Origin of the sequence: Cryobacterium sp. (assembly GCF_026786305.1) — a bacterium.
In the GTDB taxonomy this organism is placed as follows: Bacteria; Actinomycetota; Actinomycetes; order Actinomycetales; family Microbacteriaceae; genus Cryobacterium.
In genome coordinates this window covers 1-57,671 of the sequence record NZ_JAJAYI010000096.1, presented here as the reverse complement: position 1 = coordinate 57,671, position 57,671 = coordinate 1, and the positions used below count along the sequence as shown (strand labels likewise).

The window sequence follows — 57,671 nt, the reverse complement described above, 5'->3', positions numbered from 1 at the left end:
GTAGGCGATGGCCCAGCGCGGCGCCCGGTTGGTGGCGCCGAGCTCGGCGTGCAGGGCGAGCTCGTCGATCTTGATCACGATGCCGTCGAGTTCGTGCACGACGCTGCCGCGATGTGCCCCGTAGTATTCGATGAACTCGGCCGCCTCGGCAACCGTGGTGACCACCCGAAAGTACGTACTGGTCGGCAGGCCCCAACCATCGAGCAGGCCGTACACCTCGGACTGGGTCTGCACGGGCGGGTTCTCCCAGGCGCCGATGCCGTGCACCAGCATGCGCAGCCGGCTCAGGCGGGCTGTCATGAGGCGCAGCTGGTCGGTGTTCTTTCCCGCGGCTTTCTGCCGCAGCGACCCGGCCGCCGCGTTGCGGGCATTCGCGAACACCCGTTCCCCCGCGGCGGACTGCGCCGCATTCAGCTCGTCGAACGCGGCCACGGGAAAGAACACCTCGCCGCGCACCTCCATGAGCGGTGGATGCCCGGTGCCGGCCAGGCGGGACGGGATGCCGGGGACAAGATCAATGTTCTCGGTGACGTCTTCGCCGACGACGCCGTCACCGCGGGTGGCGGCGGAGACGAGCACGCCGTTGGCGTACCGCAGGTTGATGGCGAGGCCGTCGATCTTGAGCTCGCACAGGTAGTGCACTGCACGGCCCGAGTTCTCGCCGGCCTTCCGAGCCCAGGTCTCGAATTCCCCGAGGGAGAAGACGTTGTCGAGGCTGAGCATGCGTTCGGCGTGCGTCACCGGGTCGAACAGGGTCGTTGCGGCGCGGCCGCCGACCGTCTGGGTGGGGCTGTCCTGGCTCTGCAGCTCGGGGTGCAGGCGTTCGAGTGCACCGAGGCGCTGCACGAGCAGGTCGTACTCGGCGTCGGAGATGACGACCGTGTCCCGATCGTAGTAGGCGTCCCGGGCGGCCAGCACGCGGGTGGTGATCTCGGCAGCTTCCGCGGCCGCCTCGCTCAGGCCCGCGGGGGTAGTGTCGGCGACGGACTCAGGCATTGACCGTGGCGGGGCTGGCCGACGCGGAGGGGATGAGGGAGGGTGCGGTCACGGGAACCGCGCTGACCGTGCGGTCGATGGTGCACTGGCCGAGCACGCGGGTACCGACATAGACGACGGCGGTCTGCCCGGGGGCGACGCCGGCGAGCGGCTCGTTCGGAATGATGCGCAGTTCGACGGTGCCGTCACGGCCTGTGACGGCCCTCGTCGACACAACCTGGGCTCGTGCTGGAACCGGGTCGGCGTGGGCGCGAATCTGTACGTGGCAGGCAAATTCCACCTCGGGGTGTTCCGGGGCGAGCCCGGCCCAGGTGTACGTGTTGCCGGCGATCTCCTTGATGGCGAGCGCCTCTTTCGGGCCGACAATGACCGTGTTCGTGATCGGGCGTACCTCGAGTACAAAGCGCGGCTTGCCGTCGGCGGCCGGGGTACCGATCGACAGGCCCTTGCGCTGGCCGACGGTGAACGCGACGGCGCCGTCGTGCTGGCCGAGCGTGTTGCCCTCCCGGTCGAGAATATCGCCGGTGACCGGGGCGACGCGTTCGCCGAGCCAGCCCTTGGTGTCGCCGTCGGGAATGAAACAAATGTCATAGGAGTCGGGCTTGTTCGCAACCGAGAAGCCACGTTCGGCCGCTTCGGCCCGAACCTCGGCCTTGGTCGGCGTGGCGCCGAGCGGAAACATGGAGTGGTTGATCTGGTCGGCGGTCAGTACGCCGAGCACGTAGGACTGGTCCTTGGCCCAGGCGGCCGCACGGTGCAGCTCCTTGTTGCCGTCGGCATCCGTCAGAATGCTTGCGTAGTGGCCGGTGCAGACGGCGTCAAAACCGAGGGCCATGGCCTTTTCGAGCAGAGCGGCGAACTTGATCTTCTCATTGCAGCGCATGCACGGGTTCGGGGTGCGGCCGGCGGCGTACTCGGCGATGAAGTCGTCGACGACGTCCAGCTTGAATCGTTCGGAGAAATCCCAGACATAGTACGGAATGCCCATGATATTGGCGGCCCGCTGGGCATCCATGGAATCTTCCACGGTGCAACAGCCGCGGCTACCGGTGCGCAGCGTTCCCGGCATTCGGCTCAGCGCCAGATGCACGCCGACCACCTCGTGCCCCGCTTCGACCGCACGCGCGGCTGCGACGGCGGAATCTACACCGCCACTCATTGCTGCTAAAACCTTCACCCGTTGAGTGTACGCGGAGTGCCGGATCGAGCCAACGCAGAGCCAACGCAGAGCCAACCGAGAGTCAGCGCGGTTCAGTGCCCGGGCACCCGATCGGCCATGCCGGCGGCGAGCGCCTGAGCGTGTGCGGCCGGCAACGCCTTGAGCAGAGCGTCGACGTCGGCGTCGGTGGAGGTATGACCGAGGGTGATGCGCAGAGCGCCGCGGGATTCGCTCTCGCTGCGGCCCATGGCCCGCAACACGTGCGAGGGTTCGGGCACCCCGGCCTGGCATGCCGAGCCGGTCGACACCGACACCCCGGCCGCGTCGAGCAGAAACAACAGCGAGTCGCCCTCGCAGCCGGGAAAGCTGAAGTGAGCGTTGCCGGGCAGCCGGCGCTCCGGGTCGCCGTTGAGCATCGCGGTCGGCGCGACCAGGGCGACACCGCTGATCACCCGGTCGCGAAGGGCAGCCAGGCGTGCGGCTTCAACGCCGCGTGCGGCCCCGCGCGGGTACGGTGCCAACTGCTGCGCCGTGACAGCGGATGCCGCCACCGCGAACGAGACCGCCGCCGCGACATCCTGGGTGCCGCTGCGCACCTTGCGCTGCTGACCGCCCCCGTGAATGAGCGGCTCGACGGTGGTCGCCCGTCCGAGCACGAGCGCGCCAATGCCAACGGGGCCGCCGACCTTGTGCGCTGAGACGCTCAGCGCCGACACCCCCGCGGCGGCAAGCGCACGAAAGTCGACCGGAATGTAGCCGTAGGCCGCGACGGCGTCGACGTGCACCGGAATGCCGTGGGCTGCGGCGAGCGCCGCGACAGCGGCGACGGGTTCGATGGTGCCGACCTCATTGTTGGCCATGAGCAGGCTGACCAGGGCAACATCGAGGGGGTCACGGGCAATGGCGGCCTCGAGCGCGCCGAGATTGATGCGGCCCTGGACATCGAGCGGAATCCACTCGACGATCGCTTTCTCGTGGTGCACCAGCCACTCGACCGTGTCGAGGGTCGCGTGGTGTTCCCCGCCGGGCACCAGAATGCGCCGGCGCGGGGCGCGTGCCCAATACACACCCTTGATGCCGAGGTTGATCGCCTCGGTGCCGCTGCCGGTGAAGACCACCTCGATCGGATCGCAGGCGAGGCTCTCGGATACGATTTCGCGCGACTCTTCGAGCATCCGTTTCGCATTTTGGCCCTGGCTGTGCACCGATGCGGGGTTACCGACAACGCCCATCGCCTCGGCGTAGGAACGGATCGCGGTGGGAAGCATGGGCGTGGTCGCCGCATGGTCCAAATAGACAACCATCCGACTATTTTAGCCGGGCTTCGAATGCCGGTGGTCGTCACGCTCCCTGACACTCATTACTCTTGAACCCATGAGTCCCACCGACCCCCTGCGCAATCTCGGTGTGCGACTAACCAGCGCCGGCGGTGAGCTACGCGTCTGGGCCGAACACGCCGACGCCATGGACCTGTGCCTGTTCGATCAAACAGACCCGAACTGGATCATCAAGAGCGTGCCGATGACAAAGGATGTGCACGGCGTGTGGTCCGGCAAGTCGCGCACACTGTCTCCGGGGCGCCGCTACGGCATCCGCGTTTCTGGGCGGGCGAGCCCGAAGAACTCCTTTCACCCGGAGAAAACCCTCATCGAGCCGTATTCTCGTGGTCTGGTTCGGGTCGGGGCCGGTTTGTGGCAGTCGTCGGTCGTCGATGACTACTTCGACTGGAACGGCGCGACGAAACCGGGTATTGCCCTCGATCACACCGTCGTGTACGAGGCGCACGTGCGCGGCATCAGCCGGCTCAACCCGCTCGTTCCGGCTGCCCTGCGCGGAACCTACGCCGGTCTCGCACACGAATCAACCATCGCCTATCTGAAAGACCTCGGCGTGACCGCGGTCGAATTGTTGCCGGTGCAGGCGTTCGTGTCGGAGCAGCGCCTGATCAAACAGGGCCTGATCAACTACTGGGGTTACAACACTCTCAACTTCTTTTCGCCGCACGCCGACTACGCCACCCAGGCGGCCCAGTCCGCCGGGCCGGAAGCCGTGCTGCGCGAGTTCAAGGGCATGGTCAAGCTGCTGCACGAGGCGGGCCTCGAGGTCATCCTCGACGTCGTGTACAACCACACCGCCGAGGAGGGTCGCAACGGCCCGGTCACCAGCTTGCGCGGCATCGACAACGCCGCCTACTACCGACAGGACGAGTCCGGCGCGTACATCGACGTGACTGGCTGTGGCAACACGGTCGACTTCAGCCACGACGTGCCCCGGCGACTCGTGCTCGATTCGTTGCGCTACTGGGCAAACGACCTGCAGATCGACGGGTTTCGATTCGATCTCGCCACGACGCTCGGCCGGGACGCCGGCGTGGTCTACGACCCGGAGCATCCGCTGCTCACCGAGATTCGCGACGACACGGAACTCGCCGGCGTGAAGCTCATCGCGGAACCGTGGGATGTCGGCCAGGGTGGCTGGCAGACCGGCAACTTTCCGCCCGGATGGACCGAGTGGAACGATCGGTACCGCGACCGCATGCGGGACTTCTGGCTCTCCGACATGAAGAGCCTGCGCCTGACCGGCTCGGCCGGCAGCGGCATCGGACGGTTCGCAACCCGTGTCGCGGGTTCGTCGAACACCTTCTCTCAGCAGCGCGGCCCGCTCGCCTCGCTCAACTTCATCACCGCGCACGATGGGTTCACCCTCGCCGACCTGACCGCCTACGACACGAAGCACAATCTGGGCAACGGCGAGTCGAACCGCGACGGCACCGACAACAACAACTCCTACAATCACGGCGTTGAGGGCCCCACCCGCGACGTGGCCATTCTGGCCACGCGGCGCAAGGCCATGCGCAACCTGCTCGGCACACTGCTGCTGTCGGCCGGTATTCCCATGCTGACCGCCGGCGACGAGTTCGGGCGAAGCCAGCGCGGCAACAACAACGCCTACTGCCAGGACAGCGAGCTGAACTGGCTCAACTGGGACTTCGACGACTGGCAGCAGGACCTGCATCGGGTCACCCGCCGACTGTTGCAGTTGCGCCGGGAAAACCCGGCGTTGCGGCCGGTGCACTTCGGTCGATTCGGCGAGACGACGCCGAGCGCCAGCCAGCTGGACTGGTACAACACCGCCGGTGAGGCGCTCACTGGCGAGGCCTGGTATTCGCCGACCGAGCGCACCCTGCAGTACGTGGCGGCGTCCACCCCCGAGCACGAAGCCTTCAACCGCATCCTGCTCGTGGTGAACGCACGGGAGCAGGACGAAACGGTCACCCTGCCCGCGCACGAGGGAGTGAATGCCTACACGTTGCTCTGGGATTCCGGTCACGACGACGTGCGCGATTCGGTCATCGAGCACGCGCCCGGGGCTCCCCTGTTCGTGTCCGGCGCCTCGATGAAGCTTATGCGCGCGCAGGGCCCCTTCGTGCCGCGCCGCACGTCACGCACGTAGGCCCGGCCGGCGCTTTCGAAACCGACGGGCGCCGTCCGTGCTAGTTCGCGACGGCGACCAGCCCCATTTCGGCCGGGCTGATCAGCAGGTCATTCCGCGGAACGACGCGCACGGTGTAGCCAAAGGCTCCGGCCCGGTCGAGTTCGACCGTGCCAGTGAACAGGGTGGCCCCGCCGGTTGGGGCTTCTTTTGGCGGTGCCGGTTCGAGCGCCTGAATGGCCACATCACGCAGTTCGTCGGTGCCGAGGCTCTTACCGTAGACGACCTCAACGGTCACGTCCGCGGCGGAGAGTCCGCCCAGCTGTACGTGCGCGCGCAGGTGCAGGTCGTCGCCCACTTCGGGCACCGATGACACCCCGCCCGATTCGACGTGGGTCACCGCGACCTGCGGCCAGGCCGAGACGATTTTGCCCTTCCACGCGGCCAGTTCGCGGGCCGCGCGGTAGTTGTTCGCCGACATCAGCGCGTCATAGTGCCCGGCCGGGCGGTACAGTCGCTGCACGTACTCGCGCACCATGCGGTCAGCGGACAATTGCGGCGACAGGGTGGCCAGGGTGTGCCGGATGTTGGACACCCAACGTTCGGGGACGTCATCGCCGTTGCGTTCGTAGAACGTCGGTGCTACCTGGTGTTCGATCAGGTCGTAGAGCGCCTCGGCTTCGAGCCGATCGCGTTCGGCAGAGTCACCGGCCGAATCGGCCGACGGAATCGCCCAGCCGTTCTTGCCGTCGTAGTACTCCGGCCACCAGCCGTCGAGGATGGACAGGTTGAGCACGCCGTTGAGTGCCGCTTTCATACCGCTCGTACCGCAGGCCTCAAGCGGGCGGAGCGGATTGTTGAGCCAGACATCCGTTCCCGGATACATCAGCTGGGCCATCGCAATGTTGTAGTCGGGCAGAAAAGCGATGCGGGTGCGCAGGACAGGATCAGCGGCGAACTGCACAATCTTCTGGATCAGCCGTTTTCCCTCTTCGTCAGCGGGGTGTGACTTGCCGGCGATAACGATCTGAATCGGATGCTCCGGGTGCAGCAGGAGAGCACGCAAACGTTCCGGGTCGTGCAGCATCAGGGTCAGGCGCTTGTAAGTGGGAACGCGGCGGGCGAACCCGATGGTCAGCACGTTCGGGTCGAACACCCGCCCGATCCAGGCGGGGGGCATGCCGCCCGGGTTTTGGTCGCGCCAGGCGTTGAGCAGACGGCGACGGGCATCCTCGACGAATTGCAGGCGCATCTGCCCGCGCACCGACCAGAGATCCTGGTCGGAGACATCGTTGGAGGCCCAGTTGGCCGTCGACGTGTCACTCGTGCCGAGCCTGCTGTGGGCGAGGCTCTTCAGCGCGGGGTCAGTCCAGCTCTGGGCGTGTACACCGTTCGTGATCGACGTGATCGGCACATCCGCTGAATCAAAACCCGGCCACAGGCCGTTGAACATGCGGCGACTGACCTCGCCGTGCAGGGTCGAGACGCCGTTGGCATGCTGGCCGAGGCGCAACCCCATGATGGCCATGTTGAACACGTCGGAGGAGCCGCCGGCGTAACTTTCCGCGCCGAGCGCGAGCAGGTCCTCCACGTCGACGCCGGGCAGCAGATCGGTGCCGAAGTACCGACGCACGAGCGACCGCTCGAAGCGATCGATGCCGGCGGCGACCGGGGTGTGCGTGGTGAAGACGGTTCCGGCGCGGGCCACCTGCAGGGCTTCCTGAAAACTCAGACCCTCGCCGATCAGGCTGGAGATGCGCTCGAGGCCGAGGAAGCCGGCGTGGCCCTCGTTGGTGTGGAACACCTCGGGTTCGGGCAGTCCGTGCAGCGAGCTCCACAGTCTCACGGCGCGGGCGCCGCCGATGCCCAGCAGCAGTTCCTGCAGCAGTCGGTGTTCGCCGCCGCCGCCGTAGAGGCGGTCGGTGACCAGCCGCAGGTCGTCGGCGTTTTCGGGAATGTCGGCGTCGAGCAGGAGCAGGCGCACCCGGCCCACCTTGGCCTGCCAAACCCGGGCATGCAGGGTGCGGTCATCGGGCAGCGCGAGGGAGACCTGAACTGCCGAACCGTCGGCCCGGCGCAGCACGGCGAGGGGCAGTCCGTCGGGGTCGAGCAGCGGGTAGCTTTCCATCTGCCAGCCGTCGGGCGAGATGGCCTGGCTGAAGTAGCCGGCGCGGTAGAACAACCCGACGCCGACGAGCGGCAGCCCGAGGTCGGAGGCGCTCTTGAGGTGGTCCCCGGCCAGAATGCCCAGGCCGCCGGAGTACTGCGGCAGGGCGGCGGCGATGCCGAATTCCGGTGAGAAGTACGCGATCGCGGCGGGTTTCTCGCCCTCCAGCCCCTGGTACCAGCGTGGCTGGTCAAGGTAGTCGCGCAGACCGTCGCGCGTGCTGTTCACCTCGGCAACATAGTCGTGGTCCTGCGCGAGCTCGTCGAGGCGACGCGAGTCAACGGCACCGAGCAGGGCGACCGGGTCGGTGCCGATCTCGCGCCACAGCTCGGGGGCGATGCGCTCGAATAGTTGTCTGGTCGGCTCATGCCACGACCAGCGGAGATTGCCAGCAAGCTCCTCGAGTGCCGCAAGCGGCTCGGGGAGAACGGCACGGACGGTAAATTTGCGGATGGCCTTCACGAGGTCCACCTTAGGGGTGTCACGTGTCCAACGCGTAACAACGGAATTTCACGTCGTGTGGGCGAGCCGCGCAGCAGACGGGCGCCATTGCCATGCTTTCACGCTACGGTCGTGGTGTGGCAAAGACAGCAGCTAAGAAGACGACCGTGCCGACAGCGCCGAGCAGCGCCGGGGCGGGCGTGTCCACGGGCGCCCCGGCGAGCAGAAGCGCCGCCGCATCCGTTGGTCGTATCCCCGTTTTCGATCTCTCTCCCCAACTGAGGGACAATCTTTGGCCGGCTCGAGCCTTCGTCGGCGAGGTCATCCCGTTCGGTGCGACCGCTTTTCGCGAGGGACACGATCTCATCGGCGTCGACCTGCAGCTCACCGCGCCGGACGGCAGCACATCGCGGCATCCGATGGTTCTGCAGGCCGACGGCACCGATCGGTACGGCACCGAGGCGCAGCTCGGCGCCCTGGGCACCTGGCAGTTTCGGGTACGCGCCTACGCCGACGATTTCGCCACCTGGGAACACAACGCCCTGATCAAGATTCCGGCCGGAATCGACGTGGAACTCATGTTCACCATCGGCGGTGCGCTTCTCGCCCAGGCCGGAATTGACAAGGCGCGCCCACTCGCCGCTCGCCGCCTGTTTCAGGCCGCCGCGACGACGCTCGCCGACGCCGGCAAGCCAACAGCCGAGCGTTTACTGGCCGTAGGGGACGCCGCGCTGCGGCAGGCCATCGCGGCCCGCCCACTCGCCGGGCTGGAATCGCTCTCGGCCGAACGCACCATCATCGTCGAACGCACCCGGGCCGGGGTCGGCTCGTGGTACGAGTTCTTTCCGCGCTCGGAGGGCGCCGTGCGGCGCGCCGACGGCAGCTGGCAGAGCGGGACCTTCCGCACCGCGGCGAAACGTCTGCCCGCCGTGGCGGCCATGGGCTTCGACGTGCTCTATCTGCCGCCGATCCACCCGATCGGGCACGCCTTCCGCAAGGGCCCGAACAATTCGCTCGAGGTCGCCCCGGGTGACCCGGGTTCGCCGTGGGCGATTGGCTCGAAACACGGCGGTCACGACGCGATCCACCCCGACCTCGGCACGGTGACCGACTTCACGTTCTTTCTGAAAAAGGCCGCCTCTCTCGGCATTGAGATCGCCCTCGACTTCGCGCTGCAGGCTTCCCCCGACCATCCCTGGGTTCACGAGCACCCGGAATGGTTCACGACCCTGCCCGACGGCACCATCGCCTACGCCGAAAACCCGCCGAAAAAATACCAGGACATCTACCCGATCAACTTCGACAACGATCCTGTCGGCATTCGGCTGGAAGCGCTGCGTCTACTGCGCTACTGGATCAGCCTCGGCGTGCGCATCTTTCGGGTGGACAACCCGCACACCAAGCCACTCGACTTCTGGGAATGGCTCATCGCGGAGGTCAACCAGGCCGACCCCGACGTGGTCTTTCTCGCCGAAGCCTTCACCCGCCCGGCTGTGATGCAGGCGCTCGGCCAGGTCGGCTTTCAGCAGTCGTATACGTACTTCACCTGGCGTAACACGAAGACCGAGCTCGAGGAGTTCTTCGACGGTCTCGCCACCGACACGGCTGACTTTCTGCGCCCGAACCTGTTCGTGAACACCCCCGACATTCTCACCGAATACCTGCAATTCGGCGGCCCGGCGGCGTTCAAGATTCGGGCGGCGCTTGCTGCTACGGCGGCGCCGAGCTGGGGTGTCTACGCCGGTTTCGACCTGTTTGAGAACGTCGCCCGGCCGGGTGCCGAAGAGAGCATCGACAACGAGAAGTACGAGTACCGGCCGCGCGACTGGAGCAAGGCCGAAGAGCTGGGCAAGTCGCTCGCGCCGTACCTCACGCTGCTGAACCGCATTCGGGCCGAGCATCCGGCGCTGGGGCAACTGCGCAACCTCGACATCCACTCCAGTGACGACGATTCAATTCTCGTTTACAGCAAGTACCTCGACGCGGCGTTCACCGGCACGGGCCAAGCGGATGCCCTCATCATCGTTGCCAACGTCGACCCGCACTCGGTGCGCCAAACGGTTGTGCACCTCGATGTGACCCGGTTCGGCATTGCCGGCGGCGACAGCTTCGACGTGCACGACCTCGTGTCAGGCGCAACCTATACCTGGTCGGCCGATAACTTCGTGCGCCTTGACGCGTTCACCGAGCCGGTGCATATTCTGCACGTCACGCCCCACGATCCGGGCCAGGGCCGCGCATGAGTGGCGGCGAAGAGAAACACAAGAAAAAGAACTCGAGCAAGCCCACGAACAAGAAGGGTCAGGGAAAGAACATCGACGATCAGAAGGCTCAGTCCCCGAACAGACAGTCCCCCAAGACACAGTCCCCCAAGACACAGTCCGCCAAGACGAAGAAGCACGTGGCCGCCGCCGAGCCGGCCGCGATTGGCGACCACGTTCTGGCAGCCGTCGCCGCCGGCAGCCACTTCAACCCCCATGAGGTTCTCGGCCAGCACCTTGCCCACAAGGCCGGCGTTTCCGACCCGCTCGTCATCATCCGTGCGTTGCGACCGCTGGCCACCGAGGTGTTCGCTATTCTCGCCAGTGGCGCGCACGTCGAGCTCTCCCACCTCGCATACGGCATCTGGCAGGGCGAAAGCACCCTCGGCCTCTGCGATTACACGATCGAGGCGCGCTACCAGAACGCACCGGCCTGGATCTGTGATGACCCGTACCGGTTCGTCCCCACGCTCGGCGAACTGGACCTGCACCTGCTCGGCGAAGGACGCCACGAGCGGCTGTGGGACGTGCTGGGGGCGCACCACCGCCAGCACCAGGGTGTCACGGCGGCCTCGACCGGCACCTCCTTCGCGGTCTGGGCGCCGCACGCCCGTGCTGCCCGCGTGATCGGGGACTTCAACGGCTGGAACGGCGTCACCCACGCCATGCGAAACATGGGCAGCACCGGCGTCTGGGAGCTGTTCATTCCGGGCCTCGATCCCGGCACCAACTACAAGTTCCAGCTGCTCACGCAGTCCGGTGTCTGGGTGGAGAAGGCCGACCCACTCGCCCGGCTCGCTGAAGTACCGCCGCAGACCGCGTCGGTCGTCACCGAATCGCACTACGAGTGGGCGGATGCCGCGTGGCTGGCGAATCGCCGGGCCAACGATCCGCACAACCAGGCCATGAGCGTGTACGAGATGCACGTCGGGTCCTGGCGCCCCGGCCTCGGCTACCGTGACCTCGCCGAGGAGCTGGTCGGGTATCTGCAGGAGCTCAGCTTCACCCACGTGGAATTCATGCCCCTCGCAGAGCATCCGTTTGGCGGTTCCTGGGGCTACCAGGTGAGCGGATACTACGCCCCGACGAGCCGGTTCGGCTCCCCCGACGACCTGCGCTACCTAATTGACCGGCTGCACCAGGCCGGCATCGGCGTGATCATGGACTGGGTGCCCGGCCACTTTCCCAAGGACGACTTCGCTCTGGCCCGTTTCGACGGTCAGGCGCTCTACGAGCACCCCGACCCGCGTCGCGGCGAACAGATGGACTGGGGCACGTACATCTTCAACTTCGGTCAGATGCAGGTGCGCAACTTCCTCGTTGCGAATGCGCTGTACTGGCTCGAAGAATTTCACATCGATGCGCTGCGCGTCGACGCCGTCGCCTCCATGCTCTACCTCGACTACTCGCGCGAAGACGGCCAGTGGGAGCCAAACCAGTACGGCGGCAACGAGAACCTCGAGGCGATCAGCCTGCTGCAGGAGATCACCGCGACCGCGTACAAGCGCAATCCGGGCACGATCATGATCGCCGAGGAATCCACGAACTGGGGTGGGGTGACGGCGCCGACCAGCGGCGGCGGGCTCGGCTTCGGCTTCAAGTGGAACATGGGCTGGATGCACGACTCGCTCGAGTACATGCAGGTCGACCCCATGTACCGGTCATACCACCACAACGACATCACGTTCTCGTTCATCTACGCCTGCAGCGAGAACTTTCTTCTGCCGATCAGCCACGACGAGGTCGTGCACGGCAAGGGTGCGCTGGTGTCGAAAATGCCCGGCGATTCCTGGCAGCAGCTGGCCAACGTGCGCGCCTATCTCGCCTTCATGTGGGCCCACCCGGGCAAGCAACTTTTGTTCATGGGTAGCGAGTTCGGCCAGCGCTCGGAGTGGAGCGAGGAGCGCGGACTGGACTGGTGGATGCTCGACCAGCCGGCGCACCGCGGGCTGTTCAACCTGGTCGGCCAGCTGAACCGGGTCTATCGGGACAACGCGAGCCTGTGGAGCCGCGACAACGACCCGGGCGGCTTCGAACTGCTCGATGGCGGTGCCGCGAGCCAGAACGTCGTGTCCTTCTTGCGCTGGGATAACCACGGTGTTCCGGTCGCGTGCTTCTTCAACTTCGCCGGTCAGCCGCACACCGACTACCGGGTCGGCCTGCCGTTCGCCGGGCACTGGGACGAGATCCTCAACACGGATGCCGCTGATTTCGGCGGGTCCGGCGTGGGAAACCTGGGCGCGGTCGAAGCATTCAACGAGCCGTGGGCCGGGCGACCAGCATCCGCCACCCTGACCCTGCCACCGCTGGCCGGACTCTGGTTGCGCCTGCGCGGCTAAAGACTGTTACCCCAACAGCGCACACGTGCCCGTTGACCTCAGTCATACGGGCGCGTGTGCGTTCTCGCGAGATCGGGAAACTAGTAGAGCAGGGCGGCCAGGCGCGAGCGAGTCGGGGCCACGCGGGGGTCGTCGGTGCCGATGACCTCGAACAGTTCAAGGATGCGCTCCCGGATCGTGTTGCGCCCTGCGGCGGGCTGTGCCGGAAAGAGACTCAATATGCGATCGAAGGCGTCTTCGATGTGGCCACCGGAGAGGTCCAGGTCGGCGACCAGGAGCTGCGCGTCGAGGTCGTCGGGAGCGGATGCCGCCCCGTTTCGAATCTGGTCGATGGTCTTGCCCTGCAACCGCGCGAGCAGGCTGACCTGGGCCAGACCGGCTACGGCCATCGTGTCGTTCGGGTTCTGGGCCAGCGCCGTGCGGTATTCACTCTGCGCGGTGTCGTAGTCGCCGGCTTCGATCGCCGTATAGGCCGCCAGGTGGTGAGGCGGCAGGGGTTCGTCGACCACGGCGGCCGGCTCGGCGTCGGCGTCGGAGTTGGATGCCTCGGCTGTACCGGTCACACCCTGCTGCGCGGCGAGCTCGAGCACGCGACCAAGCACCTCGATGATCTGCTCCTCGGCGAGCGGGCCGTTGAAGAGCTGCACCGGCTGACCGCTGATGACGGCGGCAACCGTGGGTACCGACTGGGCCTGGAACGCCTGCGCGAGCTGCGGGTTCGGGTCGATCTCGACGCGCGCCAGCACGAACCGACCGCCGAAGCCGGTGATTAGCTTCTCCAACACTGCCATGAGTTGCGTGGAGGGATCGCTCCAGGATGCCCACAGTGCGACGATCACCGGAACCCGGGAGGACAGTTCGAGCAGCTCTCCGAAGTTGGCATCCGTGCCGTCCAGTACGACGCTCGGAACCGTGACGGCACCGGTCGGCGCAGCAGCTCCACCCACGGGGGCACCGGTCACGGGTGGACCGTTGGTGGCGACCGATGCTGCGCCGGACGGGGCCCGGTTCACGAGCGAGGAGAGATCGACTGCTCCGCGCAGGTTCGATCCGTAAGGGGGCATATTTGTCATGGAAGTTCCGCCGATGTGATGAGGCCCTGGGCGAAGCCCAGGAGCACGATTTTGTCGCTTGAACCGGCCGTGGGCACGTAGAACAGCAGCTGGTCCCGGTAGGTGTTTTGAAAGCCCTTGGCCGTGGTCGTGATGCCGGAGAGCGCCTTGGTCGCGAGGGCATCGGCCGCCGGCCCCACGGTGGCCCCGGCATCGACGGGCTTGACCGTTTCAGTCTCCGTCATGCTGACGGCCACGATGCTGCCGGAGTCGTTGGTAGCCAGGGCGACGGCCTCGTCACTGCCAGCGGCGGCGGCGAAGTCGATCGAGGCGGTCGACGGCAGCGCGGCGATCTTGGCGGCATTGAGGTCAGCGACCTGGATGCGGAAGTTGTCCCCGTCGCTCTCGAACAGGCCGTACGACGGGCTGGCTTCGCCCTTCACCAAAATATCGGCGTAGGCGGCAGCCAACTGGTTTGGCGGCATCAACAGCAGCTTGTTGTCCGGGGCGATGGCGGGAGCGCCGACAATGGCCGGGGCCACCTTCGGTACGTGCGCCGACTGCTCCAGGGCGAACAGGTAGTCCACCAGATAGTTGGCGCGAGGCGATTCCTGCTTCAGGATGACCGCCATCGTCGGAATGCTGGGATCGTTTTCGTCCTGAATGACGGTCATGACCACCCGCGGCCAGGAGTTGGTCTGCTGCGGCAGCGTGAACGTGAGCGGGGCGCCCGGCAGAGCAGAGAGCGGGGCAACGGCAGGGTCGACGGCGCGAATCTTGTAGTTGGCCAGGCGTTGTTCCAGGGCCGGCCCGGTAAATCGCGTCGCGATGGTCTCGGTATTGAGGTTGGTATCGGCATCCGCGCTGATCGCGGAGATTTCGCTCATGATCGTTTCCAACTGGGAGACGGTCACAGCGGGCGGCGGCAGCTCGGCGGCCGCTTCGACGGAACCGGTGGACTGGGGCGTCGGCGTCGCAGTGGCAGCGCCGGTGCCGGTGCTGGTGCTGGTGTTGGTCGGGCTGAAATCGGGCCAGAGATCGGCCGAACAGCCGCTCAGCGCAAGGCCGGAGACCAGGATCATGGGCACAATGGCCACCCGGCGGTTGATTCCCCGCCGCGAGGCGGTGATCTGACTGGCCTTGATGGCTTTCGGACGCGGGGCCCGCGGCAACCGGGGCATGCGTGGACCGCGCGGAAGATTGCGGCGCGGCCGACGAGAGCGACGCAGGTGAAGCAGCGCCAGCAGGTACAGCACAAGGCCGGCCAACAGCAGCAATGCCCCGCCGGCGAGCAGCGGTCCGGCCCAGGGGGTCGAATTATCCGAAGCCCAGGAAAGACGGATGCTGGCGGGCGCCGGTGCGACCCCGTCCGAAGCGACGAGCACCGAAATACCCTCGGGCAGGGTCAACGTGGTCGTCACAGAGTCCGTGCCGCTGTATTCGTCGAGCCACAGGTCTGACCCGGCCGGATTCACGATCGTGGCGGAGGCAGCATCCGGTGTGGCTGTCTCGCCCGACGCTGCGTCGGCGGTGACGGGAACGGCGGCCTCGGTGACCGTGGAGGTGAGTTGACCGGTTTTCTTGCTGAGGGCAACGGTGGCGTACGCGTCGTCTCCGATCCAGGCGGCCACGTCATCGGACCGCCCGTACGTGAGGAAAATGAGTCCGTCTCCGCGCACGTTGATCGTCTGGCTTCCCGATGATGCCGACAGAGCGCTCGGATCGATCACGGTGTATTTCGTGTCTCCGGTGACGGTCGAGCTCAGGGACGTGAAAGCGGGCTCGAGCAGGATCGTGCGCTGTGCGATGCCAAGAACGATCATCACGGCAGCCAGAACGAAGGCCACGATGGCAAGAACAAAACGCACGTATCACCCTTCAGCATTTTTGCTGGTTGGTACTGTTCAGTCACTTTGGCTGACTCGCGTGCCTGAAGGTCCTCAGACACGGACCTCCTACTTTACTGCGTTCTCCTGAAAGCAGCCTAATAATGCCCGAGACGCCAGCAGCCTACTGGCGCGTAGGAGGCGGGGTGCCAGCACACTAAAATCGAGGTGTTCCCCGTCATGCATGATCCATCGAGGGCCGGGGCCCATCTGTAAGGAGTAAACGTGTCTGACGACGAAGCTGATTTCACCCAAGTATTTCGCGGCTATGACAAGGATGAGGTCACCAAGGCCATCCAGTCGCTGCGACGCGAACTTATTCAGGCCAACACCCAAAACGCTGAGTCCGGCCGCGAAGTCAAACGGCTGAACGGCCGCATCGACGATCTCAACGCGGAAATCGAAGAGGTCGGGAGCCCCACATTCTCCGGTCTCGGCACCAAATTGGAGAACACACTTCGCGTCGCCGAGGAGCAGTCCACCCGCGTCATCGCCCAGGCCGATATCGACGCTGAGAAGCTGCGCGCCGCGACCAACGACGAGGTACAGCTGCTGCGCCAGAGTGCGGTCGAGCAAGCCGAACGCACCCTGTCCGATTCCACCGTCAAGGCGCGTCGGGTGCTCGATGACGTGCGCGTCGAGGCGGACGACGTGCGCGCCCGCGCCCAGGACGAGCAGGCCCAGATCACCGAGGACGCGATTCGCGACGCGTCGCTGATTCGCGGCGCGGTCGCCACCGAGGCCGCAGAAGCGCGAGCCACGGTCAAGCGCGAGGTCGCTGCCATCCGCTCGGAGGCCGATCGCGAAGCCGCTGAAGTACGCGTTGTCGCCCAGCGGGAGGCCACCGAGGCCCGCGAAATCGCGGCTGGACTGACCCGCGAGACCGAGCTCACCCGTGCCGAAGTGGCCTTGGAACTCGATCAGCAGCGCGCCGACCTGCAGCGCGAGACCGAGCAGTCTCGCGTCGATCTCGCCGCCGAGACCGAGCAGGCCCGCGTCGATCTGGCCCGGGAGACCGAGCAAGCGCGGCTGACCGGCGCCCACGAGGCTGACCAGGCACGCACCGTGCTCGCCGCCGAGGTCGAACAGGGTCGAATCGATCTGGCCCGCGAGATCGAACAGGCTCACGCGGTGACTGAGATCGAACGCGAGCAGGCGCGGACTGACCTCGCTCGCGAGCTCGATCGCAAGCGCACCGGCCTGGCCCGTGAGGTCGAGCAGGCCCGTGCCGCCCTCGCCTTTGCGAACGAGCAGGCCGGCGCCGCCCTGGCACGCGAAAACCAGCAGGCCCGAATCGACGCCGAGGCCGAGGCCGAGCAGGCTCGAATCGACCTGCAGAACCAGCTCACCGCCACACGCAAGAAGGGCGAGCACGAGGCGAGCCGCTTGGTCCGGGAGATCGACCAGGCCCGAGCCGACTTCGACGTCGAGCTGAAGGCGCGCCGCGACGAAGCCGAACAGGAACATCTTTCACGCCACCAGGAAGCCGTGGCCCAGACGCAGAAATTCCAGGTGGATGCCGCCAAGCAGCTCACCGAGACGACGGCGCGCACCGCAGAACTGCGTACCCTCAACGAGCAGCTTGATGCCGGAGCCCGTGACGAGGCCAAGGCCAACAAGGACCTCGCCGAAGAGACGTCCGCGCGCATTCTCCGCGACGCCCACACCAGCGCCACCGCCCTCGTCACCGACGCCACGACACGCTCCCGCGCCCTCGTGGCAGACGCCGAAGACCGGTTGTCGCAGATTAGGATTGAACGCGACGCCGTGGCCGGTTACTTCGAAAGCCTGCGCAGCGTTTTGACCCAGGCAGAACGGGTCGCAGCCGAGTAATTCCCTACTCCTGGAGTCGACACGTGAAAATTCTTAATGCCTTCCGGTTTGGACTCGTCGGAACCCTGGGCGTTGGGCTGGGCTTACTGATCATCACCTCGGTGATCACCCTGCAGACGATCATCATCTATGTCGGGGCCGCGCTGTTTATTGCGCTCGGCCTCGACCCGGCCGTGTCCTGGCTGGAGAAGAAGAAATTTACGCGGTGGGCGGCGATTCTCAACGTGGTCACGGCCGTACTCGGAGTGCTCACGGCGGTCATTTTTGCGATCGTTCCGATCATTGTCGACCAGGTGTCCAAACTGTCCAAGCTCATTCCGGAACTCGTGCGGGCGGTGAACACCTCCACCTTTCTGAGCGACCTCCAGAAGCAGTTCCCCGGCCTCGATATCGCGGAGCTCACCAAGACGATCACCGACTTTCTCGGCGGAAACCTCACCAATATCACGGCCACTGTCGTTCAGTCGGGGCTGGCCTTTGTCAACGGCCTGTTCGGTGGCCTCATCATTCTCATTCTCACGCTCTACTTCACGGCCTCCCTGAACAACATGAAGCGCGCCACCTACCAGCTGGTTCCCGCGTCCAAGCGTGAGCGCTTTACCAGTATCAGCGAGCAGATCACCACGGCGGTCGGTCGGTACATTGTGGGTCAAGCCGCGCTGGCATCGTGCAACGGTGTGCTGAGCTTTATCTTTCTGTCGATCATCGGGGCGCCGTTTCCGGCGTTGCTCGCGTTCATCGCCTTCCTGCTGTCGTTGATTCCGCTCGTCGGTACGATTTCGGGCTCGGTCATCATCGTGCTGACCTGCCTGATCCCTGAGATCGGCAGTTCACCGCAAACAGCCCTCGCTGCGGCGATCTACTATCTCATCTACATGCAGGTCGAGGCCTACGTGCTCAGCCCGAACATCATGAACCGCGCCGTGTCCGTGCCGGGCGCGGTCGTCGTGATCGCCGCCCTGGCCGGCGGCAACCTGCTGGGTATTCTCGGCGCCCTGATCGCTATCCCGGTGGCCGCCTCGGTCATCATGATCGTCAAACAGGTCGTCATCCCCCGCCAGAACGAGCTCTAGCCGTCGATTGAGCGTTGCACGTGCCGCGACTCACGCTCAGGAAGCGACGGGCGGCGGCGTCGCCCACTCGGTCGGCAGCGGCAACGCGCCCGGGTTGACGGTGGCGACGATCTCGGTGAGCACCCGGCGGCTGAGGTTTTCGCCAACCCACAGGTGTTTGCCGCCCTCGACCGCGACGAGTCGCAGGTCGGGCACACTCGCGAACCGTAGACGGGCAGCATCCGGTCGCAGGTAGTCGTCGAACTCGGGGATCACGGCCACCAGGGCGCGTTCATTGCCCGCCCACGCCGCCAGTTCGTCGTTGGACGTGCTGTGCAGCGGTGGTGACAGCAGGATGGCCCCGCGGATTGGATGCTCCAGACCGTACTTGAGGGCGAGCTCGGTGCCGAACGACCAACCGACCAACCACGGGTTGGGCAGATAGCGCTCGGCGACAAAGGCCATCGCCGCGGCGACATCGGCGCGTTCGGTCAGCCCATGGCCGAAATCACCGTCGCTCGTGCCGCGCGGCGACGATGTGCCTCGAGTGTTGAATCGCAGCACGGCCAGATCGGCCAGGGCGGGCAGGCGGTTGGCCGCCTTGCGCAGTATGTGCGAGTCCATGAAGCCCCCGGCGGTGGGTAGCGGATGCAACGTCACGAGCGTCGCGATCGGCGCACGACCGACCGGGGTGGCCAGTTCGCCCACCAGAGTGAGTCCGTCGCTGGTCTGCAATTCGATGTGCTCGGTGATGGCGGGCAGTTCGATGCCGCCACGGATCTCGATCGGCGGGGTCACTGGTGCTCCTTCGGTTGCGGGGGTGTGCTCGCGGAGGCAGCTGTCCCGGGTCACTTGATCTTCCAACAGTGGGTATGCCAGTGCCGCCGGTTCGACAGGTCGGCGGCGTCGCCCAGCACCCCGTCGCCGCGCCAGGTGACGATATGCGCTGTTCCCGGCACGATGTCGAGGGTACAACCGGGGCACAGATAGGTTTTGACCGCCTGCTTGGCGGGAACCGGCTGCACGTGCCACAGGCCGTCACGCCGTACCTCGCTGCGCCGCCACCCCGCGAGCAGGTGATTCAGATCGACGGTCTCGTCGCCGCCGCCCTGCTGCTGGGCTCTGCGGCCTCGGGGTCGATTGCTGCGCGCCATGGTTCCAGTCTAAAGTGCCGGTCGGTGGACTAACACCCGGCTGAGAGCCAGCGCGTACCTAGTACCAACCGGAAGCCTGGGACTTCGCCCACGCGCCGCACGGTGTGCCGTAGCGGCCGGTGATATAGCCGAGGCCCCATTCAATCTGGGTTCCGGCGTTCGTCGCCCAGTCCTCGCCCGCGGTCGCCATTTTGGAGCCGGGGAGGGCCTGCGGAATTCCGTAGGCTCCGCTCGAACCGTTCTGGGCGTTGACGCGCCAACCCGACTCTTTCTGCCAGAGCGAGACCAGGCAGTTGTATTGGTCTTCGCCCCAACCGCGAGCAGCCACGGCGTCGTAGGCGTAGGCCTGTGCCGAGCCCGGATCGGGCACGGCAGCCGACGGTGCGATGAAGCTCTGGGTCTTCTTCGGGGCAGGGATGACAACGGGAACCGGTTTGGGCTTGTCGGTGACGGCATAGCCGTCTCGGGTGATGGTGTTGGTGTAGCTGCCGGCCACAAGCACAGCCTGAGCCGGGCCGCCATCGGTCGTGCTGCCGGCGATTTGAAAGTACGGTGACGCCGTGGCGCCCGAGTAGGGATCAACCACGGTGACAAGCACGAAAGCGAAAGCGGCAGAGAAGCCAAACAAAAAGTGCGCCGGCTTCACCCGACGTCGGGTGCGACGAACAAGCGGCCGGGCTGTGGCCGGGACGGTGTCGATTGCTTTCAAATGCCTACCCATTAGTAATCGACCCTAGCCCACAAATTTGATACCAGCCGCGTAACAGTGATCAAATCAACGGACCGCGAGCATGACATCGACGACGCTATCCAGAACGAGGTCGACCTGCGCTTCGCGGTATCCTCCCCGTTCCGGGCGAAAGACGGCCGTTCGCACGTCGTCGACGGTGAGCTCCCGACCGTCTTGAAAATACCTGACCAATTTGTTCGCGAGGCGGTCGACATCCACTCGCCTATAGCCGACCGCTAGCACGCTCGTGCGTGTGAAACGGTGCCCGGGCGCGCGGCTGAGTCGAGCGACGAGCACGGCGGCCGTGCCTTCGGCCTCAATCATCCACGCCTGCTCTCCCCCGGCCCGGGTCGCCTGATCGCGTTCCCGGGCCGCAAAGGCGTCTTCGAGTCGTTCCAACGCCGCATCGACGAGCTCGGGAGAGTAGCCGTCCTTGTGCATCGAAAAGGCGGTATGACGGATGCCTTCAGCCGTCAACGTTAAACCGGTGCGGGTCGCTTCCCCCTCGTCCTTGTGCGCGACTGAGGCGTGGATGGCCTCGGTGCCGTCGGCTGCACGTGGCGGCGCCCCGAGCGTTTCAGCGTCGATCTCGTCACCGGCGGCAATCCCATCGACCGACTCGACGGCACCGGTATCGCCGTCGATCTCGTCGTGGCGTGCATCGGGGTGGTCGGGCTGGTCGTACGCGCGGCGGGCCGCTGCCAGGAACGCTTCGACCTGGGTGACGTTATAGCCGAGCGACTTCTTGCCCACTCGGGGAAATATGGTGCTCATAGCCTCATTGTCTCGTACGGGTTTCGTGGGGAAAGAATCGAGCGGGCTCACGCAAACACCAAATACAGCGCGTAAGCGGCAGCGGCCGAGGGCAGAATCGAGTCGATTCGGTCGAGAAATCCGCCATGTCCGGGCAGCCACGAGCTCATATCTTTGATGCCGAGGTCACGTTTGATGAGAGATTCGGCCAGATCACCGAAGGTGGCCGTGAGCAGAATGACCGATCCGAAGACCAATCCGAACCACCACTCCTGATCGAGCATGAAAATCGACAGCAAAACGCCGGCGATAATGCAGATCAGTCCAGCTCCGATGAAGCCCTCCCACGTTTTCTTCGGGCTGATCGACGGGGCCATCGGGTGCTTGCCGAAGTTGAGTCCGCTGACGTATGCACCGGTATCAGCCGAGATCACCAGGATCAGAAAAGCGAGGGTCCACCACTGTCCGTGTGCCTGAGCCACGAGCAGCACGGCAAAGCTCGCGAGAAAGACGACGTAAACCTGAATCAGAATGCCGCCGCCCACGTCACCGACGATGGAACGAACCGAGGCGCGATGCGACGGAATCACGAGCAGGGCCAGGCGCCACAGGCCGACCAATACGATGCCGCCGAGCATGACCAGCCATTGGCCGGTCGCCCCGCCGTAGAAGGCGGCCGGAACGATCGCGACCGCGGAGATGATCACGGGGATGCGTGGCACGTTGCGCCCAGCATGCCGCAGGGCTTGGGCGAGCTCGAAGGCGCAGAATCCAACAATCACGACCGCAAAGATCATGAAGAGCTCTTTGATGATGATGAGGCTGACCAGCATGGAGCCGCCGAGCACGAGCCCGATCAGAATGGCCAGAATGAGGTTGCGCCCGGTGCGCGCTTCGATGCGCTCGTTTGTTGCATCGAGTTGGGCGCGCGTGGCCTGCACCTGGCGCTCGAAATCCGCCTTGGTGGTCTGCACCTGACGTTCAAAGTCAGCGCGCGTGGTTTTTACCTGCGCCCGGAACTCGGCACGACTGACACCGCGACCGCGTTTGGGCGGCTGGTCGTTCCCCGGTTTCTCGGTCATCTGATCGTTCCCTAGATCTCGAGGAGTTCGGCTTCCTTGCGCTTGAAGGCGTCGTCAATGCCGTCCACGTGGCTCTTGGTGATCAGCTCGAGCTCTTTCTCGGCACGACCGACCTCGTCGTCGCCGACCTCGCTCTTGAGCGCGTCGAGCTCATCCTTGGCCTTGCGGCGAATGTTGCGCACCGAGATGCGGGCATCCTCTGCCTTGGCCTTGACGATCTTCACGAATTCCTTACGGCGTTCCGTGGTGAGTTCAGGGAGGGTGGCCCGAATAGTAGTGCCGTCGTTGCCGACGTTGGCGCCCAGATTCGGGGTGTCGCGGATGGCGATCTCAATGTCGCGCAGCGCTGCCTTGTCGTAGGGACCGATGAGCATCGTGCGCGCTTCTTGGTTTTGCAGCGACGCCAGCTGTTCCAGAGGGGTCAACGTGCCGTAGTAGCTCACCAGAATTTTCGCGAACATTTGCGGGTTGGCGCGGCCCGTACGCACGGTGCCAAAATCGTCTTTGGCGGCTTCGAGGGCCCGGTTCATGCGCGCAGTGGCGTCGGAAAGAACATCCGCGATCACGGTGACTCCTTAATTGGTGGTGAAATAATTCTAGTTGGAGACGCGAGTGCCCAGATCGGTGCCGAGAATGGCAGCGGTGACATTGCCGTCGGGGACCATGCCAAACACCTGCATGGGCATGTGGTTGTCCATGCACAGGCTGAACGCGGTGGAGTCGACCACTTTAAGGCCGCGCTGCAGGGCTTCCAGGTAGGTGATGTGGTGAATCTTCTGAGCATCGGGGTTGGTGCGGGGGTCGTCGGAATAGACGCCGTCCACGCCGTTCTTGGCGACGAGCACCACGTCGGCGTCGATTTCGAGGGCGCGCTGCGCAGCGACCGTATCGGTCGAGAAGTAGGGCAGTCCGGCTCCGGCACCGAAGATGACGACGCGGCCCTTCTCGAGGTGACGTTCAGCTCGCCGAGGAATGTACTGCTCAGCGACCTGGGTCATCGAGATGGCTGACTGCACTCGGGTCTCGGCACCAGCCTGTTCGAGAAAGTCCTGCAGGGCGAGGGCGTTCATGACGGTGCCGAGCATGCCCATATAGTCGGCACGCCCGCGGTCCATGCCGCGCTGGGAGAGCTCGGCGCCCCGAAAGAAGTTTCCGCCGCCGACGACGATGGCCACTTCGACCTGCTTGGCGCCCTCGGCGATCTCCCGAGCCAGCGAGCTGACGACATCCGGATTCACACCGACGGCGCCGCCGCCGAAGGCCTCGCCGGACAGTTTGAGAAGCACCCGGCGTTTCTTGACGACCGCGGCGGGGTTCAGCGGGGTGGTGTGGGTCATGGACGTACTGGCCGTGTCAGTCATGTCGTGCGGGGCCTTCCGAGATGGGGTGCTACCAAACTACCAAGTGCGCGAGTGCACCCCACCCGGGGCACACACACAAACGGAGGCCGGATCGCTTTCGCAATCCGACCTCCGTCATTTTTTGTTAGGCGCCGACCTTGAACCGGGCAAAGCCCGACACGGTCAGTTTTGCGTCGTCGAGAACCTTCGCGACGGACAATTTGTTGTCCTTGGCGTAGTCCTGTTCGAGCAGTGCGACCTGCTTGAGGTAGGCCTTGACTCGTCCCTCAACGATCTTGGGCAGTGCCGCTTCCGGCTTTCCCTCATTCTTCGAGATCTCGGTGACGATCTTGCGCTCAGTCTCCACGAGATCAGCAGGAACATCGCTCGCCGCCAGGTACTCGGGGTTCGCGAATGAAATGTGCTGGGCCACGCTGCGAGCGGTCTCCAGGTCGACTCCGGAGAAGCCGAGAACAACGCCGACCTGCGGGGGCAGGTCCTTGCTGGTCTTGTGCAGATAGATCGAGAACAACTCGCCGGTGACGGCGGCAACACGGCGAAGTTCGAACTTCTCACCGATAATGGCGGCTGCGCCGTCGATGAGCTCCGCGACGGTCTGGGTTCCGGCCGGAGCGGCCAGTCCGGCCAGAACGGTGGTCGCGCCGGCGGCGGCGATCGCGTCGAGAACCTTGTCGGCCAGGACGACGAACTTGTCACCCTTCGCGACGAAGTCGGTCTCGCAGGCGAGCTCGATCATGTACGCAGTTGTGCCTATTTCCTTGGCAGCGACCAGTCCCTCAGAAGTGGAACGGTCAGCGCGCTTGGCGTTGCCCTTGGCACCCTTGAGACGAAGGATCTCGATGGCCTTGTCCATGTCGCCGTCAGCTTCAACGAGGGCATTCTTGGTGTCGACCATGCCCGTGCCGAGGTTCTCGCGAAGAGCCTTGACGTTTTCAAGTGTGAAGTTTGCCATACCGGGTTCCTTACTTGGTCTCGTCGGCAACAACGGCCGCGTCATCGGTGTCAGTAGGGGAGACGGCAGCCAGGACGGCGGCAACGTCGGTGTCGGCGACAGCGTCGGCGATGGTGGGCTCTGCAACGACGGCCTCGTCGGCGACGACAGTAGCGTCGGCAATCTTTTCGGTCTCGGCAGAGGACTGCGCCGGGGTGGTCTCGGCGTCGGATGCCTGCAGCAGTTCAGCTTCCCACGCGGCGAGGGGCTCAACTTCGGCCTCCGGCTTGGCGTGGCGCTGGATGAGGCCTTCGGCTGCGGCGTCCGCGATGATGCGGGTCAGCAGGCCAACGGATCGGATGGCGTCGTCGTTGCCCGGGATCGGGTACTGCACGTCGTCGGGGTCGCAGTTGGTGTCGAGGATGGCGATAACGGGGATGCCGAGCTTGCGAGCCTCGTCAATGGCGAGGTGCTCCTTATTGGTGTCCACAACCCACAGGGCAGACGGGGTCTTCGTGAGGTTACGGATTCCGCCGAGGCTCTTGTGCAGCTTGACGAGCTCGCGCTTCTTGATGAGCATTTCTTTCTTCGTGAAACCACTCTTGGCGGTGTCGTCGAAGTCGAGCTCTTCGAGTTCTTTCATGCGCGCCAGACGCTTGGAAACGGTCTGGAAGTTGGTGAGGAGGCCACCGAGCCAGCGCTGGTTGACGTAAGGCTGCCCCACGCGCTGCGCCTGCTCGGAGATGGATTCCTGAGCCTGCTTCTTCGTGCCGACGAAGAGGATGGTGCCGCCGTGGGCAACCGTCTCCTTGACGAAGTCATAGGCCTTGTCGACGAACCCGAGCGACTGCTGCAGGTCGATGATGTAGATACCGGACCGCTCGGTGAAGATGAAACGCTTCATCTTCGGGTTCCAACGGCGGGTCTGGTGCCCGAAGTGCACGCCGCTGTCAAGCAGCTGGCGGATGGTTACGACGGCCATGTGCCGTGCTCCTGTTCTGGTGCGTGCTCGAAAGCCACACCAATCGGTTTGTGCAATGATCGGTCGATCATCGCTCCTGGTGCCCGGCACACGTCCGCCCTGCGTCACGAAGTTTCTCGTGAGGCGGGACCGATTGGACATGGCGGCCAAATGGGCACGCGTAGTCAGCGCACGAAGCGCTGCTTGGAATAGCGTATCACCGCCGAGGCTGCTGGTGCGACCGGCTCGATCTCCGGTTGGCCGTCCGGTATATCCTCCGGCAGCCTCCTCCTGCAGCCTCCTCCTGCAGCCTTCTCCTGCAGCCTCCTCCTCCTGCACTCTTTTCCTGCACTCTCCTCCACAGGCCCGGCACCGTGGATATGAACACGGATCCGCTCGATCCCCCGCCGAGGCCGAGGCCGGGCGGCAAGGTGGGGTCATGCAGAACCTACGCGCGCTGGCGGCATGCGCTTTCATTATTGTGATTGTGGTTCTTGGTGCGGGATCGGCGTCGGGTGCCGCGCCGGCCGGGCCACCGCCCGGTGCCGCCCCGACCAGAGCGGATGACTGGCGTTGGCCGCTGTCGGAACCGCACGTGATGATCCGGGCGTTCGTAGCGCCGGAGTCACGCTATGCGAGCGGTCATCGCGGGATCGACCTGGCGGCCCTCGCGAACGACGAAGTTTTTGCTCCGCACGACGGCGTGGTGTCGTTCGCGGGGCACGTTGTTGATCGACCCGTGCTGTCAATCATGCAGCCGGGTGATGTGATCACGACGGTGGAGCCCGTAGACGCCCTCGTCACGATGGGAGATCGGGTACGCGCGGGACAGGTGATCGGCACCGTGGCAAGCGGCGGTCATTGCCCGCCCGGGTGCCTGCACCTCGGGGTGCGCCTGCACGGGTGGTATGTGTCGCCGCTGCTCTTTCTCGGGAATCTACCCCGAGCGGTCTTGCTACCGGCTGTGCCGTGAAGATGGCTGTGCTCTGATGCCGGTGGCTCTGCTCTGCCCTGCTCTGCTCTGCTCTGCTCTGCTCTGCTCTGCTCTGCTCGGAACTGTGCCACCCTTGGGCCGGGTCAGGCGCGGGGGTGGGCGAGCCCATAGCTGCCTTTGAGGCGTTCCGCCGATACGTGAGTGTAGATCTGGGTGGTACCGAGGCTGACGTGGCCCAGCAGTTCTTGCACCGCGCGCAGGTCGGCCCCGCCATCGATCAGGTGGGTGGCAGCCGTGTGCCGTAGGGCGTGCGGTCCGGCCGGACCGGTGCCGGGAATCGCGGCAAGCAGGGTCGCGACGAGGCGGTAGACCCCCCGCACGCCGAGGCGCTGGCCCTGGCGACCGAGGAACACCGCGGTGGTGTTTCCTGCTGGAGTGGTCGCCGCTGTCAAGTTTGGTGCTGTCAAGTTTGGTGCTGTGGCTCTCGACGGTGCCGCTTGACCCGCGAGTGTCTGCCGGGCCTGGCGCAGGTAGTCAACGACAGCACGCTGCGCCGGAACCCCGAAGGGAACCACGCGTTCCTTCGCGCCCTTGCCGGTAACCCGCACGGTCAACCGGTCAAGGTCGACGTCGGTGAGATCGAGGCCGACAAGCTCGGAGACGCGTAGCGCCGAGGCGTAGAGCAGTTCCACGATGGCTCGATCCCGCAGCGCGAGCGCCTCTCCCCCAGCGGCGCGGACCGCCAGCAGGTCGAGCAGGTCGGTCATTTGGGTGTGGGTGATGACGCGCGGCAGGGTGCGTCCCGGCTTCGGCGAGCGCAGGCGCGCCGCCGGGTCGGTGCTGTCATCGTGGCTGCGCGCGAGCCAGGCGGTGAGGCTGCGCGCCGACGCCGACCGGCGGGCCAGGGTGGCCCGGGCCAGGCCGGCCTGGGTGGCGACCCACAGCCATTCCCGCAGGAGTTCCAGGCTCAGATCAGCGGATGTTGTGGCGCCGCGGTCGGCAGCAAACCCGGCCAACTGGTGCAGGTCGGTGCGGTAGGCCCGCACGGTGTGCGCCGAGAAGCCGCGCTCGGCGTTGAGGTAACGCAGAAACTCGTCGATGTCATCGCTCAGGTGCACGGGTTCAGTTTCTCTCGCTCGTCGTCATTGTTGTCGCGAAAAGGCCTGCCGGCGGTCCTCGGGAGAGAGGGCGGCCAGCTGATCGACGTAGTCGGCTGGAAACTGCGCGACGGCCGCGAACGCCCCGATCGGCAGCTGCGAGTGGGTGATCTGGTCGGCGTAGACGTGCACGAGGTTGAGCGTCTGGCCGCCGTTCACCCCGGTGAGTTCACGGTCGGGAGCGCTCAGATCCATCGTGTAGCAGGTGGCCGCCGCGACTGACACCGGGATGCCGGCGAACAGGCCCTGAGTGGAATAGTGCAGGTGCCCGCCGAGAATGGCCCGCACATCACTGCCCGCCAGAACGGCGGCCAGTCGCGGCTGGTCTTGCAGCTCAAGCACGCTCATCAACGGCAACGGGGTGGGAATCGGTGGGTGGTGCAGGGCCAGAATCGACCCGTGGCGGGCGGGGTGTCTGAGCGCGTCGGTCAGCCAGTGCAGTTGATCGTCGGTAACTTCGCCGTGGTGATAGCCGGGAACGCTCGTGTCGAGGACGATGATGCGCAGGCCGTCGAGGTCGTGCACCCGGTCGACGGGCGCATCGAGCACACCCGACTGTTCTTCGCGGAGGAGCACGGTACGAAACGATTCACGTTGGTCATGGTTGCCCATTACCCAGATGATCCGCGCCTCCCACTGGGCAGCGGCAGCCTCCACAATGCCGCGAATGCGGCGGTAGGCATCCGCTTCGCCGCGATCGGTCACGTCACCGGTGAGAATGAGGGCATCAGGGCGGATGCCCGAGCGGTGCAGATGCTCGAGGGCGCGGTGCACGGTGTGATCGGTATCGACGGCGCCGTAGAGGGCCAGGCCATCCGCGAGAAAATGCGTGTCACTCAGATGAACGAGAATCTTCTCAGCGGGTACGTACTGGCCCAGCTGCACGGCTGCCATGGTTCACCTCTCGTCGGGTCTTCAGACTACGTGCCCCCACCGACAGCGCGCTCAGGACACAGCCCCCACCACTACAGCCGCCGTCGACGTGGCCGTTTCCGCCGCTGTCTGCACCGACGAAGCGAAAGACCGCGAGAATCTGATTCAGAACACCGGGAGCACCGACACCGTGTTGTCGCCGGAATTAACGATGCCGACCTTTCTGCCGTCCGGCGTGACGGCAAGACTCGACGGGGCACGCCCGACCGGGATGCGGCTGAGCACCCGGTTCGTTGCGGTGCTGACCGTCACGATGGTGTTGTCGTCTCGGGACAGAACGTAGAGTTTGGACCCATCGGGGCTCACCTCGAGGTCGCCCGGTGCATTGATGGCGATGCTGGCCCGCACCCGGTTCGTCGCGATATCAATGACCTCGACGGCATTGGACGGCCCCGTGAAAAGGTCTCGTCCAAGGCTCGCATAGACCGTCTTGCCGTCGGGCGACGGCGCCGACGCGACCGGCGGATGCGAGGTGGTGAACCGCTTGGTCAGCAGCCGATTGGTCGCGGTGTCGACGATGAGGATGGAGTAGTCGTCGCCATTGCTGACGTACACCTTCGTCTGGTCGGCACTCGGCGTCAGTTCACTCACCGAGGCGAAGGCGAAGATCGGCTCAGCGAGCGAGCGGCTGGCGATCGTGACCACGGTAATCTCCGTCAGCGTCGGGGAGTTGCCGATGTACAGGGATTTGCCGTCGGGGGTGGCCACGAGGTCTCCGCACGTGCCGGTCTTGAAGGAGTACGCGACGGTGTTCGAGGCGATGTTGACTGCGTACACCTTTAAATCGGTGCAGCTGCTCACGAACAGCTGCTTCTGGTTGGCCGACACCGCCAGCCCGATCGGGTTGCCGCCCACCGGAACGGTCGCGACAACTCTGCCCGTCGCGGCGCTGATGACCGATACCGTGCCCGCCCCGGAGTTGGCGACATAGGCCCAGCGGCCGTCGGCTGTCACCACCAGTTTGCGGGGACTGGCACCGACGGCAATGGTGGCCGGGGCGACGAGCCGGGTCGGAGCGCTCGCCTTCGAGACCGTCTGATATCCGGCCTTCGTGCCGGTAACGGTAACGGTGACGCGCTTTCCCACGTGTGTGTTCGAGGGAGTGAAAACGGATGCGGTCGCCCCGGGAACCGTCACACCACCCACCATCCAGCGGTAGGACAGCGCCACCGGGGCCGGTTTCCAGGTACCCGGTGAGGCAGTGAGTCGCCGGCCGGCCTGGGGTATACCGGCGATCGTCGGTACCGGGGTCGCAGTGAACTGGCTGGCGGCGACTGCGCTCGCGGCGATCGGGCTGGCGGCGGCTTGGCTCAGGGCGCTCGCCGCGGGAGCCGCGAGCGCCGTCGGTGCGGAAACCAACACCGCCGCCGCGACCGTCAGAACTGTGAGTGCGAAGCCTGGGCCTCGTTGACGGATGGGTACCTGTGCGCTCATGACATCCACATCTCTGCAAAATAATGACAATCAAAAGGGGGCGGGGCGGGTGGCGATGTTGGGGTCACAGTAACCCCGAACGCAACCGGCGACAAGGGGCAGACCTGACCGCGCGGGACTACCATGGCGGCATGTCTGCTCAGCCGGATGCCTACACCGCGGCTCTGGAGCGTGCAATGGTGCACGCCCAGACCTGGCTCGCGTCGTTACCTTCCCGCCCGGTCGGCCCCCGCGTCGACGCCGATACTCTGGCCGCCCTGTCGGCCGGCCCTCTTTCCTTCTCGCCCACCGCCGCGGCCGACGTCATCGATGAACTCGCCGCGTTCGCGGAGCCCGGGCTCATGGCGATGCCCTCCGGGCGGTTTTTCGGCTGGGTGATTGGCGGCACCCTGCCCGCCGCCCTCGCTGCGGACTGGTTGGTGAGCGCCTGGGATCAGAATGCCGCCATGCGCTTCGCAACTCCCACCACAGCGGTGCTGGAGGAAACTGCCGGGGGCTGGCTGCTCGACCTGCTCGGGCTGCCGCCGGATGCCGACGTGGGCTTCACGACCGGCGCGACCATGGCCAATTTCGTCGGCCTCGCCGCCGGCCGGCAGTGGGTGCTTGAGCAGGCCGGGTGGGACCTCGACCGGGACGGGCTGTCCGGCGCTCCCCGCGTGCGGGTCTTCGTCGGGGCGGAGCGCCACGAGGTCATCGATGTCGTCCTGCGCTATCTCGGCCTTGGTGCGCCGATCGTGGTGGCCGTCGATGACGATGGTCGGTTACGGCCCGACGCCCTGGCCGAGCTGATGGCCGCCGGCTCCGGCCCGGCCGTCGTCTGCCTGCAGGCCGGCAACGTGCATTCCGGGGCGTCGGACCCGATGGGCGCGGCGATCGACGTGGCGCGCCGGCACGGAGCGTGGGTGCACGTGGACGGAGCGTTCGGCCTGTGGGCGGCGGCCAGCCCGCGCTCCCGTGACCAGCTGGCTGGTCTGGACCGGGCTGATTCCTGGGCGACGGATGCGCACAAAACCCTCAACGTGCCCTACGACTGTGGGGTCGCGATCGTGTCCCGGCCCGCGGTGGTGCGACGGGTGTTCGGCCTACACGCGAGCTACCTCGTGGCAGCTGACGAAACTTCTGGCAACTCGGGCCCCGGTGACCCGTTCGAAAAGGTGCCCGAGCTGTCCCGCCGGGCCCGGGGTGTTCCGGTGTGGGCCGCGCTCCGATCGCTCGGCCGCGACGGCACCATCGCACTGGTCGACGGTCTCGCGGCGAATGCGCGGGCCCTGGCCGACGGCCTGCGGTCGCTGCCGGGCGCCCTGGTGCTGAACCAGGTCGTGTTCACGCAGGTGTGCGTGAGTTTCGGCAGCGATGATCGCACCCGGCTGGTCACGCAGAAGCTGATTGCCGAGGGTTCGGCGTGGATGTCAGGGTCGCGCTGGCACGACCGGGATATTCTGCGCATCTCGGTGAGCAACTGGTCGACGGATGACGCAGACGTCGCGCTCTCCCTTGCTGCGGTGGCGCGGGCCTGTGCGGCCGCAGACGCCGATGCAGACGCCGACGCGGACACCGACACAGACGCCGACGCCGATGCAGACGCCGACCAACCGGCGGGCACGACCCCGCCCACCACCACCACTTCACACCGGGCGACAGACGATCGGAACTGACCCCGGGGTGTGGGCTCCGGGGTGTGGGCTCCGGGTGGGGGCTCCGGGTGTGGGCTCCGGGTATGGCCACCGGGACCATCGGTCAGCCGCGCAGCCTGGCTAACACATCCGGGGCATGCCAGCCGGGCTACTACAGCCGGCGCACCCAGCCAGACTCCCGCTCCTGGGCTGCCCCGTCGAGATCGAGACCGCCGAGTGCGCCGCGCACGGCTGCACTCGACATTCCGGCCCGCCGCGACAGGTCAGTGACCGTGCGCGGAGAACGACCGCTCAGTGCATCGAACACCCGCACCTGGTCGCTCGTGCGTGGTATCGGACCGGGCCCAGCATCGGTGTCGGGAAAATCCAGTGGCACCTGAATCGACCGCTCGCCGACGAGCTCGGCCATCTCGGTCGGGTTGGTCACGCAGACCGCGGCGAATTCGCGAATAAGACGGTGACAGCCGGCCGAGGTGGGGCTCGTGATCGGCCCCGGCACGGCGCCGAGCGGCCGGCCCAGGGCCGACGCGTGACCGGCCGTGTTGAGCGAGCCCGACCGCCAGCCGGCTTCGAGCACGACCGTCGCCGCACTCGCTGCGGCAATCAACCTGTTTCTCTGCAAAAAACGCCACTTAGTGGGTGCTGCCCCGCAGGGCAGCTCCGACACAACGGCCCCGGAGGCCGCGATGCGCGTGAGTAAGGAGTCGTGGCCGCTCGGGTAGAACCGGTCGACTCCGCCGGCGAGAAAGGCCACGGTGATGCCGTCGCTGGCGAGTGCGGCCCGGTGGGCCATGCCGTCGATACCATAGGCGGCACCGGACACGACGGCGAAACCGCGGTCCACCAGCCCGGCCGAAGCCTCCATGGCAATGTGTTCGCCATACCCGGTGGCTGCCCGGGCACCGACCAGCGCGATCGAGTTGGTCAGCGCGGCAAGGGCGCCGGGCACGCCGCGCCACCACAATGCGAGCGGCGCATGCCGCTCGAGGTCGTCGAGCGAGGGCGGCCAGAGAGCATCCGTCGCCAGGAGTAACCGGGTCTGCATGCGGGCCGCTTGCTGCAGCGAACGGATGACCTGGCCCGAGTTGAGCCGCGGCCGCCAGCGTTGCAGCCCCAGGTCGAGGGCCTGTTCCAGCTCGGCGCTGGTTTCGGCATCCGCTTCGGCGTTATCGGTGCTCGGACTGGCCGCAAAGACGACATCGGGCCCGCCCCGCTCGCCACCGAGCACATCGCGCACGAGCGCGCCGAGCCGCACCGGGCTCCACGACTCGAGAATGGCGGTCAGGGCCGCACCCGCGCCGAGGCTCGCCACGAGCAGGCCGGCCGTACCATCACCGGGTTCGGCGATGCCCGACCAGGCGGCGCGGGCGAACACCTCACCAGCGGTGGCCGGGTCGTCGTCGGCCGGTATCCCACCGCGCACGCCCGCGGCGAGCTCGCTCACCCGGGTCTCGTCGAGACCGAACAGCATCATGATGTCATTCCTTTGCGTAGGTAGAGGGCTTGGCCGACCTGGTCGGAGCCGGGACTGGTGAGGCCGTCGTAGTCGGCGAGGGTCCACGCGATGCGCAGCACCCGGTCGTAGCCGCGCATGGTGATTCCGCCACGTTCGAGCGCGCGATCGAGGCCCATAGTGGTGCTCGGCGCCAGTCGCACGGGTGCGCCGCGCAGCCACGGGCCCGGAACCTGGGAGTTCAGGGTCCAGGGCGTGCTGCCCAGCCGCTCGGCCGCCGCCGCACGGGCGGCGACCACCCGCTGCCGGGCGGTGACGCTCGTCATCCGCCGAGTGGTGGCGGCGAGGCGCAGCTGGGCGGAGGTGATGCGCTTGACGTTGAGCTGAATGTCGATGCGGTCCAGCAGCGGACCGGAGATGCGGGCGAGGTAGCGGCGGCGTGCGTTCGGCGGGCACGTGCAACTGAGATCGTCCGCCCCGTATTGCCCGCAGGGGCACGGATTGGCCGCCATCACCAGCTGAAACCGGGCCGGAAAATGAGCGACGGCGTTGGCGCGGTGGATACTGATCCAGCCGGATTCGAGAGGCTGACGCAGAGCATCGAGCACCGGGGAGGCGAATTCGGGGGCCTCGTCGAGAAACAGAACGCCGTGCGAGGCCTGCGACGCAGCCCCCGGCCGAATCTGTCCGCCCCCACCGCCGACCATGGCCGCGGCGGTCGCGGTGTGGTGTGGCGCTTCCCATGGCGGCCGGGTGATCAGGGCTCCGCCCAGTCCGAGTCCACTGAGCGAGCGGAGGGAGCTGACCTCGAGTGAGCTGGCCGGGTCGAGGTCGGGCAGCAGGCCGGGCAGCCGTGCGGCCAGCATCGTTTTGCCGGCGCCGGGTGGGCCGAGCAGAAACACGTGGTGCCCACCCGCCGCAGCGATCTGCAGGGCCAGAATGGCGTCGTCATTGCCGATCACGTCGGCCAGGTCGGGTTCGGCCGCCAGGCTCGTCGGCGGGGCCGCCACCATGATCGGGTCGACCGGTACGGGCGCGAGGCGGGCACCGTGCCAGATCGCCGCCTCGCGCAGTGACGCCACACCGATCACCCGAATATCGGGCACGAGTCGTGCTTCGGCCTCGTTGCCGATCGGTACCATCACCGTCGTGTGACCGAGGCGGGCGGCGGTCATGACCCCCGGTAGAATACCCGAGGTCGGCCGCAGCCGGCCGTCGAGAGCGAGCTCGCCGAAGTGCACAACCTTCCCGACCGATTCGGGCGAAACGGTGCTGTCGGCGGCGAGGCAGGCCACTGCGATCGCAAGGTCGAAGCCGGCGCCGTGCTTGGGCAACGCCGCCGGCGACAGATTGATCGTGAGGCGGTGAATGGTGAGAGGGCATCCGCTGTTGGCGGCCGCGGCACGCACCCGCTGGGTCGCCTGCGCGAGGGCCGCATCGGGCAGGCCGATCAAAATCATGCCGGGCAGTTGCGCCGAGATGTCGGCCTCAACCTCGACGAGCGCGCCGGCCAGGCCGAGCAAGGCCACGGCGTGGGTGCGGGCGATGCCCATCAGAACACGCCCTGGAGGTGTTCGATGACCGGTTCGCGGCCGGCCGGGGCGATCACCGCGATGACGTCGAGCCGGATCTGGCGCGGCCACCGGTCGGCGTGCACACACCAGGCGGCGGCGAGGCGGCGCATCCGGGCGAGCTTTTTCATGGTGATCGCTTCAAACGGATGCCCAAAACTCAGGCCGCTGCGCGTCTTCACCTCGACGAAGACGACGGCCGCGCCCTTCTGCACGACGAGGTCGATCTCCCCCTCGGCGCACCGCCAGTTGCGGGTCAGAATCGTGTAACCGGCATTCTCCAGAAAGCGCGCGGCCTGCTCTTCGCCGAGCTTGCCGAGTTCGTCTTTGCGCGCCACGAGTGCCTCCGAACACCAGACTGCCCGCTCGCACAAGCGCTGGCCGGGCCGCCGCCGCATTGGTGGACAGCGGCGGGGCGCGAGCTCCTGTGGAGGAGGCTACTCGGCGTGCATCACGAACAGACGGCGCACGACGTCGCCGGCCACGAGCGCGTCGAGGCTCTCGTTGAGGTCGGCAAGCGGGCGGGTATCGGTGTGCAGCAGCTCGACCGGCAGCACGCCGTCGCGCCACAGCTGCAGGTAGCGGGGAATGTCGCGGCTCGGCACGGAGTCGCCCATGTAGGAGCCGAGCAGCCGCCGACCCAGTCCGGCGAACTGTAGCGCCGGCGTCGTGATGGCCTGGTCGGGGTGCGGCAGGCCGACCGAGACGAGGGCGCCGCCCCGGGTGAGCAGCGCCAGGCTCGCCTCCATCACCCGGGCGCTGCCGACGGCCTCAATGGCGAGGTCGACCCCGTCGCCCGCGTGCTCGAGCACGAGCTCGGCAGCCTGATCGGGCGAACCGGCGTGGTGGGCGCCGCAACGCAGGGCCAGCGCCCGCTTCTCCGGCAGCGGATCGATCGCGATGACGGTCGTGCCGGCGACCTGGGCGGCCGCCATGACGGCCATCAGGCCGACCGCGCCGAGCCCGAACACGATCACGGACTGGCCGGGCGTGAGTGCGCCGGTGTTGAGCACGGCTCCGATGCCGGTGAGGGCCGCGCAGCCGAACATGGCAGCGACGTCGAAGGGAACATCCTGGTCGATCGCGACGACCGATTCGCGGGCGACGACCGCGTACTGCGAGAATGCCGAGACCCCCAGATGATGGTTGATACGCTCCCCCGAATCGCTCGCCAGCACGGCCGGGCCGTGCAGCAGGTCACCGGTTCCGTTGGCCTCGGCGCCGCGGTGGCAGAGTGCGGGGCGCCCGGCCAGGCAGGCCCGGCAGTCGCCGCAGCTCGGCACGAAAACCAGCACGACTCGGTCGCCGACGGCGAGATCGTCGACGCCGCCACCGAGCGCGGTCACGGTGCCGGCGGCCTCGTGTCCGAGCGCCATCGGCAGGGGGCGAATGCGAGAGCCATCGATGACCGAGAGATCGGAGTGGCAGAGACTGGAGCGTTCGATGCGCACGAGCACCTCGCCGGCGCGCGGAGCCGGCACCGGAACCTGCTCGAGCGCCAGCGGGCGGCTGTCGGCATAGGGGCGCGAGGAGCCGGCATCGCGGAGAATCGTACTGAGCATCGTTGCTGGAGTCATTCTTCCAACCTAACGCCCCACACGACGTACGCTGGGCGTATGAACTCCGGTAAAACTCTGCGGCACCGGGTGACCGATCTCGGCATGCGCGCGATGAACGTCATACACCGGATGCTGCTGACCGCGACCCGCGGACGCCTCGGCTGGACCATCGGCACCATGCAGGCCGTCGAGCTGCACACGATCGGCCGCAGTAGCGGGCAACGCCGGTCCACGATGCTCACGGCGCCCGTTCACGAGAACGGCCGGTATGTGCTCGTGGCGTCCAAGGGAGGTGACGACCGGCATCCGTTCTGGTACCTCAACCTCGTGGCGCAGCCCGACGTGCACCTGAGCATTCGCGGGGTGACGCGGCCGTATCGAGCCCGGTCTGCGTCATCCGCCGAAAAAGCGGAGCTGTGGCCGCGCATCGTCGCCGCCTACCCCGGATATGGCGCCTACCAGGGCAAAACCGAGCGCGAGATTCCGGTGGTCATCTGCGAGCCGCGCCCGGAGTCGGCACCGCGCTGACGTAGCGCACCAACACGTTCCGGGCCCGGGTTGGATCATGGGCCCGGGTTGGATCATGGGCCTGCGGTCCGAACATGGGGCCGGCGTGAGCGGACACCCGAGATTGACCGCTACGCGACCGGCGCGAGTTTTTCGGCGTGGATGGCAGGAAAGATCGGTGCGTGCACGCCGGACATCTCCTCGAGCACCCGAATGACCTGGCAGCTGTAACCGTATTCGTTGTCGTACCAGACGTAGAGCACGGCCTTCTGTTCGGTGACGATGGTGGCGAGGCCGTCGACGATGCCGGCGCGACGCGAGCCGAGAAAGTCGCTCGAGACCACCTCGGGCGAGTCGATGAAGTCAATCTGCCGGTGCAGCGAGGAATGCAACGACATGGTACGCAGATACGTGTTGAGCTCGTCCTTGTCGGTCGCACTGGCGAGGTTGAGGTTGAGAATGGCCATCGACACGTCGGGCGTGGGAACGCGGATCGCGTTGCCGGTGAGCTTGCCGGCCAGCTCGGGCAGGGCCTTGGCCACGGCTTTGGCCGCGCCGGTCTCGGTGATGACCATGTTGAGCGCGGCTGAGCGGCCTCGACGGTCGCCGGAGTGAAAGTTGTCGATGAGGTTCTGGTCGTTGGTGAACGAGTGCACCGTTTCGACGTGACCGTCGATGATGCCGTAGCGATCGTTGATGGCTTTGAGCACCGGGGTGATCGCGTTCGTGGTGCAGGATGCCGCGGTGATGATGCGGTCGCTGGCGAGAATGTCGGTGTGGTTGATGCCGTGCACGATGTTCTTCAGTGCGCCCTTGCCCGGCGCCGTCAACAGTACCCGGGCAACACCGGGGCACTCCAGGTGCTGAGACAGACCTTCTTCGTCGCGCCACTTACCCGTGTTATCGACGACGATGGCGTCGTGGATGCCGTACTGCGTGTAATCGACGCTGGCCGGGTCACCGGAATAGATCACCTGAATGAGCGTGCCGTTGGCGAGGATGGTGTTGTTGTCCTCGTCGATGGTGATCGTACCCTCGAACGGGCCGTGCACCGAGTCGCGACGCAACAGGCTGGCACGCTTCATGAGGTCGTTGGCGGAACCGCGGCGCACGACAATCGCACGCAGGCGCAGGCCCTGGCCGCCGCCGGCGTGCTCGATCAGGATGCGTGCGAGCAGCCGGCCGATGCGACCGAAACCGTACAGCACGACGTCGGTGCTCGTGCGACCGTCGAGCCCGCGCTGGCCGACGACGTCGGCGAGTTCGGCGCGCAGGTATTCCTCGAGGGTGACCCGGTCGTCCTGCTCGCGAAAGCCGAGGGCCAGGCGGGCCAGGTCGATCGATGCGGCACCAAGGTTGAGCCCGTCGAGGGCCTGCAGAATCGGGAGGGTCTCCTCGAGCGGAAGTTCGACATCCGCTATGTGGCGCGCAAATCGGTGCGCCTTGAGCAGGCCGACGACCGATTTGTTGACCAGACCGCGACCGTAGACGCTCGTCACGACGGTGTTGTCGCGGTAGAGGCGCCCGATCAGGGGAATCATCGCCTCGGCGAGAGCCTCGCGGTTGCTCCACGTTGCACGGGCACGATCAGCGTCCTGGATCACAGGGTTGCCTTCCTAAACCTTCGTCGGTTGGTCCGGCCACCCGAGGCCCCGGAGTCATTCCTTATTCGTCGAGCGCAAGTTCCTTGGGAAGTTCGAAGTCTTTCGACGCGAGTTCTTCCACGTTGACGTCTTTGAACGTCAGTACACGGACCGATTTCACGAATCGGTCGGAGCGGTAGACATCCCAGACCCAGACGTCCTTCATGGTCAGTTCGAAGTAGAAATCGTGTTCCGTGTCACGGCGCACCAGTTCGACCTCGTTCGCGAGGTAGAAGCGTCGTTCGGTTTCTACGACGTACTGGAACTGGCCAACCACGTCTCGATATTCCCGGTACAGGGCCAACTCGACCTCGCGGTCGTAGTCCTCGAATTCGTCTTCTTCCATGGTGATCTCATCTTACGCTGAGATCTTGAGCCAGGATTTGCGGTGTAAAGGGCTCGGCCCGAGCAGGTCGATCGCGCTCATGTGCGCGGCGCTGCCGTAGCCCTTGTTCGACGCCCAGCCATAGCCGGGCGCTTCCTCGTGTGCGGCGATCATGAGGCGGTCACGGTGCACCTTCGCAATGACGGATGCCGCCGCCACCGACCCGCAATCCCGGTCGGCTTTGATGCGGGTCACGACGTTCAGCGGGGTGGCCAGCGCCTTGTTCAGCCAGTCGTCGCTGCCGTCCAGCAGCACGATGCTGCCGGCGACATCGACGCCCTGCTCGTACAGCCCGGATAGCGCCCGCTTGCCGGCGAGCCCGAGGCAGGCGATGATGCCGAGCTCATCGACTTCCGCGGCCGAGGCAAGCCCGACGGCCGAGTGGGTCGCCCAGGACACGGCGAGCGGTGCGAGTAGTTCCCGGCGTGGTTCACTGAGCATTTTCGAGTCGCGCAATCCCGCCGGCATGGTCAGGACGGATGCGTTCACCGCGGCGAATCCCACGGCCACCGGCCCGGCGAGGGCACCGCGGCCCACCTCGTCACAGCCGATCACGAAGCTGGCACCGGTGCGGAGCAGATCGAGCTCCACCTCGAGGGTGGGGTCGCAGACCGCCACTATTCGGCGCCCTTGTCGGCTTGTTCCACCTCGCGGAACACGTTGGGGTAGTCATCGAGCCAGGCCCAGTGCGCCAGCGGCCAGCTTACGACGAGCGCACGCCCGACGACGTTCTCGATGGGAACGTAGCCCTTGCCGACGGTTTCACCATTGAAGCGGGAATCCTTGGAGTTGTAGCGGTTGTCACCCATCATCCAGAGCGACTCGGCCGGGATGGTCACGTCAAAGTCGATGCCGGAGACCTTCGTCTCGCCAGCCGGCAAGAGCACGTAGGCGGATTCGTCGAGCGGAATATCGTTGACACTCATCTGGCCGAGAACGTTACAGCAGACGACGTGGTCGCCGGGCAGCCCGATGACACGTTTGATGAGGTGGTCGTTGCTGTCGGGCGCGGACAGGCCCACAACCGAAAGAAGCCAGTCGGCTCCGGCAACGATCGGGTTTTGCACGATGTCAGCCTGCGGAAGCAGCCATCCGCCGGGATCTTTGAACACAATGACGTCGCCGCGGGTGATCGGGATCAGCTCGGGCTCGAGCTGGTTCACGATAATGCGGTCGTCGATCTGCAGGGTGTTCTCCATGGACCCGGAGGGGATGTAGAACGACCGGATCAGGAACGTCTTGATCAGGAACGAGATGAGGAGTGCGACCACAAAAATGATCAGAAGGTCACGACTGAACAGCAGGACGCTGCGCTTTTTGCTGGGCGCCTTCCTGCTGCGGGAATTCTTCGACTCTGACACCCGACGATCGGACCTGGAGGCGAGCACGTCATCTGTCATTTAACCGCCTGAGCTCCTCATCAGTTTAGGTGATGAGGAGCTCAGGGAAGAATCCGGTTAGATCTTTGGTTGGCGCGAAAGTTAGCGCTTTTCCTTGATCTTGGCCTTCTTGCCACGCAGTTCGCGCAGGTAGTACAGCTTCGCTCGACGAACATCGCCGCGGGTCACGATCTCGATGTGGTCGATGACCGGGGAGTGCACCGGGAAGGTACGCTCGACGCCGATCTGAAAGCTGACCTTGCGAACGCAGAACGTTTCGCGCACGCCTTCGCCGGAGCGGCCGATGACGACTCCCTGAAAGACCTGGATACGAGCGCGGGTTCCCTCAATGATGTTGACGTGAACCTTGACGGTGTCGCCGGCCCGGTAGTCAGGAAGACCCTGCTTCAGCGATGGGGCGTCTACCGCGTCGAGAATGTGCATATTGTATCGCTCTCTGTACCCGCCACAGGTCGACTACGCTTGGTGCTTCGCTAACGAAGCAATCAGTATGAGGATGTGCGCCGCGAAGTGCAGGCTCCCCTGTGGCAGAGTCCTGCAGCGGCACAATCCCATATTCTGCCATGAAATCGACGCCGTCGCAAAGTCGGGCCAGCCTCCACCTGAGAGGTCGGCGTTGCCATGTTCAGAAGCATCGAGAACTTTGACCTTCTGAACGCCGATGCGCGTCTTTGCGGTAGAGAGGGCCATACTGCGGGCCGCGTCACTGTTCGCAGAGCCAGCCGCCAGGTAGCGACACTAATACGTCAGGATCGTCGGAAGAAACGGCTCCCCCGCCAATGCAAACCAGCACGCCGAACCAGTCGGCCACATGGGCCCCGCTCTCCACTCGACGTCCCAAACCGACGTTGACCATCCTCACGGCCCTGTATGACACCAATCTAAACCACCACCCCGACACCGGCCGCAGGTGCGACTGAGTGCACCAGACTAATCAGGAGCCCTCTAGCGGCCGACGCGACCGAACAAGGATGCGATGGGGGCGATGACGAGTGGTCGTGCGGCGAAAATGCTGCCGGCAATGACGAGGAGCGAGGCGGCGAAAATCCAGAATCCCGTCCAGTTCACGACGTCCTGTCCGGCGTACATGTGATTCAGGTTCCGCAGCGCACCGGTGGCGAGGACCAGGGTGACATGGAAGATGATGAAGACCACGAAGTAGAGCATCACCGGGAAGTGGATCGCGCGTGCCATCTCGATCGTGTAGACCCTGTTCAGCCGCGGAGTGTTTTTTGGCCACAGTCCCGACATTCGAACACCCGTCGCGGCCGCTAGGGGTGCGGCGAGGAATACTGTAGCGAAGTAGGTCAGCTGTTGCAGACTGTTGTAGTTGACCCAGCCGTTCTCAGTGGGCCAGTCAAGCGACACGTACTGCAGCCCGGCTGAGAGTGCGTTTGGGAACACCTCCCAGCTGGTCGGCACGATCCGTACCCATTGCCCGGTGGCGAGAAGCAGCACCACGAAGATGGCGCCGTTGAGCAGCCACAGCAGGTCAAGGGACTGGTGGAACCAGATCGTCAGGCTTATCTTTCGCTCCGGGTTCCATTTGGGCGTCCAGAAGACTGTCGGTCGCGTCTCAGTGCGGATCCGGAAGCCCGAGCGGATGACGAGCACCAGCAGGAACACGTTGAAGAAGTGCGCCCAGCTCAGCCACCACGGGATGCCCACGGGCGCCCACTCGGGCAGATGATATTCACCTGGATAGTCGGTGAGGAAGCTCTGCAGGGGATCAGTGGTGAGCAGCCACCGCACGATCAGCACGGCTAACGCTCCGAGCCCAAGGAGGCTGCCTCCTCCCATGACTGCGATGCCCGCCCACTGTGGGAGAGTGCGGCCGCGGAAGCGGCGCCGCTCGCGACGTGGTTCCCGGGGTGGGAGACGGTACGAGCGACTAGGCGGCCCCGGTTTCGCGTTCGTTTCGGGCGCGACGATCGGCTCTGCTGCCGTGATGGTGGGTGCCGGTTCGTCGGCCACCGGTGCGGGGGTGATCGTGGGAACGGCTCGACGCGGTGGCCAGGGATCCCCTCCGGGAGTCCTGGCCAGCCCGCGACGCTGCAGCACTACATCAGCGTCGTCGTGATCAGGCCGAGGCGATACAGGTGGTCGGGCAGAAGCAACCGTACTACTCGTCACGATGCTGTTCTCGACTGCTGGCACTGTCGAGGCAACGGTCGTGGCAACGGTCGTGGGCGGCTCGGCCTCCTCCACACAGGAGGTGTCAGCGCCGGTTGCTATGGGCATTGGCGCGTACTGGTCGGGCCACGGATCGCCACCGGCGACTCGTGGCAGTCCGCGGCGAACGCGACGGACTGCACCCCAGGCTGAATCCGCCCCCGAAGGGACAGCTTCGGTCGCGGCCGAGGCTCCGATAGCGGAGACCTGTGCGGTATCGAGCGGAGCGTGGTCTGCGCGGAGGGGTGGCCATGGTTGCCCGCCACTGACTCGGGGCAGCCCTCGGCGTTGGAGGCGCGCTGTCTGGGGGGAAGCCACGGTCCTTAGTCCTTTGTCGCGATCAGGGCGGAAACCAGCTGCGGCACAACGGTGAAGAGGTCACCAACCACGCCGAAGTCGGCGATCTCGAAGATCAGCGCTTCAGGATCCTTGTTGATCGCGACGATCGTTTTCGCGGTCTGCATTCCGGCACGGTGTTGAATCGCGCCCGATATCCCCAGCGCGATGTAAAGCTGCGGCGAGACGGATACGCCGGTCTGACCGACCTGATACGAATGCGGCACGTACCCGGAATCGACGGCAACTCGGGAGGCTCCCACGGCAGCCCCGAGGACATCGGCAAGTTGTTCGACCAGGGCGAAATCCTCGGCGGAACCCACACCGCGGCCCCCGGCAACCACGCGGGTTGCGCCACGAAGTGATGGGCGAGACGATTTCGCCGGCTCCGGGGCGAAAGACACGATCGTCGCCGCTCGGCGGCCGGTTCCGACGTACTCGAGAGATTCGATTATCGGGTTCGCTGCAGCGGCGCGGTCCTCGACTCCGCCTTCCCTGATCGTGACCACCGGTGTGCCGAACGTGACCGCTGAGTCCACGTCGTAGGCTCCGCCGTAGACAGAATGGTGGACGATGATCCCCTCGTCGTCACAGTCGACACCGACGGCGTCCACCGCAAGCGCGTTCTGGGTGCGGACTGCAAAACGGCCGGCGACATCGCGACCCTCGATCGAGTTGGAGATCAGAACCGCGGACGGGTTCACGCGTTCGTACGCTAAGACAAGTCCGTCGACAATGTGAGCGGCCAACACCGAGTCCACCTCAGGTGTTTCGGCAACCAAGACTCGCTGGGCGCCCTGCACACCGGCTGCCATTGCGGCATCCTGGCCGTGCCCGGGGCGAGTGATGATGACCGCGACCGGGGTGCCGATTCGTGCGGCGGCACCCAGCAGTTCGGCCGCGCTGGTGGCGAGTTCACCCGTGGACGATACGTCGAGAAGGACGAGAATAGGGTCAATAGTAAGCTCAGTCATTTCACACCAACCGGTTCTGGACGAGGTACTCCGCGAGCTGCTGGCCCGCGTTGCCTTCGTCGACGATCTTGAGGCCCGCGCTTCGGGCGGGCCTCGCCGAGACGGCGACTACTATCGATCGGGGAAGATCGGCATCCGAGTCGATATTGAGGTCCGCGAGGTCGACGGTGACGATCGATTTCTTCTTCGACGCCATGATGCCCTTGAAGCCCGGGAAACGAGCGTCGGGATGCCTCTCGGTGATTGAAACGATGGCCGGCAATGAGGCGGTAAGGGTGATCGTTCCGCCGCTAGTCTCTCGTTCTCCGCCAATATCCGTCTCAGAAATCTCAAGGCTATTCAGAGCTGTGGCGTGGGCAATGCCGAGGCGCTCTGCGAGCATGGCAGGAATCACTCCAGCGTTGCCGTCCGTGGATACATCGCCTGCGATGATGAGATCGAAGCCGATGCGTTCGGCCGCTTTCGCGAGGGCCTCCGCCGTGAGCGTCAAATCGGCACCGCGCAATGCGTCATCAAGTACGTGGAACCCGCTGGTGGCTCCCATGGCGAGGGCCTTTCGGAGGGAAGTCGGAACGGCTTGTGGCCCAATCGTCAGGACCGTGACTTCGGTGTCGGGGTGGGACTCGGCGTAGGAGACGGCGACTTCGACCGCGCGCTCGCCGATCTCGTCGAGAACACGGTCATTGGCCTCGCGATCAGCGAGCCCGGTCTCCAGGTTCAGCCGGCGTTCCGCATAGGTGTCGGGCACCTCTTTCACCAGAACTACGATCTTCATTCTGGACCCTCCCATCTCTTGCTACCTTGAAGTGTCGTGGGGGCCAGCGCGTGTGTGCGTGCTGCTGGCAATAGCGGCGGGGGTACCGCCGGCAACTACGCGTCTACCGGAACAGGGTCAGCGCCGAGCGCCTTGAGGACGGCGGCCGCGATTTGGGCGTCTTGGTGCGGTGCGCCTCCTGCGACGCCGAGACCGCCGGTGTGCAGCCCGTCGAAGCCGAGGGGCACTCCCCCGGCGACGTTCGTCAGCAGGCCGCCGCTGCCGTGCTCGAGCGCGACCGCAAGTTCGGGAGGCAGGAGCGCACTCGGGCGGCGCGTCGAGCCGCCGGTGTTCGCCTTGCGCCGGCTGGTCTCAACACTGTGCGGGGTCGTGCCGTCAGCGCGCCCGTAAGCCACCAGGGCAAGGCTCGGATCGACGACGGTCGCAGAGACACGTACGCCCACCTTGGCACCTTCCTCAATCGCGAGAGCGACTGCGCGTGCAGCCGTCTCGTAGGCGATCGTCGGGATCTCGAGGTGGTGCGTCATTAGCGTGCCTCGCGGTGTTCGAAGACGGCTCCCGGGTTGAGGATGCCTTGAGGGTCTAGCGCCTTCTTGATTCGGTGGTTGAGTTCGAGGACATCCTCACCGAGGTATTCGGCCAGCCAGGGGAGCTTCAGCCGACCGACGCCGTGTTCGCCGGTGATCGTGCCGCCCAGCTGGATAGCGAGATCCATCACTTCGCCGTAGGCGATGTGTGCGCGCTGCCGTTGCAAGTCGTCCGTCGGGTCCAGCAGGAGCAACGGGTGCGTGTTGCCATCGCCGGCGTGTGCGATGACGGCGATGGTGACGTCACGGTTCTTGCTGATCTGTTCGATTCCGCTGACGAGGTCGCCGAGGCGCGGTAGCGGTACGCCGACGTCTTCCAGGAGCAGTGCACCGAGCTTCTCCACGGCCGGGATCGCCATGCGCCTGGCCACGATGAACGCTTCGCCCTCATCAGGGTCGTCGGTGGAGTAGCACTCGGTTGCGCCGTGCTGGTTGCAGATGTCCTCAATGAGGCCAATCTCCACGGCGGCGTGTCCGGCAGGCTCGTCAGACTGAGCGATGAGCATCGCGGCCGCGTCCCGGTCGAGTCCCATCCGAGTGGTGTCCTCGACGGCGTTGATCGTGACGCGGTCCATAAATTCGAGCATCGAGGGACGCATCGAGCGCGTGATCGCGAGAACGGCGTCGGTCGCACTGCCCAGGGTCGGGAACGTGGCGACTAGAGTGGTCGGCTGTCTCTGCTCCGGGATGAGCCGCAACAGAACCTCCGTGATTACCCCGAGCGTGCCCTCGCTCCCGACGAAAAGCTTCGTCAGAGAGAGTCCGGCGACATCCTTCAGTCGCGCCCCGCCAAGCCGGACAGCCCGGCCGTCGCCGAGGACGACGGTCATTCCGAGTACGTAGTCGGTGGTGACCCCGTACTTTACACAGCACAGGCCTCCGGCGTTCGTAGCGACGTTTCCGCCAATCGAGCAGATCTCGTACGAGGACGGGTCCGGCGGATACCACAGCCCGTGAGCTGCCGCAGCGGCTTTCACCTCAGCGTTGAACGCCCCTGGCCCGGCCACGGCCGTGCGTGTAACCGGATCAATCTCAATGCTCTTCATGCGATCTAGAGAGAGGACGATTCCTCCCTGGACAGCGGTGCTCCCTCCGGAGAGACCCGAGCCGGCACCGCGCGGGACGACAGGCGTTCCCGTTTCAGCGGCGTACCGCACCACGGTCTGCACTTCTTCGGTCGAAGTGACACGGACGACAGCGAGAGGGATACCAGCATTGGGATCATTGGCTCGATCCCAACGATACGCATCCATGCTGGCCGGGTCGGTAATAACACTTCCTGGTGGTAGCGAGCTCACGAGGTCGTCGAGGGTTTGCGCGTCATTGCGAATCATCTGGAGCGGTCCTTTCTTGACCGGGAATAAAAGCAATCTACCATCAGTCAGCATTAAAATGAAAGTATTTTTCCAGATTGTGGAATAAATGTGTCGCAGGCGTTCCCAGGCGGCCGGTCGAGGCGTTCGACAACAGATCCAAGTGGGGGCGTTCTAGCCCACCGGACCCTCAGCACGCGGCACGTGCGAGCTGAACCTGACCCCTAACACCGTCACGCTCTACGCGCGCTCTCGAACTACTCGGCATAGATCTGCCGGCGCTGACCTGGCGACACTAGAAGGGGCGGCAGCGGCGCATCCACTGTCGCCCCCTTGTGCGTCAGGGCCGTTCTGCGGTGACGCTAGACGCGCTGGGTTCTGGTGAGAGAACCGCCGCCTTCTGGCGCAGCATCCAGCGCACAATGAGGGCCAAGGCGATCACGAGCACTGCGAGCATGATCGTGCCGAGGTTGAATCCGAGGCCGTAGATGAATATGAGCGACAGCGACCCGGCAGCCACGCAGTAATAGAGGGTGACGAGGAACGTCTTGCGTAACAGATCTCCCTCGCGCCCCAGCAGGCCAACCGTCGCAGAAGCTGCGACGATGTTGTGAATGGCGATCGGGTTGCCGCCGGCACCACCCACCGCCTGCGCGGCAACGACCTGCTCCGGGCTGACTCCAATGGCATTGCCCGTGGAGAACTGGAACTGCGAGAACGTGAGGTTCGACACCGTGTTGGAACCGGCCACGAATGCGCCGAGTGCGCCAATGAAAGGCGCAATGAAAGGCCACGCACTTCCGGAGATGGCCGCCGCTCCCTCGGCCAGCGTCACAGGCATGCTTGAGAGACCCGAAGCGTTGAGGTCGGGTCCCGATTGGATCAGCACACGCACCAGAGGTACCGCAAAGAGTAACGCCACGGCGGTTCCCGCAAGCTGTCTGCCGGAAACCTTCCATGTCTCGCGAATCTGTTTGCCACTCATTCGATGGAGTGGGTAGGCGAAGAGCGCCGCCAGGATCAACAGAAACGCTGGAGAGTAGAAGGGCTGCACTGCCGTGGAAATGTCGGTGCCCAGGATGTTGTTGAACGGAATCGCGACGCCGGTGAGAATCTCTTTCACCGGAGCGATAACCCGGCTGCCGACAAGCAGCACGGCCATGAGAACGTAGGGAGCCCATGCGCTCACGATGCTCATCCGTTTCTCGGTTCCGTCGGACGCCGCTTTCGCGGGTTCCATCGTCCCCATCCACCGCGGGCTCCAACTGGCGCGTGGGCCAAAGTCGAAGATCCTCTTGGGCATGAGAAACCCACGGCTCGAGGTGAACATCACGAGTATCAACCCGAAAAGGCCACCAAACAGCGAAGGGAATTCCGGCCCGAGAAACCGGGCTACGAGAACGGACGGCACGGTCATCGCGAGCGAGGCGTAGATCGCAAACGGCCAGATCGCCAACCCGTCTCGGAATTTGCGCTCTGGTCCGAAGAATCCCGTGAGCATGCAGACCAGAATGAGCGGAATGAGTATCCCCACAATCGCATGCATAAATGCCACCTGGAATCCAATCGACGCCACGAACTCGGGCATCGTGACACCGAGTACGGATATACGTTCCGCTACCGCCGGGTCACCGCCGAGACCACCGCCGACTCCCACAATGATGGGCGTTCCCACCGCACCGAAGCTCACCGGTGTGCTTTGAATTATGAGGCCCACCATGACGGCGGCCATTGCAGGAAACCCCAGGGCGAGCAGCAACGGCGCAATGACGGCTGCCGGCGTGCCGAAGCCCGAGGCACCCTCAATGAAACTACCGAAGAGCCAGCCGATGATGATCGCCTGGATCCGACGGTCCGGTGAGATGTTGTTGAAGCCCGCCCGAATGGTAGCCATCGCCCCTCCGACCGTGAGTGTCGAGAGCAGCAGGAGTGCCCCGAAGACGATGTAGAGCAGGGTCGCGGCAGTGATGACACCCTCAAGGGAAGCAGCGGCAACTCCCCGAATGTCCATTTTCCAGACTGTGAGGGCCACGATTACGGCGATGACATAGCCCAACGGCATGGCATATTTGGCGGGCCAGCGAAATCCAGCGAGCAGTACACCCACCACCAGAATTGGTGCCAGCGCTAGAAGGCTGAGCACAGCAAGATTGTCCACGATTAGGTCCTCTCTGACCAAGTTTCGTATGATGGAATTTTATTTCTGTCTTGTGGACGCAATTCTAAACGCGGTCGACGCTCACGGTCAATGGATGTGGCATCTTTAGGCTCAGGTCACGCTGCAGCTCACATCATCGCCTGGCGCATCACGACGCCTGGTGCGAAATGGTGCGGTCACTGCCACTGTCCCAAGACAGTCCACGACGACCTCAGCGTGGCATGGGACGACGACTGCTTCGGCCTCGAGAGCGTCGAGAGCGGCACCGACCGCGCAGCGCAATCAGCGGGTGGCTGGAGTCGCCGTAAACTTTCCCCGACGAACCACGGCGTCGACACACGGCGTCGACCCAACGGACGTCGACCCAACGGACTCCAACCTCAGCCACATTGGCCGAGTCCGCGGCCGTAGCCGAATGACTTGCGCCCGGCTGAAAGTGGTGCCCGACGCTCATCGTGCGGGCCGGCTTCGATGAAAGAAAGCAGGACGTCGGCAGAGCGGAAGAGGTTCACGTCAGCATTCGAGAGAGCTGGAACGCGTCAACACGGCCACCGATCGACGCATTGACCGTCACCTCGCCGGCACGGCACGCCTGTGCCTACACCCGATTCCTCAGTCTCCGTTCCTGCGCGCCGTCTCGCTTACGCCTGCTGAGCCTTCTTGGCACGCCGGATCCGGTGCAGGATGGGCTCGGTGTAGCCGCTCGGCGAGGACGCCCCCTCGATGATGAGCTGCCGGGCCGCCTGAAAGGCGAGGCCCGGACCGGCCGGACCGATTAGGGTTTCATAGAAGGGGACGTCCGCGTTTTGCCTATCGACAACGGCCGCGAGCCGCACGAGGCTCGCGTCCACCTCCGACTCGGTGATGACGTCGTGGGCTAGCCAATTCGCCAGGAGTTGACTGGAGATGCGCAGTGTCGCTCGGTCTTCCATGAGCCCAACACCATGGATGTCCGGGACCTTGGAACACCCGACTCCCTGGTCGACCCATCGGACGACATAGCCGAGGATCGACTGAACGTTGTTGTCGAGCTCAGTCAGGCGTTCGTCACCGGGTTTCTGTTCGGCGAGCGGGATAACGAGGATCGGGTCGAGCGCCTGGCGCACCCGCTTGCCGACTTCCCGCTGACGTTCGGCCACGTCAACTTCGTGATAGTGGATAGCGTGCAGCGTGGCGGCCGTCGGAGACGGCACCCACGCTGTGGTCGCACCGGACCGGGGATGCACGACCTTCTGCTCAAGCATGTCGTGCATGAGATCGGGCATAGCCCACATGCCCTTACCGATCTGGGCCCGCCCGGGGAATCCCGCCGAGAGTCCAGCGTCCACGTTCGCGTTCTCGTATGCGGCCATGAAGGGCTGAGAGCGCATCGCCCCCTTGGCGACCACTGCGCCTGCGTGCATGGACGTGTGGATCTCGTCGCCGGTGCGATCAAGGAATCCGGTGTTGATGAAGACGATTCGATCGGACGCTGCGTCGATGCAGGCGCGCAAATTGACCGTGGTGCGCCGCTCTTCGTCCATGATGCCCACCTTCAGCGTGCGTGATGGCAGGCCGAGGAGCTGCTCAACCCGCCCAAAGAGATCGACGGTGAACGCGACTTCATCGGGACCGTGCATTTTTGGTTTGACGATGTACATCGAGCCGGCACGCGAGTTGCCGCCGCGGGCTTCTCCGGCAAGATCGGGGAACGAACCGAGTGTGGTTACCACCGCATCAAGGATGCCTTCGAACACCTCGTCGCCGGCGGCATCGCGCACCGTGTCGGTGGTCATCAGGTGGCCGACGGTGCGCACCAAAAGAAGAGCCCTACCGTGCAACGTCACGGCGCCACCGTCCGGCGCGGTATAAACCCGGTCGCCGTTCATCGTTCGCATGAATGTGCCGCCGCTCTTGCTGACGGTTTCGCTAAGCGTGCCACGCATGAGCTCCCGCCAGTTTCGGTATCCGAGAACCTTATCTTCGGCATCGACCGCGGCGACCGAGTCCTCGAGATCCATGATTGTCGTCACTGCGGACTCGAGCACAATGTCTTGAATCCCGGCAGGGTCGGTGCTGCCGATCGCCCCGTCCCGGTCGATGATCACGTCGAGATGCAGGCCGTGGTGACGGAAGAGGACCGATGCCGGCGCTGAAGAATCCCCGGTGTAGCCGATGAGTGCTGACAGCTCCGCGAGAGCAGTGCGCGAGCCGTCCATCAAGGTGACTACGAGGGTACCGTCGCCGATACGATACTCCACGGCGTCGCCGTGTGAGCCTGCTTGGAGCGGGACGGCTTGGTCGAGCAGGGCGCGCCCACGGGCGATTACCTGCTGACCGCGCGCGTGGTTATAAGTGCTCCCGCGGGCGGTTTCGCCGTCTATGGCGATCGCGTCGGTCCCGTAGAGCGCGTCGTAGAGCGAACCCCACCGCGCATTGGCAGCGTTAACGGCGAACCGCGCGTTGAGAAGTGGTACGACGAGTTGCGGACCTGCCTGTGAGGCGATTTCCACATCGACGTTCGAGGTGGTGATGCTGAAATCAGACGGTTCGTCGACAAGGTACCCAATTTCCGTCAGGAACGCCCGATATGAGGCGGGATCCGGCTGACCAGGGTTGGTCTGGTGGAAGGCATCGAGCCGGGCCTGCAACTCCTCCCTCCGACGCAGAAGTTCGCGGTTTCTCGGTGTGAGGTCACGGATCAGCACACTGAGCCCCTGCCAGAAGGCGTCGGCTCGAATGCCGGTCCCCTCGAGGGCCTCGTTCTCGACGAATTCAACGAACGCGGTCGCGATGTCCAGATCCGCTCGACGAACCCGCCCACTCAAATCGGTCGTCTGCGTTGACAGGGGTGTGCTCACTGGTGGACTCCTTGGCGTCGTGGGTCACAACCCCGGCGGCAACGCCGTCGGAGTGAACCCGTGGGTAAGAAAACCGTGGGATTGCTCGCCGCGGCAGTCGCAGCCAAAACACCCGACCGATTCATCCGGGCGGTACTCCGTGGCCGACTGCGTCCAGAGCCAGTATCTCAGCAAACAGAGAATTTTGAAACCGAAATTCCACATAACGGAATAGCTAGGGTCCGCGGCGCGTCACAATCTCGTGATTTCTTTCGTCCCGTCGCGGGCCGAAGGCGCTGTCAGGAGCCCCTATAGGCATTCTCGACGTCGGAAGCGATCAACTCAGCGGTGTGTGTGAGGATGGGGATGGCACGCTCGGCGAAATGCTCATCGACGCGGGTGAGCGGGCCTGAGACCGAAATCGCGGTCAGGCTCGGCATTCCGGGTACCGCTACCGCGAAGCATCGCACGCCGAGTTCCTGCTCGTTGTCGTCGATGGAGTAGCCGCGCGTTCGAATTCGGGAAAGGTCCTCAAGCAGGCGGTCGATGTCGGCGATGCTGTGCATGGTCGGCGTTGGCATTCCTGCACGAGCGACGATCCCTCGCACCTGCGCGTCGTCCAACTGAGCCAGTATTGCTTTGCCGACGCCCGAAGCGTGCGTATGGACTCGGCGGCCCACTTCGGTGAACATACGCATGGAGTGCGCGGACGGCACCTGGGCAACGTAGGTGGCCATGTCGCCGTCCAAGATCGCCATGTTCGCCGTCTCACCGAGTTGCTCGACCACACTCGCCAGGTGCGGTCGCGCCCACGCGCCAAGTTGTCGGCTAGCGACCTCCCCCATTCGGATGAGTCGCGGCCCAAGTCCATAGCGCCGGTTCGGGAGCTGGCGCACGTAGCCCAGAGGCATCAGGGTGCGCAGGAGCCGGTGGATGGTGGGCAGCGGCAGTTCGGCAGCCTCAGCGAGCTGCGAGAGGGACACCTCTTCACGTGCGCTCGTGATCAGCTCCAACAGCTCGAACACTCGCTCGACCGACTGCACACGACCGCTCGCCTTTTCCGCCATGCCTAAACTCCGATTCTCTACTTGTGACATATTCTATCCGCATTGCGGAAGCAATGCGCGGACAGAGGTTGACGCCTTGAGTGCTCTTCACTTAGAATTTCCACCAGGCAAGAAGTAACTTCCACGATTCGGAATCTTCCAATAGTGACAGTCGCTGACGAAGGGATGTCCAATGTCATACACGGTGAACTGCTCTACGCTCCTCACGGAGTTCCCCCTGCTTGAGCGCCCCGCGCGCGCGCAGCAGGCGGGATTCCCAGCGGTGGAGTTCTGGTGGCCATTCAGCACCGCTGTGCCGGATGACGCCGACATCGCTCGATTCGAGAGCGCGATCACTGACGCGGGGGTGCAGCTCACCGGTCTCAACTTCTTCGCCGGAGACATGCCCGGCGGCGACCGCGGGCTTGTCTCCTGGCCCGCGCGCTCATCCGAGTTCCGCGACAACATCGACGTGGTCGTCGCGATCGGTGAGAAGCTCGGTTGCCGCTCCTTCAATGCCCTCTACGGCAACCGTATCGCCGAGGAGGCGCCGGAGGCTCAAGACGAGACCGCCGTCGAGAACCTCTCGATCGCCGCAGCGGCCGTCGCCCGGATCGGCGGAACAGTGCTGCTGGAGCCGGTCAGTGGCGCCCCCGATTACCCCCTGCTGACCGCCGATGACGCGCTCCGGGTGATCGGTCGGGTCGCAGCGGCCTCCGCCGCGGAGAACGTAAAGCTGCTGGCCGACTTCTACCACCTCGCCGTCAACGGCGACGACGTTGCCGCGGTCATCGAAGAGCACGCCGCGGAGTTCGGCCACATCCAGATCGCCGACAACCCCGGTCGCGGTGCTCCCGGTACCGGCGAACTCCACCTCGACGCATGGATCGCTCGCAGCCGCGAACTTGGCTACGAGGGGTTCATCGGCCTGGAGTACAAACAGTTGACGGATACCGCCTTCGACTGGATCCCGCGCGCAGCGCGCACCCCTCTAACGCGAGAAAAGGAAGAGCAATGAGCAACGTCTCTGTCATCGGGCTCGGCATCATGGGCCTGCCCATGGCCATCAACCTCGTCAAGGCTGGACACACCGTCACGGGTTTCAACCGCAGCCCAGCACGCCTTGACGCCCTCATCACGGCCGGCGGACACGGCGCAACGAGTGTCGCCGAGGCAGCCCGGGGCGCAGATGTCGTCATCACTATGGTGCCCGACTCCCCCGACGTCGAAGGCGTCGTCAGCGGTTCGGACGGCGTCTTCGCCACCGCAGCCCCCGGCACGCTCTGGATCGACGCCAGCACCATCCGTCCCGACGTCGCGAAGCGGCTCGCCGAGAACGCTGCGACTGCCGGGTTGCGGCCGCTCGATGCGCCCGTCTCCGGCGGTGAGCAGGGAGCCATCGACGGGGTGCTGTCGATCATGGTCGGCGGAGATTCCGCCGACTTCGATGCCGCCCAGGATGTCCTCGGCGCGGTCGGGAAGACCATCGTCCACGTCGGACCATCAGGCTCCGGACAAACAGTCAAGGCAGCCAATCAGCTCATCGTCGCCGCCAACATCGAGGTTCTCGCCGAAGCGATCGCCTTCCTCGAAGCACACGGGGTCGACCTCGACGCCGCGCTGACCGTCCTCGGCGGAGGCCTGGCGGGGTCCAAGGTTCTTGAGCAGAAGGGCACGAAGATGGTCAAGCGCGACTTCGAGCCTGGTTTCCGCCTCGCCCTTCATCACAAGGACCTGGGCATCGTTACGGCCGCTTCCCGCGAAGCGGGCGTCATCATCCCCCTCGGTGCCGTCGTCGCACAGCTGGTCGCCGCCACCGTCAACCAGGGCGATGGCGCACTCGACCACTCGGGACTGTTCAAGCAGGTCCTCCATCTCTCCGGCCGCAGCTAGCCGCGCGCCGGCACCCTCTACGAGAACGAACCGAAAAAGCACGCTCTCGCCACTTGACAAAAACATAGGGGCACCCTCCCCTAATCGACGGCATCCGGCCCTGATGGAAACCGCAGAATCTCTTCGAAGGAGTACCACCTCATGACTAAAATGCGCACTGTAGACGCCGCCGTTCTGATCCTGGAAAAGGAAAGGGCCACCGAGGCATTCGGCCTTCCAGGTGCGGCCATCAACCCGTTCTACTCAGCGATGAAAGCCCACGGCGGTATCCGCCACACGCTCGCCCGCCACATGGAGGGCGCTTCCCACATGGCCGACGGGTTCTCCCGAGCGGTCGCAGGCAATATCGGCATCTGCATCGGTACATCCGGCCCCGCCGGCACCGACATGATCACCGGCCTCTACGCCGCCTGGGCCGACTCCATTCCAATCCTGTGCATCACCGGGCAAGCCCCCGTCGCGAAGCTGCACAAGGAGGACTTCCAGGCTGTGGACATCGAGTCCATCGCCAAGCCCGTCACCAAGCTCGCCATGACTGTCCGCGAACCCGGCCAGATCCCCGGCGCTTTCCAAAAGGCGTTCCAGCTCATGCGCTCGGGACGACCCGGACCAGTGCTCCTTGATCTTCCAATCGACGTGCAGCTTGCCCAGATCGAATTCGACATCGACGCCTACGAGCCCCTGCCCGTCGAAAAGCCCAGGGCCAACCGCACCCAGCTGCAGAAGGCCCTCAACCTCCTCACGGCCTCCGAACGGCCTCTCATCATCGCCGGTGGCGGCGTCATCAACGCGAACGCGTCCGCGCAGCTGGTCGAACTCGCCGAGACCCTCGGCGTTCCAGTCGTGCCTACCCTCATGGGCTGGGGAGCGATTCCCGACGACCACCCGCTCATGGCGGGACTGGTCGGCCTGCAGACATCCCACCGCTACGGGAACGCGAGCCTGCTGGCATCGGACTTCGTCATCGGGATCGGCAACAGGTGGGCGAACCGCCACACGGGAGGTCTGGACACCTACACTGCCGGTCGCACCTTCGTGCACATCGACATCGAACCGACCCAGATCGGACGTGTGTTCGCGCCTCATCTCGGGATCACCTCCGATGCCGGTGCGGCGCTGGACGGGCTGCTCGAGCTCGCCCGGGAACGCAGCACTGCCGGCAACCTGCCGAACTACTCCGACTGGGCAGCGGAGTGCGCCGAGCGCACCGCGACGCTTCACCGCAAGACCCATTTCGACAATATGCCGATTAAGCCCCAGCGGGTATACGAAGAGATGAACAAGGCATTTGACAAGGACACTGTCTACGTGAGCACCATCGGGCTGTCGCAGATTGCCGCCGCCCAATTTTTGCATGTCTTTGGTCCTCGCAAGTGGATCAACGCGGCCCAGGCCGGACCCCTCGGGTGGACCCTCCCCGCAGCCCTCGGCGTAGTCCGCGCCAACCCCAACGGCACCGTCGTCGCGATCTCCGGCGACTACGACTTTCAGTTCATGATCGAAGAACTCGCCGTCGGTGCCCAGTTCAATCTGCCTTACATCCATGTCGTTGTGAACAACTCTTACCTGGGACTCATCCGCCAGGCGCAACGCGGCTTCGACATGGATCACCACGTCTCCCTCGCTTTTGAGAACATAAACTCCCCCGAAACCAACGGATACGGCGTTGATCACATTGCCGTCGCCGAGGGACTCGGTTGCAAGGCCATCCGTGTGCAAGACCCGAACCTGCTCGGACAGGCTTTTGAAGCGGCCCACGCGCTGATGGAGGAGCACCGGGTGCCGATTGTGGTCGAAGTGATTCTGGAACGCATCACCAATATCTCCATGGCCGCCGCCGAGATCGACTCGGTCAACGAATTTGAAGAGCTCGCCGTGACCGAAGAAGACGCGCCGACCGCGAACCTCAGGGTTCGGGTTTAGACGTCATCATGCGCGTCGTCATCGCCCCCGACAAGTTCAAGGGTTCGCTCTCCGCGCCTGAGGTCGCACAGCATCTGGCTGTGGGACTTCGAACTTCTGCCGCAAGTCTCGGCTACCCGATCGACGTACTCTCTATTCCCGTGGCCGACGGTGGTGAAGGCACCGTCGATGCCGCCGTCGGCGCAGGCTTTCAACGTCGCACCGCGACTGTCACCGGGCCGACCGGACGATTGATTCAGGCAGCATTCGCCGTACGCGGTTCGGAAGCCGTCATCGAAATGGCCGCCGCCTCCGGACTCGGCGTCCTCCCGGACGGCATCCCGGCCCCGCTCAGCGCAACCAGCCGAGGAACCGGCGAACTCATCCGCGCCGCGCTGGACGCTGGATGCCGGCACATCGTCCTGGCCATCGGCGGCAGCGCAAGCACCGACGGCGGATCCGGGGTGCTCCGCGGACTCGGAGCCCGCTTCCTCGACTCGCGGTTCCTCCACGCCGACGGGGCCGAGATCCCGGGCGGTGGCGGCTTTCTCGCCGGATTGGATCGCATCGACCTGTCAGGCCTGGATGACCGTCTGCGGGAGACGAGCATCGTGCTCGCCACAGATGTCGACAATCCGCTCCTCGGCGCGCGCGGCGCCGCCGCAGTCTTCGGCCCGCAAAAGGGTGCCTCCCCCGCCGACATTCTTGACCTCGAAGCTGGGCTCGCGCACTTCGTCACGGTTCTCGGCGAGATCTTCGGCGCGCAGGCCAAGGACGCCGCGAACGCGGCTGGTGCGGGCGCCGCGGGCGGAGTGGGCTACGCGGCCCTCACGGTGCTTGGTGCCACTCGACGCCCAGGCATCGACATCGTCCTGGAGTTCACCGAGCTGAACAGGCGCCTAGCTGGAGCGGATTTGGTGATCACGGGCGAAGGTAGCCTCGACCATCAAAGCCTCGCAGGCAAGACCCCTGTCGGCGTCGCGCGGGCCGCCACCCGAGCAGGAATCCCGGTCATAGCTGTGTGCGGTCGAACCACTCTGGAGCCCCGCGAAGTGCACCTGGCTGGATTTCAGCGAATCTACCCGCTCACTGCCCTGGAGCCGGATCTCGCGGTCAGCATGACCCAGGCGGGGCGACTGCTGGAACAACTCGGCCGACAGATTGGTCGCCACTTCGCACCGAATGGTCCACCAGCCCAGAATTCCGTCCCAGCCCTCGTTGGCGAATGACCCCGTTACCTTGTTCATGTCCCCGGATGGTGTGATTATCGGGGATGTTGGCCCGTCGGGTCCGGCCTGATTATTGCCCCCAGTCGTTGATGATCCGGGGGGGTGTTGTCACCGGATTTGACTGGTGTCAGGTGATCGCTAATAGGGGCCGTACTGAAACCCAGGCCATTCGTAACGTGGATGTGAGACTCGATACCGCGGCGCTGACCAACATAACGGTTCAGAGACGGGAGTAATCATGATTGAGCACTACGACTCCGTGGACGT

General features: G+C 65.2%; 47 protein-coding genes (1 of these 47 running past the window's edge). 12 read left to right on the top strand and 35 right to left on the bottom strand.

The features are described 5' to 3' along the window. The 3 genes from ligA to LH475_RS12430 all read right to left on the bottom strand — a co-directional run. A protein-coding gene (gene ligA / locus LH475_RS12440) for an NAD-dependent DNA ligase LigA (protein WP_297414339.1) crosses the window boundary here: on the bottom strand, nucleotides 1–996 show its 5' end (the start). It extends 1,275 nt beyond the left edge of the window; 996 of the gene's 2,271 nt are visible here — the first part of the coding sequence; its start codon is at nucleotides 994–996; its stop codon lies beyond the left edge, outside the window. Further along, nucleotides 989–2,173 carry a tRNA 2-thiouridine(34) synthase MnmA gene (mnmA, locus tag LH475_RS12435; protein WP_297414337.1) on the bottom strand — a complete coding sequence of 395 codons (1,185 nt, stop codon included), beginning with the start codon at nucleotides 2,171–2,173 and terminating at the stop codon, nucleotides 989–991. The genes ligA and mnmA overlap by 8 nt, the downstream gene beginning before the upstream one ends. A 74-nt stretch (nucleotides 2,174–2,247) precedes the next feature. After that, the gene (locus tag LH475_RS12430; RefSeq protein WP_297414335.1) at nucleotides 2,248–3,459 is read right to left on the bottom strand and encodes a cysteine desulfurase family protein; all 1,212 of its coding nucleotides are present in this window, start codon (nucleotides 3,457–3,459) and stop codon (nucleotides 2,248–2,250) included. A gap of 70 nt (nucleotides 3,460–3,529) precedes the next feature. Here LH475_RS12430 and glgX point away from each other — a divergent pair, with 70 nt between their 5' ends. Then, complete coding sequence (gene glgX / locus LH475_RS12425) at nucleotides 3,530–5,608, top strand: glycogen debranching protein GlgX (RefSeq protein WP_196842703.1); 2,079 nt, start codon at nucleotides 3,530–3,532, stop codon at nucleotides 5,606–5,608. 40 nt (nucleotides 5,609–5,648) lie between these two features. On the opposite strand, the gene glgP is transcribed toward glgX, so the two are convergent. Beyond that, a complete protein-coding gene (gene glgP, locus LH475_RS12420) occupies nucleotides 5,649–8,216 on the bottom strand; it encodes an alpha-glucan family phosphorylase (protein ID WP_196842702.1) in 2,568 nt (855 codons plus the stop codon). Between the two features lie 230 nt (nucleotides 8,217–8,446). Here glgP and LH475_RS12415 point away from each other — a divergent pair, with 230 nt between their 5' ends. After that, nucleotides 8,447–10,438 (top strand): alpha-1,4-glucan--maltose-1-phosphate maltosyltransferase, encoded by a 1,992-nt coding sequence (locus tag LH475_RS12415; RefSeq protein WP_297414401.1) that lies wholly within the window; start codon nucleotides 8,447–8,449, stop codon nucleotides 10,436–10,438. After that, nucleotides 10,435–12,795 carry a 1,4-alpha-glucan branching protein GlgB gene (gene glgB, locus LH475_RS12410; RefSeq protein ID WP_297414332.1) on the top strand — a complete coding sequence of 787 codons (2,361 nt, stop codon included), beginning with the start codon at nucleotides 10,435–10,437 and terminating at the stop codon, nucleotides 12,793–12,795. The genes LH475_RS12415 and glgB overlap by 4 nt, the downstream gene beginning before the upstream one ends. 80 nt (nucleotides 12,796–12,875) lie before the next feature. Here glgB and LH475_RS12405 read toward each other — a convergent pair whose 3' ends face one another. Together LH475_RS12405 and LH475_RS12400 are read right to left on the bottom strand one after the other, a co-directional pair. After that, nucleotides 12,876–13,868 (bottom strand): tetratricopeptide repeat protein, encoded by a 993-nt coding sequence (locus tag LH475_RS12405; RefSeq protein WP_297414330.1) that lies wholly within the window; start codon nucleotides 13,866–13,868, stop codon nucleotides 12,876–12,878. Beyond that, nucleotides 13,865–15,715 carry a hypothetical protein gene (locus LH475_RS12400; RefSeq protein ID WP_196842698.1) on the bottom strand — a complete coding sequence of 617 codons (1,851 nt, stop codon included), beginning with the start codon at nucleotides 15,713–15,715 and terminating at the stop codon, nucleotides 13,865–13,867. The genes LH475_RS12405 and LH475_RS12400 overlap by 4 nt, the downstream gene beginning before the upstream one ends. A 243-nt stretch (nucleotides 15,716–15,958) precedes the next feature. Between LH475_RS12400 and LH475_RS12395 the strand changes: the two genes are divergently transcribed. Further along, complete coding sequence (locus tag LH475_RS12395; RefSeq protein ID WP_297414328.1) at nucleotides 15,959–17,566, top strand: hypothetical protein; 1,608 nt, start codon at nucleotides 15,959–15,961, stop codon at nucleotides 17,564–17,566. A 23-nt stretch (nucleotides 17,567–17,589) separates the two neighbouring features. Continuing rightward, entirely contained in the window at nucleotides 17,590–18,639 is a 1,050-nt protein-coding gene (locus tag LH475_RS12390) for an AI-2E family transporter (RefSeq protein WP_297414326.1), read from the top strand. Nucleotides 18,640–18,675: 36 nt separating this feature from the next. Here the strand turns inward: LH475_RS12390 and LH475_RS12385 are convergent, their stop codons facing one another. The 9 genes from LH475_RS12385 to rpsB form a co-directional block, all read right to left on the bottom strand. Further along, complete coding sequence (locus tag LH475_RS12385; RefSeq protein ID WP_297414399.1) at nucleotides 18,676–19,404, bottom strand: alpha/beta fold hydrolase; 729 nt, start codon at nucleotides 19,402–19,404, stop codon at nucleotides 18,676–18,678. 62 nt (nucleotides 19,405–19,466) lie between these two features. Then, complete coding sequence (locus LH475_RS12380) at nucleotides 19,467–19,772, bottom strand: hypothetical protein (protein WP_196842695.1); 306 nt, start codon at nucleotides 19,770–19,772, stop codon at nucleotides 19,467–19,469. A 58-nt stretch (nucleotides 19,773–19,830) separates the two neighbouring features. Further along, nucleotides 19,831–20,481, bottom strand: a complete 651-nt coding sequence (locus tag LH475_RS12375) for a lytic transglycosylase domain-containing protein (RefSeq protein WP_297414323.1) — start codon at nucleotides 20,479–20,481, stop codon at nucleotides 19,831–19,833. Between the two features lie 66 nt (nucleotides 20,482–20,547). Then, nucleotides 20,548–21,276 carry a DivIVA domain-containing protein gene (locus LH475_RS12370; protein WP_297414321.1) on the bottom strand — a complete coding sequence of 243 codons (729 nt, stop codon included), beginning with the start codon at nucleotides 21,274–21,276 and terminating at the stop codon, nucleotides 20,548–20,550. Between the two features lie 47 nt (nucleotides 21,277–21,323). Then, nucleotides 21,324–22,337, bottom strand: coding sequence for a phosphatidate cytidylyltransferase (locus tag LH475_RS12365; protein ID WP_196842693.1), 1,014 nt, complete (start codon nucleotides 22,335–22,337; stop codon nucleotides 21,324–21,326). Nucleotides 22,338–22,348: 11 nt separating this feature from the next. Further along, entirely contained in the window at nucleotides 22,349–22,903 is a 555-nt protein-coding gene (gene frr / locus LH475_RS12360; RefSeq protein WP_092108831.1) for a ribosome recycling factor, read from the bottom strand. Between the two features lie 30 nt (nucleotides 22,904–22,933). Beyond that, a complete protein-coding gene (gene pyrH / locus LH475_RS12355; protein WP_196842692.1) occupies nucleotides 22,934–23,674 on the bottom strand; it encodes a UMP kinase in 741 nt (246 codons plus the stop codon). A 148-nt stretch (nucleotides 23,675–23,822) separates the two neighbouring features. Then, the gene (gene tsf / locus LH475_RS12350) at nucleotides 23,823–24,650 is read right to left on the bottom strand and encodes a translation elongation factor Ts (RefSeq protein ID WP_297414317.1); all 828 of its coding nucleotides are present in this window, start codon (nucleotides 24,648–24,650) and stop codon (nucleotides 23,823–23,825) included. Between the two features lie 10 nt (nucleotides 24,651–24,660). After that, nucleotides 24,661–25,611: a 30S ribosomal protein S2 gene (gene rpsB, locus LH475_RS12345; RefSeq protein ID WP_196842690.1), complete on the bottom strand. Its 951-nt coding sequence runs from the start codon at nucleotides 25,609–25,611 to the stop codon at nucleotides 24,661–24,663. A gap of 418 nt (nucleotides 25,612–26,029) precedes the next feature. Here rpsB and LH475_RS12340 point away from each other — a divergent pair, with 418 nt between their 5' ends. Beyond that, nucleotides 26,030–26,563 carry a M23 family metallopeptidase gene (locus LH475_RS12340; protein WP_297414314.1) on the top strand — a complete coding sequence of 178 codons (534 nt, stop codon included), beginning with the start codon at nucleotides 26,030–26,032 and terminating at the stop codon, nucleotides 26,561–26,563. A 104-nt stretch (nucleotides 26,564–26,667) separates the two neighbouring features. On the opposite strand, the gene LH475_RS12335 is transcribed toward LH475_RS12340, so the two are convergent. The 3 genes from LH475_RS12335 to LH475_RS12325 all read right to left on the bottom strand — a co-directional run bounded on the left by LH475_RS12335 (nucleotide 26,668) and on the right by LH475_RS12325 (nucleotide 30,048). Next, a complete protein-coding gene (locus LH475_RS12335; RefSeq protein ID WP_297414312.1) occupies nucleotides 26,668–27,642 on the bottom strand; it encodes a tyrosine recombinase XerC in 975 nt (324 codons plus the stop codon). A gap of 24 nt (nucleotides 27,643–27,666) precedes the next feature. Further along, the gene (locus LH475_RS12330) at nucleotides 27,667–28,575 is read right to left on the bottom strand and encodes a phosphodiesterase (RefSeq protein WP_196842688.1); all 909 of its coding nucleotides are present in this window, start codon (nucleotides 28,573–28,575) and stop codon (nucleotides 27,667–27,669) included. A gap of 144 nt (nucleotides 28,576–28,719) precedes the next feature. After that, entirely contained in the window at nucleotides 28,720–30,048 is a 1,329-nt protein-coding gene (locus tag LH475_RS12325) for a YncE family protein (protein ID WP_297414309.1), read from the bottom strand. A gap of 131 nt (nucleotides 30,049–30,179) precedes the next feature. Between LH475_RS12325 and LH475_RS12320 the strand changes: the two genes are divergently transcribed. Beyond that, a complete protein-coding gene (locus tag LH475_RS12320; protein ID WP_297414308.1) occupies nucleotides 30,180–31,703 on the top strand; it encodes a pyridoxal-dependent decarboxylase in 1,524 nt (507 codons plus the stop codon). A 130-nt stretch (nucleotides 31,704–31,833) separates the two neighbouring features. Here LH475_RS12320 and dprA read toward each other — a convergent pair whose 3' ends face one another. The 4 genes from dprA to LH475_RS12300 form a co-directional block, all read right to left on the bottom strand. Then, nucleotides 31,834–33,156, bottom strand: coding sequence for a DNA-processing protein DprA (gene dprA, locus LH475_RS12315; RefSeq protein ID WP_297414306.1), 1,323 nt, complete (start codon nucleotides 33,154–33,156; stop codon nucleotides 31,834–31,836). Then, the gene (locus LH475_RS12310; protein WP_297414304.1) at nucleotides 33,153–34,688 is read right to left on the bottom strand and encodes a YifB family Mg chelatase-like AAA ATPase; all 1,536 of its coding nucleotides are present in this window, start codon (nucleotides 34,686–34,688) and stop codon (nucleotides 33,153–33,155) included. Before LH475_RS12310 ends, dprA begins: the two co-directional genes overlap by 4 nt. Then, complete coding sequence (locus LH475_RS12305; protein WP_196842684.1) at nucleotides 34,688–35,044, bottom strand: YraN family protein; 357 nt, start codon at nucleotides 35,042–35,044, stop codon at nucleotides 34,688–34,690. Before LH475_RS12305 ends, LH475_RS12310 begins: the two co-directional genes overlap by 1 nt. Nucleotides 35,045–35,143: 99 nt before the next feature. Then, complete coding sequence (locus LH475_RS12300; protein ID WP_196842683.1) at nucleotides 35,144–36,283, bottom strand: alcohol dehydrogenase catalytic domain-containing protein; 1,140 nt, start codon at nucleotides 36,281–36,283, stop codon at nucleotides 35,144–35,146. Nucleotides 36,284–36,322: 39 nt separating this feature from the next. Between LH475_RS12300 and LH475_RS12295 the strand changes: the two genes are divergently transcribed. Then, the gene (locus tag LH475_RS12295; protein WP_297414301.1) at nucleotides 36,323–36,793 is read left to right on the top strand and encodes a nitroreductase family deazaflavin-dependent oxidoreductase; all 471 of its coding nucleotides are present in this window, start codon (nucleotides 36,323–36,325) and stop codon (nucleotides 36,791–36,793) included. Nucleotides 36,794–36,903: 110 nt separating this feature from the next. On the opposite strand, the gene LH475_RS12290 is transcribed toward LH475_RS12295, so the two are convergent. From LH475_RS12290 to LH475_RS12230, 13 genes are all read right to left on the bottom strand, one after another. Next, nucleotides 36,904–38,376 (bottom strand): glyceraldehyde-3-phosphate dehydrogenase, encoded by a 1,473-nt coding sequence (locus tag LH475_RS12290; RefSeq protein ID WP_196842681.1) that lies wholly within the window; start codon nucleotides 38,374–38,376, stop codon nucleotides 36,904–36,906. 61 nt (nucleotides 38,377–38,437) lie between these two features. Next, a complete protein-coding gene (locus LH475_RS12285) occupies nucleotides 38,438–38,761 on the bottom strand; it encodes a DUF2469 family protein (protein ID WP_022886464.1) in 324 nt (107 codons plus the stop codon). A 12-nt stretch (nucleotides 38,762–38,773) separates the two neighbouring features. Further along, a complete protein-coding gene (locus LH475_RS12280) occupies nucleotides 38,774–39,418 on the bottom strand; it encodes a ribonuclease HII (RefSeq protein WP_196842680.1) in 645 nt (214 codons plus the stop codon). Beyond that, on the bottom strand, nucleotides 39,418–40,200 hold the full coding sequence (lepB, locus tag LH475_RS12275) for a signal peptidase I (RefSeq protein WP_196842679.1): 783 nt from the start codon (nucleotides 40,198–40,200) through the stop codon (nucleotides 39,418–39,420). The genes LH475_RS12280 and lepB overlap by 1 nt, the downstream gene beginning before the upstream one ends. An 81-nt stretch (nucleotides 40,201–40,281) precedes the next feature. Next, a complete protein-coding gene (rplS, locus tag LH475_RS12270; RefSeq protein WP_297414294.1) occupies nucleotides 40,282–40,623 on the bottom strand; it encodes a 50S ribosomal protein L19 in 342 nt (113 codons plus the stop codon). Nucleotides 40,624–41,145: 522 nt separating this feature from the next. After that, a complete protein-coding gene (locus tag LH475_RS12265; RefSeq protein ID WP_297414287.1) occupies nucleotides 41,146–41,961 on the bottom strand; it encodes a cytochrome b/b6 domain-containing protein in 816 nt (271 codons plus the stop codon). A gap of 734 nt (nucleotides 41,962–42,695) precedes the next feature. Next, the gene (locus LH475_RS12260; RefSeq protein ID WP_196842676.1) at nucleotides 42,696–43,682 is read right to left on the bottom strand and encodes an electron transfer flavoprotein subunit alpha/FixB family protein; all 987 of its coding nucleotides are present in this window, start codon (nucleotides 43,680–43,682) and stop codon (nucleotides 42,696–42,698) included. A 1-nt stretch (nucleotide 43,683) separates the two neighbouring features. After that, nucleotides 43,684–44,457 (bottom strand): electron transfer flavoprotein subunit beta/FixA family protein, encoded by a 774-nt coding sequence (locus LH475_RS12255; RefSeq protein WP_196842675.1) that lies wholly within the window; start codon nucleotides 44,455–44,457, stop codon nucleotides 43,684–43,686. 95 nt (nucleotides 44,458–44,552) lie between these two features. Then, complete coding sequence (locus tag LH475_RS12250) at nucleotides 44,553–44,984, bottom strand: heme-binding protein (RefSeq protein ID WP_196842674.1); 432 nt, start codon at nucleotides 44,982–44,984, stop codon at nucleotides 44,553–44,555. Next, on the bottom strand, nucleotides 44,984–46,297 hold the full coding sequence (locus LH475_RS12245) for an FAD-linked oxidase C-terminal domain-containing protein (RefSeq protein ID WP_297414397.1): 1,314 nt from the start codon (nucleotides 46,295–46,297) through the stop codon (nucleotides 44,984–44,986). Before LH475_RS12245 ends, LH475_RS12250 begins: the two co-directional genes overlap by 1 nt. A 400-nt stretch (nucleotides 46,298–46,697) precedes the next feature. Next, the gene (locus tag LH475_RS12240; RefSeq protein ID WP_196842672.1) at nucleotides 46,698–48,515 is read right to left on the bottom strand and encodes an L-lactate permease; all 1,818 of its coding nucleotides are present in this window, start codon (nucleotides 48,513–48,515) and stop codon (nucleotides 46,698–46,700) included. Nucleotides 48,516–49,156: 641 nt separating this feature from the next. Next, complete coding sequence (locus LH475_RS12235) at nucleotides 49,157–51,322, bottom strand: malate synthase G (protein ID WP_196842767.1); 2,166 nt, start codon at nucleotides 51,320–51,322, stop codon at nucleotides 49,157–49,159. Between the two features lie 311 nt (nucleotides 51,323–51,633). Further along, the gene (locus LH475_RS12230) at nucleotides 51,634–52,401 is read right to left on the bottom strand and encodes an IclR family transcriptional regulator (RefSeq protein ID WP_196842671.1); all 768 of its coding nucleotides are present in this window, start codon (nucleotides 52,399–52,401) and stop codon (nucleotides 51,634–51,636) included. Between the two features lie 172 nt (nucleotides 52,402–52,573). On the opposite strand from LH475_RS12230, the gene LH475_RS12225 reads away from it, so the two are divergent. The 4 genes from LH475_RS12225 (at nucleotide 52,574) to LH475_RS12210 (ending at nucleotide 57,404) form a co-directional block, all read left to right on the top strand. Next, nucleotides 52,574–53,398, top strand: a complete 825-nt coding sequence (locus LH475_RS12225; RefSeq protein ID WP_297414281.1) for a TIM barrel protein — start codon at nucleotides 52,574–52,576, stop codon at nucleotides 53,396–53,398. Beyond that, nucleotides 53,395–54,273, top strand: coding sequence for a 2-hydroxy-3-oxopropionate reductase (locus LH475_RS12220; protein ID WP_196842669.1), 879 nt, complete (start codon nucleotides 53,395–53,397; stop codon nucleotides 54,271–54,273). Before LH475_RS12225 ends, LH475_RS12220 begins: the two co-directional genes overlap by 4 nt. Before the next feature lie 141 nt (nucleotides 54,274–54,414). Continuing rightward, nucleotides 54,415–56,196, top strand: a complete 1,782-nt coding sequence (gene gcl, locus LH475_RS12215) for a glyoxylate carboligase (protein WP_196842668.1) — start codon at nucleotides 54,415–54,417, stop codon at nucleotides 56,194–56,196. An 8-nt stretch (nucleotides 56,197–56,204) separates the two neighbouring features. Beyond that, nucleotides 56,205–57,404: a glycerate kinase gene (locus LH475_RS12210; RefSeq protein WP_196842667.1), complete on the top strand. Its 1,200-nt coding sequence runs from the start codon at nucleotides 56,205–56,207 to the stop codon at nucleotides 57,402–57,404. Nucleotides 57,405–57,671: the final 267 nt, after the last annotated feature.

Coding starts and splice junctions, on each gene's coding strand:
- LH475_RS12250 (WP_196842674.1), bottom strand. CDS start 44,984: ATGACGCACCACCTCGAGATCCCGACGATCGCCTACGAGACGGCTGCA.
- LH475_RS12300 (WP_196842683.1), bottom strand. CDS start 36,283: ATGACTCCAGCAACGATGCTCAGTACGATTCTCCGCGATGCCGGCTCC.
- rpsB (WP_196842690.1), bottom strand. CDS start 25,611: ATGGCCGTCGTAACCATCCGCCAGCTGCTTGACAGCGGCGTGCACTTC.
- LH475_RS12230 (WP_196842671.1), bottom strand. CDS start 52,401: ATGGCGGAAAAGGCGAGCGGTCGTGTGCAGTCGGTCGAGCGAGTGTTC.
- LH475_RS12260 (WP_196842676.1), bottom strand. CDS start 43,682: ATGACTGAGCTTACTATTGACCCTATTCTCGTCCTTCTCGACGTATCG.
- LH475_RS12310 (WP_297414304.1), bottom strand. CDS start 34,688: ATGGGCATCGCCCGCACCCACGCCGTGGCCTTGCTCGGCCTGGCCGGC.
- rplS (WP_297414294.1), bottom strand. CDS start 40,623: ATGCACATTCTCGACGCGGTAGACGCCCCATCGCTGAAGCAGGGTCTT.
- LH475_RS12220 (WP_196842669.1), top strand. CDS start 53,395: ATGAGCAACGTCTCTGTCATCGGGCTCGGCATCATGGGCCTGCCCATG.
- LH475_RS12430 (WP_297414335.1), bottom strand. CDS start 3,459: ATGGTTGTCTATTTGGACCATGCGGCGACCACGCCCATGCTTCCCACC.
- glgX (WP_196842703.1), top strand. CDS start 3,530: ATGAGTCCCACCGACCCCCTGCGCAATCTCGGTGTGCGACTAACCAGC.
- LH475_RS12340 (WP_297414314.1), top strand. CDS start 26,030: ATGCAGAACCTACGCGCGCTGGCGGCATGCGCTTTCATTATTGTGATT.
- LH475_RS12210 (WP_196842667.1), top strand. CDS start 56,205: ATGCGCGTCGTCATCGCCCCCGACAAGTTCAAGGGTTCGCTCTCCGCG.
- LH475_RS12405 (WP_297414330.1), bottom strand. CDS start 13,868: ATGACAAATATGCCCCCTTACGGATCGAACCTGCGCGGAGCAGTCGAT.
- LH475_RS12320 (WP_297414308.1), top strand. CDS start 30,180: ATGTCTGCTCAGCCGGATGCCTACACCGCGGCTCTGGAGCGTGCAATG.
- gcl (WP_196842668.1), top strand. CDS start 54,415: ATGACTAAAATGCGCACTGTAGACGCCGCCGTTCTGATCCTGGAAAAG.
- LH475_RS12380 (WP_196842695.1), bottom strand. CDS start 19,772: ATGGCGCGCAGCAATCGACCCCGAGGCCGCAGAGCCCAGCAGCAGGGC.
- LH475_RS12255 (WP_196842675.1), bottom strand. CDS start 44,457: ATGAAGATCGTAGTTCTGGTGAAAGAGGTGCCCGACACCTATGCGGAA.
- pyrH (WP_196842692.1), bottom strand. CDS start 23,674: ATGACCCACACCACCCCGCTGAACCCCGCCGCGGTCGTCAAGAAACGC.
- LH475_RS12245 (WP_297414397.1), bottom strand. CDS start 46,297: ATGGATGCGTATCGTTGGGATCGAGCCAATGATCCCAATGCTGGTATC.
- LH475_RS12370 (WP_297414321.1), bottom strand. CDS start 21,276: ATGAGCACCATATTTCCCCGAGTGGGCAAGAAGTCGCTCGGCTATAAC.
- LH475_RS12285 (WP_022886464.1), bottom strand. CDS start 38,761: ATGGAAGAAGACGAATTCGAGGACTACGACCGCGAGGTCGAGTTGGCC.
- LH475_RS12330 (WP_196842688.1), bottom strand. CDS start 28,575: ATGGCAGCCGTGCAGCTGGGCCAGTACGTACCCGCTGAGAAGATTCTC.
- lepB (WP_196842679.1), bottom strand. CDS start 40,200: ATGACAGATGACGTGCTCGCCTCCAGGTCCGATCGTCGGGTGTCAGAG.
- tsf (WP_297414317.1), bottom strand. CDS start 24,650: ATGGCAAACTTCACACTTGAAAACGTCAAGGCTCTTCGCGAGAACCTC.
- LH475_RS12295 (WP_297414301.1), top strand. CDS start 36,323: ATGAACTCCGGTAAAACTCTGCGGCACCGGGTGACCGATCTCGGCATG.
- LH475_RS12365 (WP_196842693.1), bottom strand. CDS start 22,337: ATGACCGAGAAACCGGGGAACGACCAGCCGCCCAAACGCGGTCGCGGT.
- dprA (WP_297414306.1), bottom strand. CDS start 33,156: ATGATGCTGTTCGGTCTCGACGAGACCCGGGTGAGCGAGCTCGCCGCG.
- glgB (WP_297414332.1), top strand. CDS start 10,435: ATGAGTGGCGGCGAAGAGAAACACAAGAAAAAGAACTCGAGCAAGCCC.
- LH475_RS12325 (WP_297414309.1), bottom strand. CDS start 30,048: ATGAGCGCACAGGTACCCATCCGTCAACGAGGCCCAGGCTTCGCACTC.
- LH475_RS12225 (WP_297414281.1), top strand. CDS start 52,574: ATGTCATACACGGTGAACTGCTCTACGCTCCTCACGGAGTTCCCCCTG.